Below are 57,073 nucleotides of genomic sequence, written 5' to 3'. Positions count from 1 at the left end.
AGCGGGTCGGTCGACAGCACGAAGACCAGCCCGACAAAGACGAGCGTCACCATCGTCAGTTCTTTGCTCTTGAACGACTGCCCTTTCTTCGCGGCGTCACGCAGGCGCTTGGCGGTCGGCTTCTCGGTCTTCGCGGCCATGCTAGCGGCTGCCCGTGGACAACCAGCGCACGACGTCATGCGGGCGCGTCGTCAGCGCGCTGAAGGCATCGGGCAGCACCGCCGAGAAGTAGATCAGCAGCACGCCGAACGCGATCAAACTCTTCACCGTTAGCGACAGTGCGAACGCATTGACCTGCGGCGCAAAGCGAGACAGCAGGCCGAGCATCAGCTCGCATAGCAACAGTGCGCCGACCACGGGCGCGCTCAGCGAGATCGTGTGACTCATGAGGGTGTCGAGCAGCGAATGGACGCGCTCGACCGATAGCGTGCAGGGGCCGAACGGCTCGCAGACGCGATAACTGCGCGCCATGACTTCCAACAGCACCGTCATGCCGCCCAGTTGCAAGTAGATGACGGCACCAAACCACTGGAAGAAGTTGGCCAGCTCGGAGGTGTCGACACCGTTGGCCGGGTCGATCACGCTGCTCAGCGTAGCGCCGCGCTGGTTATCGAGATACGCCCCCAGCCCGTGACACACCCAGAACGGCCACGCCAATGCGCAACCCAGCAACAGGCCGACGAACGCTTCGCGAAGCACGAGCGACCAGAACGGCACCGTGGTGTCGAGCGGCGCGCCGAAGGCATAGGGCCAGACACCCACGGCCATCCACATGGCGACGGCCGTGCGCACTACGCCCGACATCACATTGCCGTTCAGAATCGGCAGCAGATAGACCACCGGGGCCACACGGGCGAAAGCCACAGCCGCCGCGAGCACGCCGTCGAAATGATCGGTTAGCAGCGTGGGGAGCGAGCTCAGCGGCGCGCTCATGTCATGCCTTGCCGGTCATCGCCAGCCGCATGACCGTGGTGCCGAATGTCACCAGCATCTCGCCATACCACCCCGCCAGTAAAAACAGACTCATCGAGACGGCCAGCAGCTTCAGCCCGAACGGCAGCGTCTGTTCCTGCACCTGCGTCACCGTCTGTAGCAAACCGACGGCCACGCCGACCAGTGTCGCCACGGCCACCGGCCCCGCCGAGAGAATCAGCACCAGATACAGCGCCCGGTTGCCCGCGAAGATCAAATTATCCATGGCCGCTCCTTATGTGTCCGGCTCATGGCGAGTACTGCCGAATCAATCCCTGCGACAACAACGACCAGCCATCCATCGCGACGAACAGAATCAACTTGATGGGGACCGAGATCGTCACGGGGCTCATCATCATCATGCCGAGCGAGAGCAAGATGCTCGACACCACCAGATCGACGACCACGAACGGTAAGTACAGATAAAAACCGATCGTGAAAGCGCTTTTGATTTCAGACAGCGCATAGGCGGGCAGCAGCGCGAAGATCGACGGCTCGTCGATCTCATTGCCCGGCGCGCCGGCATCGCGGGAAATTTCCTCACGGGCGAAGAACTGCGTGAGCCCAGGGTCGGCGTACTTCACGAGATACGCGCGATAGGGCGCGAGGCCCTCGTCGATGAACAGACGGACCGACGACGCGTCGGCGAAGTTGACCGGATTCACCTCGTAAGCATTGAACACCGCTGTGGCCACCGGCAGCATGACGAACATCGAGATGAGCAGCGCCACACCATTGAGGGTCATGTTGCTCGGCACCTGTTGCAAGCCAAGCGCGTTACGCACCATCACGAAGACGATGGAGAACTTCACATAACAAGTGCCCGATGCGATCAGAAACGGCAGCAGCGTGAACAGACTCAATACGCCGATGGCCGGTACATCACTCCACATGTCCCGCACCCCCGAACCACTCGTTGATCTCAACGCCCAGCCGCCCATCCAGTTGCACGAGTTCACCGCGCGCAATCAACGCGTCGTTGGCTCGCACCTCCACGCGCCGCTCTGCCTCCGGCAGCAGCGGCAACACGGGGTTCTGCCATAGCTGTCGCAGCTCGGCGAGCGAGAGGCGATGCCGTTGTAAAACGAATACGAGGTCCACCGGCAACTGTTCTAGAGACGTCGCGACCGGCGCCTCATCGCGCACCGGGTGCGCCGTCTCAGGTTGTGTGTACGTTTGCAGCATTAGCGCTCCTTCTTCGACCTGATAACTGCCCATCGTCAATCCGCCGCAGGTCAGCCCGCGATACAGGTCACGAATGAGCAACACATCCCCGCGCTCGACGGCGTGCAGTGTCGAGGCACACACACGGCTTGTGCCCAGCCCTGCATCCAGCCAGAACCGCACCCCATCGACATCGAGTACCCGTTCGTCGTTGACGACCGGTGCGCGAGCCAGCCATACCGGACACTCACTCGCCCGCACCTTGAGCAACGTACCTTCCGGCAGCGCACTGCCGTCGATGGGTGCCTCGACATCAAGCGCTTCGTAGGCCAGCTCGGGCGCGGGCATTTGCAGCGGACGCGCGCTCGACGCAAATAACCGCGCCGCCAGCCGCTCGGTGTCGGCACAGCACGCCAGCGAAGCCAGTTCGTGCGACACGCCCTCGAGCCACATGCCGGGTTCGACCCACGCCTGCCAAGTTCTCGCGGCGTCTTGCACACAGATCCACGTGCCCGTGCGCGGGAGGGGTTCGAGCGACGCGCGCAAGCCCCTGGCACGCCAGACCGCCTCGGCCTGCGCCAGCCGCGACATGCCTTCGTCGATGCGGCGCAGTCTCAGCATTCAGGCTCCTCTTGCGTGGCGTCCTCGACCGGCGCGACACCCGTGACGATCGATACCCCGGCCCCATTCAGTTGCCAACGCGACGAACCGCCCGCGCCCGTACTCGGCCACATCGCCTGCAAGCGGCGCTGCACCAGCGCGTCGGAGGCGCCCAGCACAAAGCGCCGTTGACCGTCGACCTGCACGGCCTGAACATTTACGAAGTGCCCCTTGCCCCAACTACCGAATGCGTAACGCATGCCATCGCCGCCCGTCGATGCCGCATGCCACGGCTCGCCGCCCCGCGGCGTGTGCCCGGGGTGGCCTCGCGGGTCGTGCGGCAGGGGGGCCATCATCGACGCGGTGTCGCGCGCCGCATGCCCGGCAATGCCCCACGCGGGCATGCCCTCCGGAGCGCTCGCCTCCGCGCTGTGACGATCGACAGGTTTTCGATGCGCAGGCGTTGCGTCGGCCATGTGAATGACCGTCGGTGGCGTCGCCGTGGCGTCTACGCGTTCGGGGGGCGGCGTCATGGAATGACTTCCGCGTGCGGCGGACAACGTCAGCGCGCGCGCTACGCGATCGGTCGCGGCGTCTGAGGCCGATCTGGCGTGCACTTCCGAGGGAGCGTCACCTTGTGCGGTTTCGGAATTCGAGGCGTGCTCGAGGTCCACTGCGGCGTGCTCGGCACGTGATGTTGGCAACCCCAAGCGCGGGTCTGCATGAACGAGCGTTTGCCAGACCTGTCCCTCGCCCGGCGAAACTTCGTGGCGTTTGCGCTGCGCGTCGCGACGCCGCAGTGCTGCCTCGAATGCCTTTGCCGCCTCGCTGTCGTCGCGCGACGTCTGCTTCGTATCGACTGGGTCTGACGCTTCGTTACCCATTGGCAGCGTTGCGGCGCCACCGATCACACCGGTGTCCATGTCAGTCGCTCCTCGAATTCGGTGGTTTCACGTTGTTCGGCACGTTGCAATGCGCGCTTGCGCCATGCTTGCGTCATACGCGTGTATTTCGTCTCCTTGCGGCACCACCGCCGTCGCAGTGCCTCACAGCGCTCGCGCTGCGTCGCCAGTTCGTCACGGGCTTCATCGAGCGCACCGGCTTGCACGCCCAGTTCGCGCACTTGTTGATGCAACAGAGCACCGTTGCGCAGCGATCGTTGAAGCTCGGACAAGCTCATTTGCACCTGCGAGAGCCGTGACGATTCGATCAATCCGGTAATGGCATCGCATTGACGCGCCAATGCCTCGCGCTGGGCCGCCAGCTTGACGTCCCTCACGGCGAGATCGCGCAGGTCGCGCTCCTGCAACTGCTTCATTTGCCCGGCGCACTGCTGCAACCGGTGCAGATCAGTCCACGATGTCATGCAATCTCCTCAGGGTTTCGTCTTCCGGGGACCATTCGTCTCGCGTCTGACGCAAAAACGCCTCCATCGCCGGTTTGGCCTCCATCGCGCGGTCGTCCTGCGCATCGAGTCCGGGCCGGTACTCGCCAAGGTCGACGAGGGTTTGCAACGCCGCCAGTCGCGCGAGCCATGCGCGTAGCTCACCCGCTGCATGCAGGTGTTGCGGCGTGGCGACGCGCGTCGCCACCCGGCTGACGCTGCGCAAAATGTCGATGGCGGGATAGTGGTTGCGTTGTGCGAGGCGTGCGCTCAGATGGATATGCCCATCGAGAATCGAACGAATCTCCTCGGCCATCGGGTCGGTCGAATCGTCGTCTTCGATCAGCACTGTGTAAAACGCCGTGATGCTCCCCGACGTGGCAGCCCCTGCGCGTTCGAGCAACTGCGGCAAGCTGCTGTAGACGGACGCCGGCACCCCCGCGCGCATCGGCGATTCGCCGGTGGCCAGCGCCAGATCGCGGCAGGCGCGCACATAGCGCGTTAGCGAGTCGACAAACAACGCGACGTGATGGCCTTGCTCGCGGAAGTACTCCGCCACGGTGGTGGCCAGCAACGCTGCGTTACGCCGGGCTACTGCGGGCGCGTCCGATGTCGCAAAGACCACCACGCAACGCTCGGCACCGGGCGAGCGGCGCAACTCGTCGACGATTTCGACCACCTCGCGCCCACGCTCACCGATCAAGGCGACGACGGTGGTATCGACTTCCACGCCCGCCATCAATGCATTCATGAACGACGTTTTGCCGCATCCGGCAGGCGCAAAGATGCCAACACGCTGACCGCGCCCGCATGGCAGACAGCCATCGATGGCGCGCAGCCCCGTATGCAGCCGCGAATCGATACCCGCGCGGGTGCCGTAGGCAAGGGCCGGCGCGAGCAATGTGCGCTCCGCCGACGGCAACGCCGATTTCTGAGGCATCGGCGGCACCGGCGGCAGTATTGGCCCGCCATCGATCCGATCGACGATGTCACCGCACGCATTGAGCACAGCGCCCCGCCATGCGGCCTGAGGACGGCACGTCGCCTGCCGCCCTGTCGGTACCAGCGCCGAGTCGCACGAGAGGCCCTGAGTGGCCGCAAACAGGCTCAAAATGGCATGCTCCTCGTTCACGGCAATCACTTGCGCCTGCCCTACCGTGGTGGTGTCGCGCCAGGTGCGGCGAATCTCGCAGATTTCGCCGATCGATACGCCCGGCAGCCGCGCCTGCGCTGTGTGCCCTGCGATGCGCGATACCAGCGCCATACGTCGAATGAACGGCGGCCCTGCGGGTGACACGGCGTTCATCGATGGCTCCACGAACATGGGGGGAAATTGGCAGGCATAGGCCGTTGGCTCAAACGGTGGAAATGACGTTGACCGAGACGCCATCGACTAGCTCGCCGAACGACAGCACTTCAAGGTCGCGAAAACGGGTTTCGACGAGCTTCTTGACGAAACGCCGCACATCGACCGACGCGAGCAGCACCACTTCCTTGTGCGCGCGCCCCGAGCTATCGAGCGCAACGCCGACGCGATCGAGCAACGTCTCGGCGTCTTTCGGTTCCATGTTGACGAACGAGCCACCGGCGGTTTGGCGAATCGCGCGACGCACGGTCTCTTCGAGTTCTGCACAGAGCATGACGACGCGCAGTTCGCCGTTACGCAAAAACTTGTTGCAGATGTAGCGGCCGAGCGCGCTGCGCACGTGCTCGACGAGATTGAGCACGTCCTTCTCGCGCGGTGCCCACATCGCCAGCACTTCCATCACGAGTTTCATGTTGCGCACGGAGATGCGCTCCATCACCAGCCGCTGAAGGATTTCCGCCACGCGCTGCAACGCCACATGGCGCAGCACTTCTTTCACCAGATCGGGGTAGTGACCTTCCACGAGGTCGAGAATCTTCTTCGCCTCCTGAATGCCGAAGAACTCGTTCACATGACGTGTGAGCAATACGGCGAGGCACTGGTACAACTCGTCGGCGGGGCTGAGCGTGGTGTGTTTCATCTGCGCAAGCATCTCGCCCTGCGCTGGCGTGACCCACGCGCAACGGCCCCGGTCCGGCCCCGAGAAGACGGGTTCCAACCCCAACGCCGCGACTTCCCGGGTGTAGGCCTCGACGCGCACCCGGTCGTAGTAAATACCGACCTCGTCGGCGCGAACTTCGTTGATGTAGACCGCAGCGCGAGCATCGTCGATTTGATCGGAACCTTGCAACAGCACCTCGGGAAGGTGCACACCGAAGTCGTTGAAGAACTGACTGCGAATACGGCGCGCGAACGCGTCGGCTTCGAGTGCCGCCACTCGGGCAGTCGGCACCACCACCGCGAGCGGTGCCGTGGCGGGCGCCACGCCGTCGAGATCGTCGATCAGCATCAGGCCGCTGCCCGGCCCCGCCTTGGCGGGTTTGCCGCCGCCTTTTCCGGTTGCGTCGCCGTCGATGCCCTGCCCTCCTTTCGCGTCGCCCGCCGCCCCGCGCTTCGGGCGCGCGAAATAGCACGCTGCTGCCAGGAGTGCCGCGAGCACCGTGAACGTGATCAACGGGAAACCGGGCAGCGTACCGATGAGCAGCGTGAGCATCGCCGTCGCGCCCAGGACAAACCGGTTGCCCATAAGTTGGCTGATGATGGTGCGGCCCATGTTGCTCACCTCGCCGTTGACCCGCGTAACGACGAAACCCGCCGCAACAGAAATGAGCAGCGCCGGAATCTGCGCGACCAGTCCGTCACCGATGGTCAGTGTTGAATAGGTGGTGACCGCGCCGCTCAGATCCATGTCACGCTGGGTGACACCGACGATGATGCCGCCGATCAGATTGACGAAGATGATGACGATGCCCGCAATCGCATCGCCCTTGACGAACTTCATCGCACCATCGAACGCACCATACAACTGGCTCTCACGCTCCAGCACGCTGCGCCGCTCGCGTGCGCCTTCGGTGTCGATCGTGCCTGCTTTGACGTCGGCATCGATGCTCATCTGTTTGCCCGGCATCCCGTCGAGCGAAAAACGCGCGGCCACTTCCGCCACACGCTCCGAGCCCTTCGCAATCACGATGAACTGCACGATGGTGACAATAGCGAACACCACGAAACCCACCGCGAGACTGTCGCCGATCACAAACTCGCCGAACGAATCGATGATCTTGCCCGCATCGGCATCGATCAGAATCAAGCGCGTGGTGCTGATCGACAATGCCAGCCGGAACAGCGTCGTGATCAGCAACATCGACGGGAACGACGAGAAGCTCAGAATCTTCTCGATGTGAAATGCGCCGAGAAAGAGCAGCACGGAGATGGCGATGTTGATGCCGATGAGGAAGTCGACCAGAAAGGTGGGCAGCGGCACCACGAGCATCGCGATCACGCACGTCATCAGCAACAGAATGACGATCTCGGGCCGCTCGCGCAGACCTCCCAGCAACACACTCGGCATCAGGCGCTCCTGCGGTCGCGCGAGACCGGGTCGGCGTGCGTCGCGACCGACTCGCGGCGATACGCCGTTTGCGCGAGCGCGCTCAGGCCGTCGAGCACGGCATCGCGGGCGTCTTGCGATTGCAGCGGCTCGCCCGGCAGCGCACTGCAAGCGCGTTGCAGCAGGCCAATCAGTTGGCTGTGTGCCTCGAACCCTTGCAGCATCGCCGCGTCGCCCGTCACGTCGCGCAATGCCCCGTCGAGCGCGGCGGGATCCGTCAGAATCGCCAGCAGAAAGTGCAGCCAGTCCTGTTCCCGGTCGTTGAAGGGACGGGCCATCGGACTGGTGCTGATCTGTGCGACAAACGTACTCTCGCAGGTGCGCAGACGCCGCAAGACGCCAAGCCGTGTGAGCGGCAGCAGAAACTCGCGCGCCGTGCTGCTCGGGTCGTTTGCCCGCATATCGTCGACCAGGGCGCCCTCCATGAAGTGCAGCACCTGCGCGCGCCGTGCAAAGCCGAAGTTACCGATCCAGTTCTGATAGACCTCGATGTCGCCCGCTTCATCGCACAGAAAATTGCGATACGCCGCGCGCAGCATCGACGGCGTACAGGCCAACGGCATCTCACTGCTGCACAAGCGCGCCTTGATCGCACAGTGAATACCGGCGAGCCGTTCGCGGACTTCCTCTGGTGGTGCTGCTTCGGCCTGCGCGAGGACGATATCGAGCGCGGCCTGCTGTTCGGTCGAAAGCGTCTCGCGTTGCGAGATCAGGACTTTGAGCGCCAGCCAGCGGTCGCTGACGTCGGGGAAATGGGTGAGCAGCATGCGCGCCAATTCGTTCGGCGAGTGCCACGATGCCGCCAGAATCCGTTGAATTCTGTCGGGTGCCGCGTCGTCGAGCAGACGCGCGTAACTGTCGTCTACGCCACGGTGCTCTTCGCTGCTGCGTAAGGCACGCGAGCGGAATTGAGCCATCACCGACGACATTTCATCGGAGGCGTCCAGAGCGCGTCGCAGATCGGCCCCCGGCCCGCCGACGAGGATGCGCCGAGCCCCTCCGTCGTCATCGTCGTCCGCCGTGCGCGTCGAGCGGTGATGGTTCGTCACCACCTTGTTCCCCGCTTTCTCCCCAGTCTTCTCCCCGGCCTGCGCCAGGGTGACCGGTACCGAGAAGGGGCGAAGCGATTCAAGCGCGGCCATAGACGCTCTCCTTTGATGGCACGGCGGGGGCTGTACTGTCATCCGCGTCGAGGGCGGGCGGCGTGTCGGTGCCTGACGGTGCGCTGCGTGGGTCGTTGTCACGCTGCGGGGCAGGCCGCGCGTCGAGTTCCGTGGCTGCCCGCACGGCTTGCACCGCAGCGTCCTGTGGATAGGGCAGCGTCTTCACCGTATCGGCGCCGATATCGCTCGCGTCGCGCGCCAGTGCCTGACCGATCTCTCGCGGTTGAATCAGAAACACGCGCACGTTGTTGTTCTGCGTGCTGCTGGTGTAGTGAAAGAGCCTGCCGAGCAGCGGGATATCGCCCAGCAGGGGAATTTTCTTCTCGACCGTATCGCCGCTGTCGCGTGTGTAGCCGCCGATCAGCAGGCTCTTGCCCTGCGGGACGCGCGCGATGGTGCTGATATGCGTGCGCGAGACGGTGGGCAACGCCGTGTACTTGCTGTCGCTGTCTCTGGGCGGCGCGCTCGTGCCGTCTTCGATATTGAGCGTCATCTCGATCTCGTCATCGCCAGCAAAGCGCGGCCACACGCTCACCATCGTGCCGTAGGTGACGCTGCGCAAATCGGTCGAGCGCTCGCCTTCGAGCGGCACGTAGAACGTTTGACTGCCGTCGAATAGCGCCGGGATGTTCTCCTGCGCGAGAATCACTGGCCGCGAGACCACCGTCGCCCGACCGTTGGACGCCAACGCGTGGATCTGCGCGAGAAAGCGCACGCCGTCGAGCGTGCTCACGGGCGTGGTGGCGTTGAGCAGCAGCCCCACTTTCGACCCTAAGTTCGCACCGCCCGACCAGTCGATGCCAAGCGAATCGAGCGCTTCTTTACGAAGATCGATGATCCACAGCGACAGCTCGATATGTCGGCGCGGCACATCGAGCCGCGTCACCAACCGCTCGATGCGCTCGACCTGCTGTGCCGTTCCCTTGACGATCAGACTGTTACCGGCGGGGTAGGCGCGCACGACGACCGGCGCCGTCGGGGACTCGCTTGCCTCGGGGGCATCGGGTGCGGCATCTGTATCCGCATTGGCAGGTGCTGCTGAAGCCTCGTCGTCGGCATCCTCCGCGCCGAGCCTTGCTCTCGGGGCAGACACCGCGGGCGCGGGGCGCGGCTGTGGCGCATCGCCCGACGCGACGAGTTCCCGCACGATCGTTTCCATGCCCGGAATGACGATCTTTTCATCGCGCAGCGCGTAGGTCCGGTCGGAAACGAATGCATTGTCCATGCGCACGACACCGATCTGCTCCGGTGCCGATGCCTGCGCGTCATCGCTTCGGCTGACACGATCCAGCGATTTCGCAGCGGCCAGCACCAGATCGACGTACACGGGCGGCCCTGACACGTAGAACACACCGTTGCGCGTGTCGCCGCGTACCTGATAGCGGCGGTCGTACAGGCCGGTGGTGCGCAGATATGCGGTCACATCGGCCACACGAGCGTAACGCAGCGACACCGTGGCGCTGCGCACTTCCGAGGCGTCGTAGACGTAGATCGACTGCCCGTCGTGATACCAGATGAGACCCAGCTTCGCCGCGAGCGATTCGAGCAGCGCGCGCGCGTTCGTCAAGTCGAAATCGCCGGAGACCTGCTTCTTCGCGGCGACCTTGCTGACGATGATCGGCTTGCCCAAAGAGGGCGAGAGCGCATCGAAGAACACACGCAAGTTGTCGTTGCGAGCCACGTAGCCGCCGCGCGACGTGGTGTTGCCGCTGCCAGTGACGCTCACACGCGGTACGGGCTCCGACGCCGTCGCGGATGACGTCGCCGACGCCGTGGCGGCCGAGCCGTCGAGCGGTCCAGCCGACGCCAGCGTCATCGCCCAAGAGGCATTGGCCGTGCCGGTCGCGGCAACGCACAGCAAAGCGAGAGCGAGGGAGTGCCGTTTCATCGTGCCGATGTCCGCAACGCACCTGCCGCACTGGTTGGCGACATGCCGATCAGTTCTTTGATCTCGGTGGAGAAATGCGACGACGAGGCGTAGCCGTTGCGAAGCGCGATTTCGGTATAGCTGTCGCTGCCCTGCGCGACTTCCAGCATCGAGCGCGCCATGCGCCAGTCGCGCAACACGATCTTTGCCGACTCGCCGAGCGCACAACGACATAACCGCCGGAAATGCGAGTACGACACCCCGTACTTCGCACACATGTGGCGCAGCGTGCCGCCCGTGTGCGAGCGCGACAGCAAGAAGCGCACGAGCTTGTACGACTCGCCTCGACGCAGCACGGTCAACATGGTGCAAAACGCGTCGCTGGGGGCGACCAACTGGCTCAGGAACCAGACCTCGCACTGGCGGCGATCGGCCCACACTGTGTCGACAGGCACGCGATGTAAGGCCGGAACACCGGTATACCGGTCGGCATCGCTCGGCCCCGCGACTCTCGCCTCATCCATGAAGGCGAGCAGCTTGACGAGCACGTCGCAGTGCAACGGGTGGTAGTGCAGCGCCCCGCCGCTCACTCGAATGTGACCACGGCCAAACATCAACAGCCCGCAGTAGCCCGACGGCAGCGGCACGCAAGTCGACTGACTGGCATGCGCGGCATGCAACTCCAATGAAAGGTCGCCTGCCCCCGCCGTCTGCCTGACAAACCACACGCCATCGCACGCCAGTGCGCGGGAATCGTTCGCACACAGTTCCTGCTGCGCTCCCATGATTTCCATACCTCTCATTGCCCACCTCACATCAAGTCACGCCAAGCCATTCGTCCGAGTCATCGTTGCTGCAAATCGCTCGACCGCCTCACTCCTTGCCGCCGATTTCTTCGTAACGCTCTTTTTCTTCGCCGAACCACCCGATCAAGGTGTTTCGTATCCACCCATCCCGAAACACCGACGCGAGTTCGTCGGTGATGGCGGTGTCGTCTTCCGCCGAAATGCCGTCGTCTGGCACATCCATCGAGGCCGATGGGCTTGGCTCGGACGCAATCTCTTCGCTCGCTTCCCGCAAGCGTTGCAGCAGGACCGGCGGCAACGTAAGGGAAGCGTCGCCGACACTTGGAGCAGGCGGGGGGAGATCGGATCGGGACACTGGGTTCATGAGGGGGCTCCTGGTGATAAGGACTCGACGGGAGATATCAGCGAGGCTTCCGGCATCTGCGCACACGCATGCCCCGCCAACGCCTTCACCCGCGCCTGCAAAGGCGAAAGTGCCGCACTCAGCAGCGTGTGCAGGTCGTCTGGCATCACTTCCGGTTGAATCTCAAGCGACTGCGTGGCGCGCTCGATGTACTCCGCCGGGTCGTACTCGATGACATGGTCGCCACACCGAACGGCCATCGTGTCGCCGCTATGCCATTCGAGCGTCATTGGCGCTGGGCACGCCGCTGCCAGCCGTTCGCGAATCGACTCGCTCTGTGCCCGCATCGATACGGGCAACGTGACGATCCGCGCGACATCGGACGCGTTCGCAGCGAAGGCGTCGAAGGCATCTTCGAGTGCCGCGAGCAAGGCTTGCGGATGTCTCACCGCCTGCGCGAGCAGCGTCTGCATCTGGGTGGTGATTTCGCTGCGCCACCGGCAACAAAGCTGCTCCGTTCGCATGAGCTGCGCAACGGTATCTTCCAGCGCCGCCGCGATGCCATGCGCGTAACCGTTGCGCCCCGCGTCGCGTTGCAACTGCGCCGTACGGGCTTGCGATTCGCGCACGTGTCGCTTCGCCCATTGCCGGATATCGCGATCGACACGCACGCGCACCGCACCCCGTTCGAGGTGTCGTCGCTTCACGAGCACACCGTCAATGACCGGCGTCAGGGGGGGAATGGGGATGCTTTTTGGCATATTGCAAGGCAGTCACGAACAGACGTAAATCGAACGCGCCCGGGCAATGCGCGATGCGGGCAACGTTCGAGGCAAACAGCAACGGCAGACGCTGGCGGACGGGCTCGGGAAGGGGCGCCGCCATCGCGGTCAGGCGCGAAAATCCCTCGGCCAGCAGATCGGCATGGGAAGGCGGGTGCGGCCCCGTCGGTGAGGTCGGCTCAAGCAGCGGCAAGCGGGCGAACGCCGTCGCCCACGCGGGCAAGCGCAGTAATGCTGCGCGGCGACACAACCCGGCCTTGAGCGCCTGACATCCCATCAGGTAAGCCACCTGCGGCAAGCGCCGCCAGTTGAGCAGCCACGCACGCTCTGCAATGCCGACGCGGTCGAACGGCCAGTGCGTATCGAGCTCCAGCGCGACAATCAGGATTTCGTTGACGACGGCGCGCTGACGCGGCGACGAAAGCGATTCGGGCAGCGCGAAATGGGCCGGATGGATGTACGACACCGGATCGAACATCATCAGCCGCCAGCCCACGGCAATGGCGCTGGAGGATTCGCGCAGACCGGGTTTCGAGCGCAGGGTCACGGCGCGTCCTCCGTGGCAGCGGGGATGCGCGCCTTGCCCGAGCGCGCGAGCGCCAACGCGCCGATGCCGATGAGCGCCACAAACGCCAGCATCGAGACGAGTCGTCCGATCGTCCAGAATTTGTCGTTGCGGCCACTATCGCCATGATTCATTGGCAACGCCGTGGGAAGATCGAGCGCGTCCGGCTGCGGCGAGAGCACGACGGAAATGTTTTCGTAGCGCACATCGTCGATGCTGTTCTTGAGAAAGCGCTTGATGTCGTTGATCAGTGCCGTGGGATCGGCACCTTTCTGATAGACCGCGACGGCGGCAACGTGCGGTGCCGTCTGCGCTTGATCCATCGCCAGTCCCTCGACGTCGTAGCTCAGGTGAACGCGCGCCGCCAGCACGCCGCTCATCAACCGCAGCGACTGCTCGAGCCGTTGCTCGATGGCCGAGTACAAGCGCGCACGTTCGGCGCGGGGCGACGCCACCAGCGCGTCGGGCGGGAACATCTGCGCAATCTCCACGCGCGGGCGTGAAGGCAAGTCGTAGGTCTTGAGCCAGTCGACGGCGGACGGAAAGTCGGCCGCGTCGACCTTGATCGTATAGCCCGCCTTGCCCGCATCGACCTTTTCCGCCGCAATGTCGTGACGCAGCAGCACCGCCGCCACTTCGTTGGCTTGCTGCTGGTCGAGCGACGTGAGCAGCGTCTCGCTGTGCCGACAAGCGGCCAGCGAGACGACTACGCACGCGAGGAGGGCATGACGGAAGTTCACCGGAGCAAGGCCTCCACGGCACCGACGGCCTTGCGCGCCAGCGTGGCGGTCATCGAGACTTCCACGCTGTATTCGCCCAGACGGGCTTGCATGGCATTCAGCGCAACGGGGTCCGATGCGTCGATTCGGCCGATATCGTCGGTTACGCGGATGCGCTCCGATTCATACCGAGCCGACAAGTCGGCCGCGGCATGAAGGAAACGCGACTCCAGCGAGCCTCCGGTACCGGCGTCACCAGCGATGACCGAGGTCTGCATATCGAGCGCTTCGGGTCGCATTGCGGGGGCAATGGCGGCTGTCATGACGGTGCTCCTGTCAGGGTTGAAGGGAAGTCGGCATCGCGTCAGAACTTCTGGATGATGCCGGCCGCCGTGTCGCGCCAAGTCTTCACGGTCGACGACTGCGCGCTCAAGACCATCGTTTTTTCGCCGAGCCTGGCCTGATACGCGGCGAGTGCGCTGGCGTCGCTTGTCTTTTTCTTCACTTCTTCGAATGCCTCTTGAAGGCGTTTGTCCAGATCTTTCGCGGTTTCGTCGAACGCCCACGACATGGTCTCGAGCGTTCTGTAGCCATCGGGGGGGGTGATATCTGCCATGGGGAACTCCTGTGTAGTGGGGTGACTGCGGGGGGGTTACTGCGGCTGCATAAACTGCCACTGCTGGGGACCTTCCTTGACGTAGGCCATCGCGCCGTAGGAATAGGATTTCTGACCGGTCCAGTCATCGCGCAAATCGACGTTGAATCGCACGAGCTTGGTTCCCCAGCGTTTGGCGAAGGACTCCATGAAGCTGTAGAGACGTCGCAATTGCACGTCGTCGAGTTCGGCGCTGATGTGGAACGTCACGCCCTCGGGGGTATCGGTGCGCAGGAAGGGCACCATCTGCCGCTTGAGTGCGTCTTCGGCTTCGTTGCTGGCGTCGGCCTCGTCGTGCGGCACGATGCTCACGCGTTTGGCGTAAGGCATCTTCTCGTGCAGCAAGCTGCGAAACTGCGCGGCTTCAGGCGACGAGAGCCGGAAGTGCTGCTTGCCGACCCACAACTCGGGCGTCGCCGGATCGTCGAAATAGAGCTTGAAATAGGGGACCTGATTGCGCGACGCGTCGATCCATTGCGTAATGCGATCGTTCTCTTCGTCGAGCGCCAGCACGACCAGACCTTCGCGCTGAATGACCGCAGCCCCGAGAATTCGCGTCAGAGAGAGGCGCTGTGCGCTGTCTTCCGTGAGCACGTACATCATGCCGTCGGTGCCGGGAAGCACCCGTGCACGCCCGCCGATCGTCTCGAGATAGTCGGCGATGCCTTCGGCTTGCCGCTGCGGCGCGCTACGCAGATAAAGCCACGAACTGCCCGCGACGCCGATGAGCAGCACCGTCACCCAAAGCATTTGGCGCCAGCGGCGGCGACGCTTGTCCGGATGCATGGCCGCGTCGGTCGCACCCGCTGGCGCGCACATGCTGCGCGATACCTCTTCCGACCACGGCTCGCTCGCGCGTCTCACGCCGATACGCACGTCGCCGATGTCTGCGATCTGCGTGGCGTCGATACCCATCTCTCGGCCCGCCGCATCGCTCAGCACTCTGACGAAAACCCCCGGGCGCCCGTCGTGGTCGACCAAGACTTCGAAGTTGTCGCCCTCGCCGTCCATCGGCACATAGATGGCGTTCGGCGGGATGTCCGCCTGCCATCCCCGGTCGATCGCCGGATCGCTGGGACCGATGACGAACAACGTCACCCCATTGGTCAGCATGAATTCGCAGCCGCGCATCGGCCCCGTGAGCAGACGCAGCACGGCACTGTGCTGCACGCTTTCGATCGCATCCGGCAGAGTGTCTGGCTTCATCAATTGTTCGCGAGCAGGCGATGCGTGCGACGGCTGCGAGATTCGGCTTCCCGCGAGTCCCCCGCGACATGCGGCGTTCGCGCTCCTTATGAGTAACATCGTTGACGCCGATGCTACTGACGCGGAGATATCGAGTCATGATGGGATTCTTCGTAAATCCCCCGAGCGCGATCATGATTTGCAGACGCGGCTGCGCTACGCGAAAGCCGCACGGAATGCGGCCCTCGCCCGGAAAGCCCGGAGACTGTGGCGGGAAACGATGCGCGGTGGGATTACCGTCTGTCAGACGGATTTGACGTGATGTGGTAGGCGGCCCGCGTGGTGGGCGGCGGTGACGTTGAAACGTCAGCGCCGCCGGTTTGGGCGATTACCGGGCGGAAGTGGCGTTGTCTGCGGTGCCTTGCCGTTTGAAGGCGTCGAGTTTGCCTTGGGCAGCGATATCGCCTTGGGCCGCGGCTTTCTCGTACCAGAACCGTGCCCGATCGAGGTCGGGGGTCACGACGCCGTAGCCGCGCTCGAAGTAGCTCGCGACGATGTACTGCGATGGCAGGTCACCGCCTCGCGCGGCTTTTTCGTACCAGCCGAAGGCGATCTTGTAGTCCTTCGGCACACCGCGTCCGATGAAGTATTCGTTGGCAATCGCCGCTTGCGCCTGCACGTGGCCTTGCTGCGCCGCCTTTTCGTACCAGTGGTTAGCTTGTGGAATCGACTTGTTCACGACGTAGCCATCGTCGTACATCTTGCCGTACACGTACTGTGCCTGCGTCATGCCCGCATTGGCTGCGCGGTCGAGCCATTGCACGGCACCCTGCGGATCGGGTGCCCCGCCTTCGCCCGCGAGCAGCATCATCGCGTAGTCGAATTGCGCCAGGCGGTTGCCTTGCTGTGCGGCGCGGCGGAACTCGTCGAGGGCTTGCGTCTGCTGTCCCGCCTCGTAGTCGTGGACCGCCTGATCGGTCAGTGCCTGCGCAGGCGCCTGAGCCGCCGCCACCGCATACGGGATCGATTGGCAGGCGACACTCACTAGCGTGAGTGCGGTGCTGGCAAGCAGCCAGCGCATGGCGTAGGACGTCGACATGAGGTACCTCCGAGGGCGGGCACGCGCCTATTGTGCGCCAAACCGGCCACGCGTGTCGGTGACTCGGTTCGCCATGAAAAACACCCCGAAAACCGGGGTGATCTCCGGCGTTTCGGGGTGTGCTTTCCCGCGAAGCTCGTCTTGTCTTCGATTTACGGCTTGATGTAGGCGTAACCCTTCTGCTGAAGACGCGTGAGTTCGACCACGCCCGACGGCGTGAAGTCGGCGTCGAGCACGAACTGGTCTTTGGTCAGATTGCGCTGCTTCATGGTGATTTCGCACACTTCGAACTTCACGCCGCGAGCATGCAGGCCGGTGACGAGACTCGCCACGTCGACGCCGTCTTTCGCCTTGTAGTCATTCATCAGAAAATCGACGCCTTTCGCGTGGGCAACCACAATGACTTCGGTGTCCGGCACGGTATCGAGTTGATTGCGGATGTTACGCAGCCCGGCAATCGCTTGGCTGTCTGCGTCATTGATGTGGTACACGACCTTGTCTTTCGCGAAGGCCGACGTGGCCGGCAAAGCAAAAGCCGTCAACAGCAAAGCGGCAAACAGGCCGCGCAAAAACGATTTCATTTGAGTTGTCCCCTTTGAGTTACGGTGTGCAATCCGCATGATAGCTTGCTGCGGCGATCGTGCTGCAAGGGCGTCACCCCAAAAACAAAAAGCCCGCAAGACGCTAGGTCCGGCGGGCTCTACTGAGTGACGCGCAGCGTGAAAGGCCTAACGCGCGTAATTCCGTTATGCCGTGACTTCCGACCAGCAGTTCGGCGTCTCGTACAAGCGCAGGCGCACCAGTCGCAAATCGCGGCCGTAGTGGGCATCGAACACGCCGCTCAGTTTGTCGAATGCGGCAGCGGCGAGATTCTCGACCGTCGGCACGCGATCGAAAACGACCGTCTTGTGATCCGGCATCGTCGCGAGAAAATCGCGCACGGCCGTGTCGCCCTCATACACGAGGAACGCGTGATCCCACACCGAGACGAGATGCTCGTTGGCGAGCGCCTTCACATCGGCGAAGTCCATCACCATGCCGTTATCCGACGCACCGCTCTCGCGGCTCACTTCGCCTGCGAGCGTGATCTCGAGCACGTAGCGATGCCCGTGCAGATTACGGCACTGGCTGCGGTGATCGGGAATGCGGTGGCCCGCATCGAATTCAAGTTTCCGGGTAATCGTAATCACGGCAACGGCTCAGGGAATATTCAGGTATTTGTGCGTCTGCATCGACAGCGACCAGCGCGGATGCGACTTGCAGTAATCGATCGCCAGCTTCGTATTGGTGTCGCGCAGCGGACCATCCATCGGCTGAAGATAAAAGTGCGTGAAGTCGAGCGTCTCGTAAGCGGCCAGACGTTGGCGGTCTTGCGGCACGACCACCTTCAACTCGTCGCCGCGCGTGACCACCAGTTCGGCATCGGCCTTCGGGCTCACGCACACCCAATCGATACCTTCCGGCACCACCTGCGTGCCGTTCGTCTCCACCGCAATGCGGAAGCCTTCGGCATGCAGCGCATCGATCAACGGCGCATCGAGTTGCAGCAGCGGCTCGCCGCCCGTGCAGACGACAAAGCGGTGCGCCCGGTCACCTTCAGGCCACAGTGCGACGATCTGCGCGACGAGGTCCGCCGGTGTACGGTACTTGCCGCCGTTCTCACCGTCGGTGCCGACAAATTCGGTATCGCAGAACTGGCATACGGCGTCCGCCCGGTCCTCTTCGCGGCCGGTCCACAGGTTGCACCCCGCGAATCGGCAAAACACCGCCGGGCGACCGGCATTCGCGCCCTCGCCCTGCAAGGTGTAGAAGATTTCCTTTACCGCGTACGTCATGATGCTCTCGGTTCGTTCTAGAAAAATCAGGCAGCGCCGCGCGTCTGATCGCGGCCTTCCTGAGTGCGCGCCTGCCACTGCTCGTAACCACGCTGACGCAATTGGCACGCCGGGCACTCGCCGCAGCCGTAGCCCCACGCATGCAACACGCTGCGCTCGCCCAGATAACACGTATGCGTGTCTTCACGCACGGTCTCGACGAGCAGATTGCCACCGAGATCCTGTGCCATCTGCCAAGTGTCGGCCTTGTCGATCCACATAAGCGGCGTCTCGACGATGAAGCGCTGGTCCATGCCCAGATTGAGCGCGACTTGCAACGCTTTCATCGTGTCGTCTCGGCAGTCGGGATAGCCCGAGAAATCCGTCTCGCACATACCGCCCACCAACACGCGCAAACCACGGCGATAGGCAATGGTCGCACCGATCGTCAGGAACAACAGATTGCGGCCCGGCACGAACGTGTTCGGCAGATTGTTGGCTGCCATCGCGATGGTGGTCTCGCGCGTGAGCGAGGTCTCGCTGATCTGGCCGAGAATCGACAGATCGATCATGTGATCGTCGCCCATGCGCGGCGCCCACTGCGGAAAACGTTCACGCAATTTGGCGAGCACGTCGGTGCGGCACTCCAGCTCGACGCTGTGACGCTGGCCGTAATCGAAGCCCAGCGTCTCGACGCGCGCATAGCGTGAGAGCGCCCACGCGAGGCAAGTGGTCGAATCCTGTCCACCGGAGAACAGGACCAGAGCGGAATCGGTGCTTGTCGTCATGATCATGCGCTAGCAGTATCGCCCTCGCCGTCAGGACGACGGGGGCCGGGCACGCGATTCAGGCCACCGGGGCAGCCCGCGTGCGGGAGGTCACGTGGATAACGCGATATCAGCGGGGCGTTATACCCGTCATCCGGGAGCGTTTCCGTGAAACGCAAAAAGGGCTTGCGCTGTGCGCAAGCCCTTCGAATTTGGTGGCCTGGGTCGGAATCGAACCAACGACACGCGGATTTTCAATCCGCTGCTCTACCAACTGAGCTACCGGGCCAAGAGAAAAGCGATTATAGAGAGTCCACGTGATTTTCGCAAGCCCTTTGTCGAAAAAACCTGCGGGAATTGCGCGTTGGCCTCCCGGAAACTCCGGAATACCGTTGGCCGGGTCAGTCAGGTCTTGCTCTTGGAAAGCTCCACGCCCAGTTGCTTGAGCTTGCGATACAAGTGCGTGCGCTCCAGCCCCGTCTTCTCGGCCACACGCGTCATGCTGCCGTGTTCCTTCGCCAGGTGATAAGCAAAGTACGCGCGCTCGAAAGCGTCACGCGCTTCGCGCAGGGGCACGTCGAACGAAATGTCGGCGGCCAGTCCGCTGCCGCCCGCGCTCACGCTGCCATCGGCATCGTGCCCGCTCAGCGGCGTGTGCACAGCAGTGCCATTCAAGCCCGTGGCCGTGTGGCGGGGTTCGCTCTCGCCGAACACGCCGGTTTCGAGGTCGTCATCCGCAGCATCGAACGCGCTCGGCGCACCGCCGGCGGCGTCGCGTTTGCCGCGCACGAGCCCTTGCTCGACGGCTTGCAGCAATTTCTGCAAGGCAATCGGTTTTTCGAGGAAGTTGAGCGCACCGATCTTGGTCGCCTCGACGGCGGTATCGATCGTGGCGTGGCCCGACATCATGATGACCGGCATGGTCAGCAATTGCTGCGCCGCCCATTCCTTGAGCAATGTCACGCCGTCGGTATCGGGCATCCAGATGTCGAGCAGCACGAGGTCGGGGGTGTGCGCCGCACGATAGGCGCGAGCCTCCTGTGCGTTCTCCGCCACCTCGACGACGTGCCCCTCGTCGCTCAGAATCTCCGAGAGCAGCTCCCGGATTCCCATTTCGTCATCCACCACCAAAATGGTTGCCATTTACGCTACCTTCGTGTGTTCTGTCGGCTTGTTGCGCGACAGATCCTGGTCGTCAGCCAATTGAGTAAACAAAATCGAAATCTGTGCTCCCGCACTGCCCTCACCTTCGGGCAACGTGCGATTGCGGATGTCGATGCGCGCCTGATGTTCGTCGATGATCTTCTTGACCATCGCCAGCCCGAGCCCGGTGCCCTTTGCCTTGGTCGTCACATACGGTTCAAATGCGCGGGTCAGGATGCGTGCCGGGAAGCCCGGCCCATTGTCCGTGATCGTCAGACGCACTGCCGTGCGTTTCGGTTCTCCGGGCTGCGCGTCCGCTCCTGCGTATTCTACTGTCTTCGTTTCCACCGTGATAAGAGGGTTTTCGGTTCCGCTCACCGCATCTTGAGCATTTTGCAGCAGATTATGGATAACCTGGCGCAATTGCGTCGAGTCGCCGCGAATTTCCGGCAGGTCTGCACCGAGGTAGGGACGAATTGCTCCGCGCCCCTCGTCCACACCGTATAACGTCAACACCTCGCCGATCAACTCGTTAAGTTGCAGCGAATGCATGACCGCCGGCGGCAAACGCGCGTAATCGCGGAAGTCGTCGACCATGCGCTTCATCGCCGCCACCTGATTGACGATGGTCGTCGCACCGCGTCGCAATACCTCGGCATCGGCCGGTGGCAATTTGTCCGAGAGCTTCATCTGCAAACGTTCTGCCGAGAGCTGAATCGGTGTGAGCGGGTTCTTGATCTCGTGAGCAAGACGCCGCGCCACCTCGGCCCACGCCACCGAGCGCTGCGCCGAAATCACATCGCTGATGTCGTCGAACACCACCACATAGCCGCCGCCCGAACGCGTGGGCACACCGGCCACCGCCATCGTGGGCTCCGGCAGATGCGAGCCGCGCACGAGCAGCGTCACCGAATCGGTTTCGCCGGGTAACGTGAGACCGATTTGCTGCTGCCAGTGCCCGCCCGGGCCCAGATCGGCATTCGCATCGCGATCTGCGAACGCGCGGCGCAAGGTTTCGCCAAACTCGACGAGCGCCGGAATATGCGCAGGCGAACGATTCAGTTCGCCTTGAAAACTCTGCTTGAAGATGCGCTCGGCGCCCGCGTTGGCCGTCGTCAGCCGGAAGTCGCGGTCGAACACGAACACCCCGGCCGTCAGACTCGACAAGATACTTTCCAAGTGCGCCTTCGAGCTTTCAAGCGCCAGCCGGTTGCGCTCGACCGTCGCACGCGCGTCAGAGAGCTGACGCGTCATCGCATTGAACGCCTGCGTGAGGAAGCCCAACTCGTCGTTGGTGCGCACTTCGCCCTTGGGCGACAGATCGCCCGCAGCCACCTCTTGCGTGCCGCGCGCCAGCAGGAACAACGGACGCGCCAGCTGGCTCCCCAGCGCCAACGCCAGCATCATCGCCACGAAGGTCGCGAGAAACAGCGAGAGCGTCAGCGTGCCGATATACATCTTGCGCAAGCCGGTCCGGCCAAGCGCCTTTTCCTGATATTCCCGATACGCGCTCTGCACCGCCTCGGCATTCTGCGCAAGATTCACCGGCACCAGTTGCGTGACTTGCAGGAAGCGCTCTTCGTCTTGCAACGACGACGTGAAGCCCGACGGAATACGCATCACCACGCGCCAGCGCAACTGATCGTTCGAGCTGTGCGTGTCGTAGCCTTCGCTGCCGCCTTCGATCGCGGTATAACCACGCGATTGCGTGCGCGCCTGACGCAACATCAGCGGCGTGGGCAGGTCGGGCACCAGCGCGTTGAAATTGCCCGACGCGGACGCCAGCACGCGGCCGTTCCCATCGACGATCGTCGCGTCTTGCAAGCCGAACTGGTCGCGCATGCGCAGCAGCGTGAGCGTGGCGCCCTTGTCGCCGCCGGCGGTCAGGTTATCGGCCACGAGCTGCGCCTTGGCGCTCAGGTCGGACAAGCCGTTGTTCAGAATGGCGCGGCCGAGTTCGAGCCCCGAGTCGAGCGCCGTCTCCACCCGCACGTCGAACCACGATTCGATACTGCGCGAGACGAACTGCAACGACACGAGATAGATGATGCCGCCCGGCAACACCCCCACCAGCGCGAAGAAGATCGCAAGCTTGGCGAGCAGGCGTGTGCCGAAACGCCGCTGACGCAGGCGCACGAGAATGATCCAGATCAGCGCGCCGACGATGAAGATGAAGATGATCGCCACCGCGATGTTCGCGGTGTAGAGCAACGAATAGTAGCGATCGAAAAATTCGGTGTTGGCCGACGCGAGCGCCAGCAGGCCGAACAGCCCGATGGCGACCAACGCCATCGTGACGATCAGCGTGCGAATGACAATGCGCTTTAGCAGGCCGCCGCCACCGTTATTTGACACGAGACGCCCCTGGCGGCAGCGCCGCACTGAACGCGAGCGGCAGATGGCCGATGAGCCGCACATCGGAATTCGTGGCGGCGTCATCGTCGCCCGGCGAGGCGATCAATGCGATCGGCTGAGCCTGCGGCACGAGGCCAGAAGAGAGGCTCGATGCCGACGCCGGAGACGTGACAGAGGCGGGGGCAGGTGCCGCCGCCGGTGCCGCAGACGCCATCGCGTTGGCCGACCCCGGCAAGCTGGCAGCCGCAGGCGGCTGTGGCGGCGAGAACAGGAAGCGTGCCCAGTCGGAGCTCAGATTCCAGTCGCGATTGTTTACCGCGTCGATCTGGAACGGCTTGGGCATGAGGGCGTTATCGAGCCGCATGCGCACCGACGCCTGATACTGCGTGCCGGGCTTGACCACCCCTTTGTCGATGACACGCCAGCCGCTCACATTGCGCACCAGCGCCAGCGCTTCACGCAACGATCCGAAGCCGAGTTGCAAACCGCTGTTGCTGCTGTTGCCGTTGTTGCTCGATACCCGGTACTGGCGCGTGAGCGGCTGGAACCACAGCCGCACACTCTGCGAACTGGTGACGACCTTCTCGTCGAACCAATACCAGCGCGATCGTGTGAGTTCGAAATCGGTAGTGAAGTAGAGGGAGACGCCGCGATTGACCGCGTCCTCCAGGCTACTGTTAAGTTCGAAGGCAAAGCGCGCGTCGAGTGTCCAGCCACCCTCTGAGGGTTCGAGCCGGGCTTCGCGCACCTGAATTTCGTTGTCGGCGCGTGCCGGCCCCGCAAAGCCGAGCGCAACAACGCACAGCAGCGGCAGCAGGCAGGCCAGTAGCCGTTGGGAGAAAGTCACCGTTTCTGGAAGCGAGCGTAATAGAAACCGTCGTGGGCGCCGCCGGGAGTCATCAGCAATTGCCCGGGAGCGTCCAATCGTACCGCATCTGTGCGAACCCGTTCAAACCATTGGGCTTGCTGTTCGTTTTCCGACGGGAAGATCGAGCACGTGGCATAGATCAGTTCGCCGCCAACTGCCAGCGTGTCCCACAACGCCAGCAAGATGCGCTGCTGCTCGGCCACCAGTGCCGCGATGTCGTCTGCGCGGCGCAGCCAGCGAATGTCCGGATGACGACGCACGATGCCCGCCGCCGAACACGGCACGTCGGCCAGAATGCGATCGAACGGCACGCCGTCCCAACCGCCGCCCGACCACTTCGCAGGCGTGCCGGCGTCGCCGATGCGCACGTCTGCATTCAGTCCAAGGCGTTCCAAATTCTCATAGATGCGCGGCACGCGCGTGCGATCCGACTCGAGCGCGGTGACCTGCACGTCGGCCATCTCCAGCAGATGCCCCGTCTTGCCGCCCGGCGCGGCGCATGCGTCCAGCACGCGCATGCCAGCACGCGGATGCTCGCCTAGCACGAGGGGGGCCGCCAACTGCGCACCGGCGTCCTGCACCGATACCCAGCCCTCGGCGAAGCCCGGCAACCGCTCGACCGGCACCGCCTGCGCCAAGCGCAGCGCCACTTGACCGATGACTTCCGATGCCATGCCTGCTTGCGACAAGTTGGCCTGCATCTCAGCGACACTGACGCGGCGCGTGTTCACACGCAGAGTCATCGGGCCCCGGCTGTCACCGGCGGCTAGCAAGGTCTCCCATTGATCGGGATACGCGGCACGCACGGTGTCGATCCACCAGGCGGGGTAGTTCCAACGCGCTTCGGGGTCGCTCGCGATCTGCGCCATCAATGCCTCGCGCTCGCGCAAGAACCGGCGCAGCACGGCATTGGCCAGCCCCTTCGCGGCAACCGTGCGGCGTTGCGCAGCAATCGCTTCGACGGCCTGATCGACCACGGTAAATTCGGTGTACGCAGCGTCTTCGGCGGGGTCTTGCAGCAAGGCAAGTGCGCACAGCAGGATGTCGCGCACGCGGGCTTGCAATGCGGGCTTGACCAGCACGGCCAGCAAGGCGCGGCTGCTGCCCAGACGGCGCACGGTGCGGTAGGCAAGATCTTGTGCCGCGGCGCGCGCGGGTGGCGGGCACTGCGTCGTGGCCTGGGCCAGCGCTTGCGGCAACGCCATGCCCTTCTGGACAGATTCGAGGGCTTGCGCGGCACGTTGCAGCGCGTACGCCAGAGATTCGGTGGGCAGAGTGGGTTGCGGCATGGGCATTCTACAAACGAACATGCCCGCGCGACGGCGGGCATGTGAGGCTATCGGACGGCTGTCGGGCGACAGGATAGCAGACTGTCTCCCGACGCACGGCAACCCGCAGGACGCGGCGCCAAGGCCGGTTCCCCTTAGCCTTAGGCCGGGTATTGCCCCGTGCGCGCCATTTCCATCAGGCGCGCGATACGTTCTTCGGTCGCCGGGTGGGTCGAGAACAGATTGGCAATCGCACCGCCCGAGAGCGGGTTCATGATCATCATCTGCGCCGTGGCCGGATGCTGCTCGGCCGCCGCGAACGGAATGCCCTGTGCGTAGCGGTGAATCTTGTCGAGCGCCGCCGCCAGTGCCTGCGGATCGCCCGAAATTTCCGCGCCGCCCCGGTCGGCCTCGAATTCGCGCGCACGCGAAATCGCCATCTGGATCAACGATGCGGCAAGCGGCGCGAGAATCGCCACCGCAATGCTCGCAATCGGGTTGGTCGGACGGCCGTTCTCGTCGCGTCCGCCGAAGAACATCGCGAAGTTGGCGAGCGCCGAAATCGCACCGGCCATCGTGGCCGAAATGGTGGAAATCAGAATGTCGCGGTGCTTCACGTGGGCCAGCTCGTGCGCCATGACGCCGCGCAGCTCCCGATCGGAGAGCACACGCAAAATGCCGGTCGTGGCCGCCACAGCGGCGTTCTCCGGATTCCGGCCGGTCGCGAAGGCATTGGGGGCATCTTCATTAATCAGATACACCTTCGGCATCGGCAACCCCGCACGCTGCGAGAGCTCGCGCACCATGTTGTAGAACTGCGGCGCGCTGGTTTCGTCGACTTGCTGCGCGTTGTACATGCGCAGCACCATCTTGTCCGAGAACCAGTACGAAAAGAAATTCATCGCGAGCGCAAACGCCAGCGCGAGCATCATGCCCTGCTTGCCGCCGATCATGCCGCCCACCACCATGAACAACGCGGTGATGGCCGCCATCAGCAGGGTGGTCTTCATCCAATTGAACATAGTGTTCTCCTCTGCAAATCTAGATGACTTGAGGATGGCACGCACTTCGCGTGTCCTCGGGCGTTAGATGAGGCAGTGCATCGAAAATTCAATGCCTGCCTGCAAATTCAAGGGCATTTCCACGCGGTTGCCGCAGCTTGGCGACGCTTTCGGCGACGTTTGCGGGCGTTTTAGTGCATTTTGAAGAATAAAACCCGCATTTGTCGGAGTGATGTCAGGCGTCGGCGCCTGACACTGCCTCGAACGTGTCACCCGGCGCGATGGCAAATCCGGCGAGAAACTCGCGCACCGGCAGCCGTTTGCCGCCCGGTTTTTGGCATTCCGTCACGCGCAATGCGCCTTCGCCGCAGGCGACGATCACTTCGTTAGCGCTCACTTCGAGCACGGTACCCGGTGCCGCACCGGCCTTGCCAGCCACGGCGCTGGCGCGCCAGAGCTTGACTGCCGTGCCGTTCAACGTGCCCAAGGCGCCGGGGAACGGGTCGAACGCCCGCACCTGACGCGCCAGTGCATCGGCCGGACGGCGCCAATCGAGCGCCGCTTCCTGCTTGGCTATCTTCTCAGCATAGGTCACGCCCGCTTCGGGTTGCGGCTCGGCTGGCAATTTGCCGTCGCGGGCCAACTGGCGCAACGCCTCGACGATCAACTTGCCGCCCAGCGCCGCCATGCGGTCGTGCAGGGTGGCGGTGGTGTCGTCCGGGCCGATGGGTTCGGCTTCGCGCAGAATCATCGCGCCGGTGTCGAGGCCCGCATCCATCTGCATGATGGTGATGCCCGTCTCGGCATCGCCCGCTTCGATCGCCCGATGAATCGGTGCTGCGCCACGCCAGCGCGGCAGCAACGACCCGTGAATGTTCAAACAGCCGTAGCACGGAATGTCGAGCACTTCCTGCGGCAGGATCAAGCCGTAAGCGGCCACGACCATGACGTCGGGGGCCAGTGCCCGCAGTTGCTCGATCGCGGCCGTTGCGGCGTCGGGATATTTACCGTTGCGACGCAGCGATGGCGGTTGCGCGACCGGCATGCCGTGCGCTTCGGCATAGCGTTTGACAGGGCTGGCTTGCAGCTTCATGCCGCGCCCGGCCGGGCGATCGGGTTGCGTGAGCACCAGTTCGACAGGAAAACCCGCCGCATCGATGGCGGCCAGCGCGGTTTGTGCAAATTCCGGCGTGCCGGCAAATACGATACGAAGCGTCATGACTAACTTTCTCCTGCGACCCGCTTAAGGCTTTTGAGTGGGGTAGCGGCTGAGCGGCGTAAAGCTGAAGTCGGGGGAGACCAGCAGCCGGAAACGCTCGTTGGTATCGCCCGCACGACCGCCCTGCCAGACCTCGCGCCACCCGGCGGGGGCGTCGATACGGGCGGCGGCTTTGTCGAGCACTAGCAGCACTCGGCATTGCGTCGCCTCATTCAGACTCGGCAGCTGCACGGGGCGAATGGAGACGAAGTAGTCGAGCATCGCGCGCTCCGACTCCCCGACATTGAAGGAACCGACGCAGGTGCCGTTAAGCGTGCCGCCCGCGTCGACGAACGATTTCATCATCGCGACGAACGGCGTGCGGTAACTGCGCGCCTCGTTGATCCACGGCAGCAGCAGCGTCGAGAGCGTGCCCCACACGAACAGCAGCCCGGCAAAACCGAACACCAGCGCACCGAGCTGACGACGGTAGATGATAGCCGTTACCCACAACGCTGCGACGATCACTGCGCCCAACACCAGCCCGGGTGAGAACGGCAGTACGTAGTCGAGCGGCAGCCATTTCCCGATCGGGCCAGCGGCAACGTGCCCATGCCCGCCGAGTTGCAGACCCCAACGCACCCAGAGGAACACGCCGAGCACACTCATGAGTACCAGCGCGACGATCGACCACGTCTTCTCCAGCCAATTCGGCAGGCGCACACCGGCACCCAACACCCCCAGCGCCGGGAAGATCGACAACATGTAGATATCGCGAATGGCCGACGACGTCACGAGCGTGAGCACGAACAGCACGACATACAGCCACAACATGGCCAGTTCAGGGCGCTCGGTCGCAAAGCGGCGTAGCCCACCGCGCGTCTTGCCCTGCCCCGCGTCGCCGGTGCGGCCGCGCAATTGGGCAACCAATGCCCCCACCGCGAGCCAGCCCGCCGGGAACGTCAGCGCCAGCAGACTGCGGAAGTCGCTCCAATACGTCTTGCGCTCGCCGCCGAGATGGACGAATCCGAAAAAGCGCCCGAAGTTGTTATCCCAGAACCATTCGATGAAGAGCGGCTCCGAAGCGCGCCAGAACAGCGCGGGCCAAATGACGACCCAAGGCAGCGCCGCCAGCACGGCCCAGCCAAGCGCCGCAGCGTAGCGGCGCGTGCGGTAGGCGGGCAACACGAACGCGGCCAACGCGGTGAGCGCGAGCACGCCCGGTACCAGCAGACCCTTGCTGAGAAACGCGATGCCGGCACCGGTGCCGAGCAGCAAGCCCCAGCGCCACGACGACGCCGTGGGTTTCGCCAGACGCGCCAGCGCCACGAGTGCCAGCGCGGCACCGGCCATTTGCGGCACGTCGGCGGTGAGCTTGTGAATGTTTTCGATGGCCCCGAAGCTGCCCACCATCAGCATGGGCGCGAGCCAGTTGAATTTGGCGGCAGCGCCGGTATCGGATGCCGCCGCCGGGGCGTGCAGACGCTGTGCGAGCCGGGCCACGCAAAACACGGAGATCAGCAGCCACGCCAGCACGGCCAGTTGCGCGCCTTGGAACACCGGGAGTACGGCAGACGTGAGGCGCGCAAAGATCGCGCCGGTCCAGTACATGACGGGAGGTTTTTCGACGAACGGGTCGGCGCCCACGCGCGGCACGATCAGGTCATGGCCGCGGAAGAAGTTGAGCACCATGCCGACCGAGTACGGTTCGTCGGCCTTCCAGGGGTCTCGGTCGAACAGACCTGCCAACAGGAAAGCGAAAAGGAGTGCGGCGCTCAGCCAATAAATCTTGCGAATGCGGGACGACGACGAGGCGTTGACGATGGACATCCAGAGAAACCGATCGGGTTGCGCCCGACGGTGAACGTCCCGTAGACGTCCCGTCGCAGCGGGGTTTCGAGCCAAGGCTGGCTCAAAAATCGGTGCAAGTATAGATGACTTTCGTGGTTCGCCCCTAGCGGTGGATACCTCGGAAATCGAGGAGGATCCACCCGTGGCGCTGGGCCAGAACGGCCCGCCGGGATTACGCGCGCTCGACCTGCTTCTTCATCTTCTGCTTGATGCGGTTGCGCTTGAGGGGCGAGAGATATTCGACGAATACCTTGCCCTTGAGGTGATCCATCTCGTGTTGAATGCACACGGCGAGCAGGCCATCGGCGTCGAGTTCGAACTTCTCGCCGTTCTCGTCCAGTGCACGCACGCGCACGCGGTCGGCCCGCTCGACTTCGTCATAGATGCCAGGCACCGACAGGCAGCCTTCTTCGTAGACTTTCTGCTCGTCGCTTCGCCACACGATCTGCGGGTTGATGAACACGCGAAGTTCGTCACGCGTCTCGGACAGATCCATCACGATGACTTGCTCGTGAACGTCGATCTGCGTGGCCGCGAGGCCGATGCCGGGGGCGTCGTACATGGTCTCGGCCATGTCTTTGACGAGTTGACGGATGCGGTCGTCCACTTGGGCCACGGGTTTGGCCACTTTATGCAGACGCGGATCGGGGTATTGAAGAATGTTCAGTAATGCCATGGTGAAAACGGGATATCGCCGCATTGCCATCGGGGCACACGCCAACTCACAATCGTGCGATGGCGAAAACGCGTCGCGACACACGCGCCGCAAGCTTCGCCAGCCTTGGCCCCCCGGTCAATGCTTACCGGATGATGAAAAATTTTATCACAGCGCCCCTCCCGCCGCTGACGGGCGGCACCGCGCTTTGCGTGCCAGACGGGCCTCGGCGCGAAATGTCTGCCGCCGATGCTCGGGTGAAACGAGAGGGCTGCGCTCACACAGCGGACGCTGCTTTCGAGAGTTCTCAGGTCGGGGCAGACGCGGAAGATATCAAGGCATGGCTGCGGCTGTGCGCCGCCCCCGGCGTACCCCCCGCCGCCGTGCGGCGCTTGTTGGCGGCGTTTGGGCTGCCTGCGGTCATCTTCCGTACGGACCCGGCCCGACTCGCCAGCGTCGTCTCGCACGAAGTCGTCGCCCGCCTGCTGGCACGCCCCTCGGCGGCATTGGCCGACCTGAGCGCACGCACGCTCGACTGGGCGGCGCAACCCGGGTGCGCCGTGCTGACGCTGGCCGAGTCGGCCTATCCACGCGCCTTGCTCGATCTGGGCGACGCGCCGCCCCTACTTTATTGCCGTGGTGACGTCGGGCTTCCGAATCGCGCCGGGTCGGCGTCGGTAGCCATCGTCGGCAGCCGTCTCGCGACGCCGCAAGGGCGAGAGAATGCCCGGCACTTCGCGCGGCGGCTAGGCGAAGCTGGCGTCACCGTTGTGTCAGGCCTTGCCGCAGGTATCGACGGGCTGGCCCACGAGGGGGCGCTCGATACGCCCGGTGGAACGTGCGCCGTCATCGGCACGGGTCCGGATCTCGTTTATCCGTCACGCCACCGTGCATTGGCCGAACGTATCGCAAGCGCCGCCAGCGGCCTTGTCATCTCGGCCTTTCACGTCGGCACGCCGCCACGGCCCGCGCATTTCCCGCAACGTAACCGGCTGATCGCGGCGCTCGCGCGGTGCACCCTCGTCGTCGAGGCGGCGACAAAGTCGGGGTCGCTCATCACCGCCCGGCTGGCGGGCGAGCTGGGCCGCGATGTCCTCGCCGTGCCCGGCTCGATCCACGCGCAGCAAAGCGCCGGGTGTCACGCGCTCATTCGAGATGGCGCGACGCTCGTCACCTCGCCGGACGACGTGCTCGAAGCGCTCGGCTTGATGGGAAATGTGCAGAACACGGGGAACGCGACGGGAGCTACGACACGCCAAGCACCGAAGACGGTGCCAAGGAATGCCGCTAATCAATCATCCGGGAACATGACCGGCCCGTCGCCGATCGATGGCCCGGGCGAAGCCGAAGTGGCGCGTCGCGTCCCGCACCGCACCGTCACAGCCGCCGGGTCAGACGCGCCAGCATGCCCAGCCGACTTGGCGCCGCCCGCCGCAGCGATTCTGGAGGCGCTGGGTTATGATCCGTCGAGCGCGGACACGCTTTGTGTGCGCACCGGGCTGAACATCGTCACGGTCCTCCAGCACCTGAGCGTGCTCGAACTCGACGGCTGGATCGCCCGGGCACCGGGCGCGTGCTTTGTCCGTTTGACGCATCCGACCCGCGCGTGACGACAACACCCCCAGACACCCCAGATAGCCCAACAACATGCCTGTTCTCGACCCTGTCGCCGATCGTTCCACCCTTGCCGCGGCGCTGGCCGACGGCGGCACGCGGCTGGTGGCTTGCCTGTGCGCGGCGTGGTGCGGCACGTGTCGCGAATACCGCGAGGCCTTCGAGCAGTTGGCGGCGAGCCATCCGCATTTGTGTTTCGTCTGGGTGGACATCGAGACGCATGCCGACTGGCTGGACGACCACGACATCGAGAACTTTCCGACCCTTCTCGTGCAAGACGCGCAGCAAACCGGCGACGAAGCCCGCTTTTTCGGCCCCCTGCTGCCGGCCATCGGCATTCTCGAGCGCATGCTCGACACCGGCGTGCTGGGCGACACCCGCGTGGCAGCGCCTGCACTACGCGCCCATCTGCTTGGCTGACGTGCGCGCACGCTCTGCGGGTACTGGCGGCCTTGCCCCCGGCCTGCGACGCGCTTATGATGTGCCGCTTTTGGGGCCGCCTTGTGCCCGATCCGACGGCAACGCCGGATTCGCTATATGTTATAAAGCCAACGAATGCCGCCTGGCGACACCCCCTCAACATTACCTAACGTCATGTCAAAAGCTCTGATCATTGCCGAGAAACCGTCTGTCGCGAATGACATCGCGCGGGCGCTGGGCGGCTTTACCAAGCATGACGAGTACTTCGAGAACGACGATTACGTCGTCTCGTCGGCGGTTGGCCACCTCGTCGAAATCGGCGCGCCGGAAGACTATGAAGTCAAACGCGGCAAGTGGAGCTTCGCCAACCTTCCCGTAATTCCCCCCCATTTCGACCTCAAGCCGATCGCCAAGAGTGAATCGCGCCTGAAGGTGCTCACCAAGCTGATCAAGCGCAAAGATATCGACGTGCTGATCAATGCCTGTGACGCGGGGCGCGAAGGGGAACTGATTTTCCGTCTGATTGCCCAGCATGCGAAGGCGAAGCAGCCGGTGCAGCGTCTGTGGCTGCAATCGATGACGCCGCAGTCGATTCGCGACGGCTTCAAGCGTCTGCGCAGCGACAACGACATGTTGCCGCTGGCCGATGCCGCGCGCAGCCGCGCCGAAGCCGACTGGCTGGTCGGCATCAACGGCACGCGTGCCATGACCGCCTTCAACAGCAAGGGCGGCGGCTTCTTCCTGACGACGGTCGGCCGGGTGCAAACCCCCACGCTGTCGATCGTGGTCGAGCGCGAAGAGAAGATTCGCAAGTTCGTCTCCCGCGACTATTGGGAAGTGCGCGCCGAGTTCGTCTGTGCGGCCGGTTTCTACGAAGGCCGCTGGTTCGATCCGAAGTTCAAGCGCAACGAATTCGATCCGGAGCAGCGCGACTCGCGCCTGTGGAGCGTCGCGGCGGCCGAATCGGTCGTGGCGGCCACGCGCGGCAAGCACGGCACGGTGACCGAAGAATCGAAACCGACCTCGCAGCTCTCGCCGGCCCTGTTCGACTTGACGAGCCTGCAACGTGAGGCCAACGGCCGGTTCGGCTTCTCGGCGAAGAACACGCTTGGTCTGGCGCAGGCGCTGTACGAAAAGCACAAGGTGCTGACGTACCCGCGTACCGACGCGCGCGCGCTGCCGGAAGACTATCTCGAGACCGTCAAAGAAACGATGGCGGTGCTCAAAGAGAGCAATAACTATCACCAGTTCGCCAACCAAGTGTTGGCCAAGGACTGGGTCAAGCCGAACAAGCGGATCTTCGATAACAGCAAGATCAGCGATCACTTCGCTATCATCCCGACGCTGCAAGCGCCGAAGAACCTCTCCGAGCCGGAGCAGAAGCTGTACGACCTCGTGGTCAAGCGCTTCCTGGCCGTGTTCTTCCCCGCTGCCGAGTACCAAGTCACCACCCGCATCACGGAAGTGGTCGGTCATCACTTCAAGACCGAAGGTAAGGTGCTCACGCAAGCGGGCTGGCTCGCCATCTACGGCAAGGAATCGGCCAGCGACGCGAAGGACAGCAAAGACGGCAAGGAAGACGCCCCGACGCTCGTGCCGGTCGCCAAGGACGAGAAGGTCGGCGTCGACAAAGTCGAAGCTGTGGGTCTGCAAACGAAGCCGCCTGCACGCTACAGCGAAGCCACGTTGCTCTCGGCGATGGAAGGCGCGGGCAAGCTCGTCGAAGACGGTGAACTGCGCGAGGCGATGGCTGGCAAGGGTCTTGGTACGCCAGCAACGCGCGCGGCCATCATCGAAGGCTTGCTCACGGAAAAGTATCTCGTGCGCGAAGGCCGCGAGTTGCATCCGACCGCCAAGGCCTTCCAGTTGATGACGCTGTTGCGCGGGCTCGGCGTGGACGAACTGACGCTGCCGGAACTCACCGGCGAATGGGAAGCCAAGCTCTCGCAAATCGAGCGCGGCGGCCTGAAGCGTGACGAGTTCATGCACGAAATCGCGCAAATGACGCAGACCATCGTCAAGCGCGCCAAAGAATACGACTCGGACACGATCCCCGGCGACTACGCGACGCTCACCACGCCCTGCCCGCACTGCGGCGGCGTGGTCAAAGAGAACTACCGCCGCTTCGCTTGTACGAATTGCAGCTTCTCGATCTCGAAGATTCCGGGCGGACGCCAGTTCGAGATTCCGGAAGTCGAAGAGCTGCTCAAGAACAAGACGATCGGGCCGCTCTCGGGTTTCCGCAGCAAGATGGGCCGTCCGTTCTCGGCGATCCTCAAGCTCTCGCCCGACGACGAAATGGGCTACAAGCTCGAGTTCGATTTCGGTCAGGACAATGGCGACGAAGACGGCGAAGCGCCGGACTTCACGGGTCAGGAGCCGGTGGGCAAGTGCCCGAAGTGCGGCGGCCGCGTGTTCGAGCACGGCATGCGTTATGTGTGCGAAAACGCGGTGGCCAACCCGAAGTCGTGCGACTTCACGTCGGGCAAGGTGATCTTGCAGCAGGAAATTTCGCGCGAGCAGATTCACAAGCTGCTCACCGAAGGCAAGACCGACCTGCTGACGAACTTCAAGTCGTCGCGCACGGGCCGCAACTTCAAGGCGTATCTGGCCCAGCAGAAGGACGGCAAGATCGGCTTTGAATTCGAAGCCAAGGCACCGAAGAAGACGGCGGCCAAGGCGGGCGATGCCGAAGGCGACGCGGGTGACGAGAAGGCTGCCGCACCGGCACGCAAGACCGCCGCCGCGAAGGCACCGGCCAAGAAGGCGGCTGCCAAGAAAGCCCCGGCAAAGAAAGTTGCCGCCAAGTCGACGACCGCGACGGCCAAATCGGCTGCCGCTGACAACGGCTTCGAAGACGACGATCCGCCGTTCTGATTGCCCGTTGTTCGTTCACTGACCCCACGGGGTCAATGAAAAACGGCCACTTCCTCGCGGGAGTGGCCGTTTTGCTTTTCGGGTGCTGAAACGCACTGCCCGCGGCATATCGGGGACAGCCGGGCGTGCGCGGCGTCGTTACACCGGGATTTCGGCGTTCGGCGTGGTCGGCGACGGCAGCTTCGGCGGCACCCAGCGCTCGGCGGCCGAAATGCCTTCGTTCTGGCGGAAGTACTCGACCGTCAGGTCGATAAAGCCGCGCGTCTTGGCCGACAGATACTTGCGGCTCGGGTACACGAGCGAAACGTCGATCGGCGTTTGCGTGAAGTTGCGCAGCAGCGCGACCAGATCGCCGTCGCGCACGTCGTTGCCAACGAGGTACGACGGCAAGAACGCAATGCCGTGCCCCAGCAGCACCGACTGACGCAGCAGCGCCGTGTTGTTACAGATGAACTTGTTCTGTACCCGCACGCGCACTTCGCCTTCCGGGCCGGAGAACACGCGGTCGTCGCTCCAGAAGTCGTTGGGCAGGCCCAGCACGCCGTGTTCGCTCAGTTCCTGCGGGGTCACCGGCTCACCGTGTTCCGCGATATACGCCGGCGAGGCGCACAGCATCACGCGCGTCTCGGCGAGTACCCGCGAAATCAGGCTTTCGCTGTTAATCATGCGCGTCAGCAAGATGCCGCAGTCGTAACCTTCTTCGACCAAATCGATCGCGCGATCGGTCAGCGTGAGGTCGACCACGACCTTGGGGTGCATTTCCTGATACTTCTTGATAAGCGGCGCCAAATTGCGCAAACCGAACGACACTGGCGCCACCACCTTCAGCGTGCCCTTCGGATCGCGCGACGCGCTCGAGATCAGGGCATCGGCTTCGTCGACTTCGTCGATGATCTGCCGGCAGCGTTCGAGATACACCTGCCCCGCGCCGGTGAGCGACAGGCTGCGAGTGGTGCGGTTGAGCAAGCGAACGCCGAGGTGCGATTCCAGTTCTGCGACGTGGCGGGTCACCACAGCGGCGGACAGATCCATCTGAGCGGCCGTGCGGGCAAAACTCCCGTTATCGGCGACTTTGACGAAAACGCGCATCGATTGCAGACGGTCCATGTTGTTTCCAATCGTGATGTGCCGCGTCGTTCCGGCGAAGATGCATTGCGCACCTGCGAGCATGGGGCGAACCTGCAATGCCCGGCACCCAAGGGGTAGCGGGCCGCTACGGCTCGTCGGGGCACCGGCAGACCCGCCGCCCCGGAACCTTCCGGGGTGGGCCGCGTACGTGCCGCCAGGGCCGTCGACGCGGCGGGGACTTCGATAAGGCGCTAGCTTACCGTACGCCGCCAAAATTTGCCCGACGTGACAATGATTTCGCTGCACATCAGGCGTGCGGTTCGCGCAGGAATGCGCGCGAAAACATCGCCGCCATAGCGCGCCAATCCCCTCATCCGTCGAAAAAACGGCCCGATGCGACCAAATGTCGCAATTTCCGGGCTTGAGCGCACGGCTTGACGCAGGTCACGGCCTGACGGTGGGCGCGTGACTAGAGTGGGGCATTACTCTCGTTTCAGGCTTCGTCATGCACCCCTCGCATCCGTTACCGGCGCTCGACGTCGAGGGCGCCCCAAAAAGTACCGAACAACGCAAATGTCAGGGCACCTGCCCGTCCTGCGCCTCTCGCGCATCGAATGCATCGAACGCGTCATCGGTCACGACGTCAATCGTCGCGCCCCCCGCGTCGCTCTCGTCGGTTCAGTCGCCGTCTTCTAGCGCAGCGACCGCGACCCCGCGTTTCGACGCGCAGTTGCTCAGCCGCTACGACATCAACGGGCCGCGCTACACGTCGTACCCGACCGCGCTGCAATTTCACGAAGACTTCGGTGCAAGCGATTACGCGCGGGCGGCGGCCCAGTCCAAACGGTCGGGCAAGCCGCTCTCGCTTTACGTGCACGTTCCGTTCTGCGACACCGTGTGCTTCTACTGCGCCTGCACGAAGGTCGTCACCAACAACCGGGCGCATGCCGACGCGTACGTCGAGCGCTTGCACGCGGAAATTGCTCGCCAAGCGTCGTTGCTCGGCGCTGGACGCTCGCTCGCGCAAATGCACTGGGGTGGCGGCACGCCCACGTTTCTCTCACTGGAACAGATCGCTTCACTGGTCGACACCATCAGCCGTCACTTCGTGCTGGCCCCCGACGACAGCGCAGAATACGCCATCGAAATCGATCCACGCAGCGCCGGACCGGCATCGATTCGCGCCTTGCGCTCGCTCGGTTTCAATCGCCTCTCGATCGGCGTTCAAGATTTCGATCCGCGCGTGCAACAGGCGATTCATCGCGTGCAACCGCGCGCGTTGGTCGAAGCGGCACTCGACGCGGCGCGCGGCTGCGGCATTCGCTCGGTCAATTTCGATCTCATTTACGGCTTACCGCATCAGACCGTGGAGTCGTTCTCGAAGACGCTCGACGCCGTCATCGAGATGTCGCCGGAGCGGTTGTCGGTGTTTAGCTACGCGCATCTGCCACAGCAATTCAAGATGCAGCGCTGTCTACCGGACGACCTGCCGGCCGGCCCCGAGAAGCTGGCGTTGTTACAGACGATCATCGCGCGGCTGACGGCGGCGGGTTACGTCTACATCGGCATGGATCACTTCGCTCGCCCCGACGACGAGCTCGCCATCGCACAGGCGGCGGGCACGCTGCATCGCAACTTCCAGGGGTACAGCACGCGGGGCGACTGCGATCTCATCGGCGTGGGCATGTCATCGATCGGCCGGGTCGGCGACAGCTATGCGCAGAACGCGAAGACGCTCAAGACTTATTACGAAGCTATCGATGCGGGCGGCCTCGCCATCACCCGAGGTGTGCGCCTGAACGACGACGACCGGCTTCGGCGCGAGGTCATTTCGCGTTTGATGTGTCACATGTCGCTCGATTTCGAAGCGATCGAGCAGACCTACGATATCGATTTCGTCGCCTATTTCGCGGCAGAACTCGGCGAACTGGCCGACCTGGCGGCCGACGGACTGGTCGCGATCGATGCGCGCGGCATACGTGTGCTGCCAGCGGGCCGCTTGCTCGTACGTGTGGTCGCGCAAGTGTTCGACAGCTATCGGCGCAGCGCCGCCAATGCTCGCTGCGCGAAAGTGATGTAACGCCGCAGTTGCATCCAAAAGAAAACACCCCAAAGGTCAGGACTGAATCGTCCGACGTTTGGGGTGTTTTGCTATCAGTCATCCGGAAATTGCCCCCGCCTGAGACGCTCAGGCGGGGCACACAACCGGCCGGTGCATGACGGCAGCCCTAGCAGCAGCGTCCGCCGCTCTTGCCGCCGTAGCGCGCCTCCTGACGCTCGCGGAAGAACGCCTCGTAGCTCATGACCGGCTTATCCGGATGCGTGGCCTGCATGTGCGCCACGTACGTGTCGTAATCGGGCAGCCCCACCATCAGGCGCATGGCCTGCCCCAGATAACGGCCGACTTTGCCGACGTCTTCGAACATAGCGACTCCTGCTTAGCGTCTCTGAGATACCGGCGGTGTCCGAGCGTCAGACACGCGGACCCGACGGCATCGGCTCGAACGGCGTTTCCTGCGCCGTCGGCTTGTTGGCGCGACGCGCTTGCAGGATGGTGCGCAGGCCGAACAGCCCCACAGCCACCACCACGAACATGAACACACCGGCGAGCGTGGCGTCCACGTAGTCGTTGAACACGATCTGCTGCATTTGCGCGACCGACTTGGCCGGGGCGAGCAGCTTGCCGTCTGCGAGCGCTGCCTGATACTTGGCGGCGTGCGCGAGGAAGCCCACCTTCGGGTCCGGATCGAACATCTTCTGCCAGCCAGCGGTCAGCGTGCAGGCGAGCAGCCAGACCGTCGGTAGAATCGTCACCCAGGCGAAGCGCTCGCGCTTGAGCTTGAACAGCACACACGTCGCCAGCATCAGCGCGATCGCAGCGAGCATCTGGTTCGAGATGCCGAACAGCGGCCACAGCGTATTGATACCGCCCAGCGGGTCGACCACCCCTTGATACAAGAAGTAGCCCCACGCCGCCACGCACAGGGCCGTGGCGATCAAGTTGGCCGGCAACGACTCCGTGCGCTTGAGCGCCGGCACGAACGTGCCGAGCAAGTCTTGCAGCATGAAGCGGCCAGCGCGCGTGCCGGCGTCGACGGCGGTCAGGATGAACAGCGCTTCGAACAGAATCGCGAAGTGATACCAGAAGGCCATCATCGCTTCGCCGCCCACCACTTGATGCAGGATGTGCGCCATACCGACAGCCAGCGTCGGTGCGCCGCCCGCGCGCGAAATGATGGTGTTCTCGCCCACGGCCTTGGCGGTCGCGGTGAGCACATCCGGCGTAATCGTGAAGCCCCAACCCGAGACGACTTGCGCGACGGCTTCCGGCGTCGTGCCGATCACGGCAGCCGGGCTGTTCATGGCGAAGTACACGCCCGGGTCGATGACCGAAGCGGCCACCAGCGCCATGATGGCGACGAACGATTCCATCAACATGCCGCCGTAGCCGATGAAGCGCGCGTTGACTTCGTTATCGAGCAGCTTCGGCGTGGTGCCCGAAGAGATCAGCGCATGGAAGCCCGAGACGGCACCGCACGCAATCGTGATGAAGAGGAACGGGAACAGCTTGCCCGACCAGACCGGACCGCTGCCGTCGACGAACTGCGTGAGCGCCGGCATTTTCAGCTCGGGCGCGACCACGAGAATACCGATGGCGAGCGCGAGGATCGTGCCGATCTTCAGGAACGTCGAGAGGTAGTCGCGCGGCGCGAGCAACAGCCACACCGGCAACACCGAGGCGACGAAGCCGTAACCGATGAGCATCCACGTGAGTTGCTTACCGTCGAACGTGAACAGCGGCGCGAGCGTGGCGCTGTCGTGCACGCTCTGACCGAAGTAGATCGCAGCCATCAGCCCGAAGAAGCCGATGATCGACACTTCGCCGATGCGGCCCGGGCGGATGAAGCGCGTGTACACGCCCATGAACAGCGCGATCGGAATCGTGAGCCCCACCGTGAACGTGCCCCAAGGCGAGCCCGTGAGCGCCTTGACCACGATCAGCGCGAGCACCGCGAGAATGATGATCATGATGAGGAACGCGCCGAAGAGCGCGATCACGCCGGGGATCATGCCGAGTTCCGACTTCACCAGATCGCCCAGCGAGCGGCCGTCGCGGCGTGTGGAGATGAACAGGACCATGAAGTCCTGCACCGCACCGGCGAAGACCACGCCGGCCAGAATCCACAACATGCCGGGGAGGTAACCCATCTGCGCGGCGAGCACCGGGCCCACGAGCGGACCGGCACCGGCGATGGCGGCGAAGTGGTGACCGAACAGCACGTACTTGTTGGTCGGCACGTAGTCGAGGCCATCGTTATGACGCCATGCGGGCGTCATACGGGCGCCGTCGAGTTGCGCGACGCGTGTGGCGATGAACTTGCTGTAGAAGCGATAAGCGATCAGGTAAACGCAGATGGCTGCGATCACGATCCAGAGTGCGCTGATGGTTTCGCCGCGCGATAGGGCGACCGTGCCGAGCGCGCACGCGCCGACGACGGCCACCGCTGCCCAGGGCAGTTGTTGCCAGATACGATTCATTGTCTCTCCTCGGAACTGCCTCCTTCGGGCAGCGACCCGGGACGGCGCCGTGGCAGCGCGATCCCGCCTTTGTTTTTTGACATCACGCAGATGCCGCGAAGCGTGTCGCACGGTATTGCCCACGTAATGCGAGGGTCTGATAGCCACCGGGGCACGATTCGCCGTGTAGTATTGGCGTTTGCCTGACGTGCCACAAGCGCGAAACTACGCAGGCACACTACGTGATAGTACGTAGCGAATGCCGCTAAAAAGCGGCGCTGCAGGCTCTTGAACGTCATGAATCTCCGACAGAAATTCTTCGTGCTGTCCCTCTTGCCGGTAGCCCTTGCGATGGTTGCCATCGCATTGGCCGTGCGCTATCAGGGCAATGAATTGGCCCGTGCACAGCACGAGGCCGTACAGACCGCATCGCTCGCCAACAAACGCGCCGAGCTGTTGCATTACGTCGGCCTCGCACGCAATGCCATCGAGCCGCTCTACAACGGCCCGGACACACCCGCTGCGCGCACCGAAGCGCTTGCCACACTTGCCCGTATGGAGTTCGGCAAAGACGGTTACTTTTTCGTCTACGACCTCGATGGCAACAGCTTGATGCACCCGCGTCAGCCAGAGTTGGTCGGACACAATTTGTGGTCGCTCAAAGATCCCGCCGGGGCGCCGACGATTCAGCGGCTGATCGCGGCGGCACGGACCGGTGGCGGCTACGTGGAGTACTCATGGGAAAAGCCGTCCCTGCAACAGACCGCGCCTAAGTTGGGTTATGTGATCGCGCTGCCGAAGTGGAACTGGATGATCGGCACCGGCATTTATCTCGACGATGTGCAAGCCACGTTGCGTCAATCGGATGAGCGCGCGCAGAGCAACATCGATCGCACGCTGATTTGGATCACGATGATTGCGTCGACATGTTTGGCGATTGTCGGTCTCTGCGGTCTGGTCGTGAATATCACTGAATTGAAGACCGCCGATGCGAAGCTGCGCCAACTCGCGCGGCAAGTGGTGGAGTCGCAGGAAGTCGAGCGTTCGCGTATTTCGCGCGAGTTGCACGACGGCATCAGCCAGTTGCTGGTCTCGGTCAAGTTGCTCCTCGAATCGGCGTCGATGCGCCTGCCAGGTTCGCCCGCGGCGGCGAGCACCACGCTCGGCGTCGCCATCGAGCGCCTGAACGGCACGCTGGGAGAAGTGCGGCGTATTTCGCAAGCGCTGCGCCCGGCAATGCTCGACGACCTGGGTGTGGCCGCGGCCATCGATCAACTCGCCCGCGAGTTCGGCTCGCATGCGGGGCTGCCGGTCGAGATGCATGTGGAAGGTGAAGCGCCGGTGCTCGACGACAACATCAAAACCATGCTGTTTCGCATCGCGCAGGAAGCGCTCACGAATATCGAGCGGCATGCCAATGCGTCGCGCGTGTCGATTCTGCTCGTGTTCAAGGCTGACGGTATCCATCTGTCGATTGCCGACGACGGCCGGGGGTTCGATGTGACCGACGTGCATCATGATCCGCGTCACGGTATCGGTTTGCGCAATATGCGCGAGCGGCTCGATGCCGTCGGCGGTGCGCTCGGCATTCAATCGTGGCCCGGGCTCACGACAATTAGTGCGTGGGTGCCGCTCACGCCCGCAGCCGCCAAAGCGGCGCTTAACGCTACACGCTAATGACTCAAGTTCACCCTATCCGATTGTTGCTGATCGACGATCACCCGCTCGTGCGCGACGGCTTGCGCGCGCGCTTCGATGCCTCCCCCAACTTGCAAGTGGTCGGCGAAGCCGGGAATGCGCAGGAAGCGCTGACGCGCGCCAAGACGGCGTCGCCCGATTTGGCGCTGATGGACATCAGCATGCGGGGCAGCAACGGGATTGAGTTGACGGCGCTGTTTCGCGAGCAGTTTCCGCATATCGCCGTGTTGATTCTGTCGATGCACGACAACGCGGAGTATGTCCGTCAGGCGGTACGCGCGGGGGCACGGGGTTATGTGCTCAAGGACGCGCCAGCGCATGAAATCGTGACGGCGATTGAACGTGTCGCGAAGGGCGAGGCATACTACAGCGCGGCCATTGCGGCGCGCGTGGTGCAAGCATCGACTTCGCACGGCCCCATCGACTCGCTCACTCCGCGTGAGCGCGAAATTCTCACTCGGATCGCGCGCGGGCTGGCCAACAAGCAAATTGCGACGGAGATGGATTTGTCAGTGCGCACCGTAGAGACCCACCGGCTCAACATCAAACGTAAGCTCGGTATCGAAGGGCAGGCGGAATTGATTAAGTTTGCGGTGGAAAACCGGTTGTGATCCGGTTGTAGTCCGGTTGTAGTCCGTTTGTAATTTAGCGGTAGTTCGGCGGCAATTCAGCGGCCATCGAAGTGACGCCGGGCGGGGCGGCAAGCGCCCGCCCCCTCAATGCAGAAACGGGTTGTGCACTTCAACGCCAGTGTCAGAGAAATCTTTGACGTTGCGCGTCACCACCACCAGACGATGCACCAACGCCGTCGCAGCGATCAGTTTGTCGATGGCGTGTTCCTTGTGTTTAGCGCGTAGACGACCCCACGTGTGCCCGATCTCCTCCGTCACCGGAAGCACAAAGCCTCTGTAATCGTACAAGATCGACTCGAGCCAATTCTCAACCAACACCGCCTGTGGCGCGTCGCCTCGACAACGTAACGACGCAGCACCACGACGCATCTCACCAATGCTGATCACCGAGAGGTAGCGTGGCAGGCTACGCTCCATGGTGTATTGAATGAAAGCCGCCACGCCGGGATCGCTGCGCCCTCGCTTGCGTAATTCGCTGACGACATTCGTGTCTACCAGATACATCACGCTCTCCGTCAATTTTCGCGCGCAAAGTCGCTGTCCAAGCCGACGTCCGGCATACTCATTAGCGCCTCGCCAAATGAGCGCCAACCGGGCCGATGTGCCACGCCTTCCAATATCGCCAACGCCTCTTCCTCTGGCGTCCGGTTATGCAATGCCGCACGCGAGCGAATCGATCTCATCAGCGGCTCATCGATTCCCGCAATCATCATCGTGTGCATACTCACCCCCAAGTTTTCGAGTGCTTCATTGCCATCCACCCTCGGATGGTGAGGGAAATGCTAGCACCTAGTGCGAGTAAAAAGTCGCGAAAATCCCCACGCAGCAAGCCTTTCGGAAGGATCACAAGAAAACAAAAATCCCACCGGAGTCGCCTCCGATGGGATTCTGATTTTCACGTCGATACCGTGAAGCTAATCGTGCGCCGACACTGCAAACGCAGTGCACGACGCAATCGATCACGCCTTCAACCGACGCTCGATATCTGCCTTGGTATCAAGCAACGCTTGCGGCAGGTTGTGCTTGAGCGTCTCGAACAACTCGGCGTGGAGCTTCAGTTCGTCGTGCCACGCGGCCGGGTCCATCGACGTGACGTCGTCGAACTGTGCAGGCGTGAACGACACACCGTCCCAGTTCAGATCTTCGTAACGCGGCGTGATGCCGAATGCGTTTTCCACGCCCTGCGCGGTGCCGTCGATGCGGCCCAACATCCATGCCAGTACGCGCATGTTTTCGCCGAAGCCCGGCCACACGAATTTGCCGTCGGCGCCCTTGCGGAACCAGTTCACGCAATAGATCTTCGGCAGCGTTGCGCCCGTCTTGTCGAGATGTGCGCCCGTGTCCAACCAATGTTGGAAGTAGTCGCTCATGTTGTAGCCGCAGAACGGCAGCATCGCGAACGGATCGCGACGCACCACACCCTGCTGACCCGCCGCCGCCGCGGTGGTCTCCGAGCCCATGGTCGCGGCCATGTACACGCCTTCGGTCCAGTCGCGCGCTTCGGTCACGAGCGGCACCGTTGTCGAGCGGCGGCCACCGAAGATGAAGGCATCGATCGCCACACCCGCCGGGTTCTCCCAGTCAGCGTCGATCGACGGACATTGCGATGCCGGTGCCGTGAAGCGCGAGTTCGGATGCGCCGCCTTGCGGCCCGTTTCCTTCGCGCTCTCCGGCGTCCAGTCCTTGCCCTGCCAATCGATCAGATGCCCCGGCGGCGTGTCGGTCAGACCTTCCCACCACACATCGCCATCGTCGGTCAGCGCCACGTTGGTGAAAATCACGTTCTCGCCGAGCGTCGCCAGCGCGTTCGGATTGGTCTTCTCGCTCGTGCCAGGTGCCACGCCGAAGAACCCGGCTTCCGGATTGATCGCGTAAAGGCGGCCGTCCTTGCCCGGTTTGATCCAGGCGATGTCGTCGCCGATGGTCTCGACCTTCCAGCCCTCGAAGCCCTTGGGCGGAATCAGCATCGCGAAGTTAGTCTTGCCGCAAGCCGACGGGAACGCCGCGGCCACGTGGTACTTCTTGCCCTCGGGCGAGGTCACGCCCAGGATCAGCATGTGCTCGGCCAGCCAACCTTCGTCGCGGCCCATTTTCGATGCGATGCGCAGCGCGAAGCATTTCTTGCCCAGCAACGCATTGCCGCCGTAACCCGAGCCGTAGCTCCAGATTTCACGCGTCTCGGGGAAGTGAACGATGTACTTGGTGTTGTTGCACGGCCATGCCACGTCCTTCTCGCCCTCAGCCAGCGGCTTGCCGACGGTATGCACGCACGGCACGAATTCGCCGTCTTCGCCCAGCACGTCGTACACCGCGCGGCCCATGCGGGTCATGATGCGCATGTTCACGGCCACGTACGGCGTGTCCGAGAGTTCGACACCGATGTGTGCGATCGGCGAACCCAGCGGGCCCATCGAGAACGGCACCACGTACATCGTTCGGCCGCGCATGCAGCCTTCGAACAGGCCGTCGAGCGTCGTGCGCATTTCGCGCGGATCGATCCAGTGGTTAGTCGGACCGGCATCCTCACGCTTCTCGCTACAGATGAACGTGCGGTCTTCCACACGGGCGACGTCCGACGGATCGGACAGCGCAAGGAACGAATTCGGGCGCTTGGCCGGGTTAAGCCGCTTCATCGTGCCGGCGGCGACCATCTGCTCGCACAGACGGTCATATTCCTCTTGCGAACCATCGCACCACACGACGCGCGCGGGCTGAGTGATCGCAGCGATCTGCGACACCCAGTCGATCAGCTTGCGGTGACGCACCCACGTGGGCAGATCACGGGTGACGACATTGGACGAGGAGGGGGTATTGAGCGCTGTCGCGCTGCTAGCTTGCGTCATGGGAGTTGTCTCCATGCAGAGTCGGTAAATCGGGGCGAACGTTTGACGTTCGACGCGCGGGCACCGCTGGGCGTCGGGGCGGCGCGCCCGGTTGGGGATACCGGACGAGCTACATTGCACCGACGCTTGCCATGCGCACCGGAAAATTCGGCGCCCACCGGCACGGGCCGCGTGAAAGCTTGAATGCATCGCATCAGATGCGACACACGCGGAAAGGCAGGGGGCAACATGCGCACGGGTAAGTGCGCAGCAGGCGTCTCGCTCACCGGGTCCGACTTGCTTTTGCGGGGTGGGTTCGATTTTTTGCCATCGTGTTTGGGCGGTTTCGCCATGGTTGCCAGGACACCTGCCATACTATGCAAAACGAGGCGTCAGCATACCACCGAGCAAAATACGCCGGTGCTGCGTCGCAACAAGGCTGGCGCGGGTTTTGCCCGATTTATGCCCGAGGTTTGTCAGGCATTCGCCGCACCGATCCAGCCGCGTCAACGACCAGTGCGCCCGCCCCACCAGGCGGCCTCCGATAACTGTTACGTCAGCGCATCGCCCACCAGCCGCGCGCCGAACCGATTACGTTTTGCCATGAAAATTGCCATTCTCGACGACTATCAGGACGCCGTTCGCAAGCTCGACTGCTTTTCCCTATTGGCCGGTCACGACGTCAAAGTCTTCAACAACACCGTCAAGGGCGTCGGCCAGCTCAGTGCCCGCATCGGCGAGGCCGAGGTGCTGGTACTGATTCGCGAACGCACGGCAATCACCGCTCAACTCATCGATAAACTGCCCCGTCTGCGCGTCATCAGCCAGACCGGGCGCGCAGGCAATCACATCGATATCGACGCCTGTACCGCCCGAGGGGTTGCCGTGCTCGAAGGCGTCGGCTCACCCATCGCACCGGCCGAACTCACCTGGGCGCTGATCATGGCCGCCCAACGTCGCATTCCCCAATACGTCTCCAGCCTGAAACACGGCGCCTGGCAGCAGTCGGGCCTGAAGTCGTCGAGCATGCCGCCGAACTTCGGTCTGGGCCAAGTGTTGCGCGGTCAGACGCTCGGCTTGTGGGGCTATGGGAAGATCGGCAAGCTCATCGCGGGCTATGGCAAAGCGTTCGGCATGGAAGTGATGGTGTGGGGCCGCGAAGGCTCCCGCGAAGCCGCCGCCGCCGATGGCCTGCGCGTGGCCGGCAGCAAGGAAGAACTCTTCACGCAGAGCGACGTGCTCTCGGTGCATCTGCGCCTGAATGAAGAAACGCGTCACATCATCAAGCTCGAAGACCTTCAGCAAATGAAGCCCACCGCGCTCTTCGTGAACACGAGCCGCGCCGAGTTGGTGGAAGAAAACGGGCTCATCACCGCGCTCAATCGCGGCCGCCCGGGCATGGCCGCCATCGATGTTTTCGAGAGCGAGCCCATTCTGCAAGGCAACCCGCTGCTGCGTCTGGAGAATTGCGTCTGCACGCCGCACATCGGCTACGTCGAGCACGAAAGCTACGAACTGTACTTCCGCGTGGCGTTCCAGAACATCGTCGACTTCCTGAACGGCGATCGCGCTCATGTAGCGAACCCGGCCGCCTTGCTAGGGTTCGGCCGCTAGTCGCTAACCAATCGCTAGCCACTCGCGGCCGGACGGCGGGACTACCTCAGCGTCTCCAGATGCCGCAGGAACGTCTCGCCATCCTTCTCCCCGAGTGCGTACGCCGGACCCATCATGTCGGGCCGCGTGTAGTCCCAGCTCGAGATAGGCACCGGCTCTGACGGCTGCACATAGAGCCGGTCTTGCCCCGCGTGGTGCTGCGTGAAGATTTGCGGACGCGGATAGCGCCGCGTCACCAGCACCAGCACTTGCCCCGGCGTGGCGTCTAGCGCGTCGACGGGCACGTTATCCACCATGCCGCCATCGAGTACGGCCCGCCCACCACGACGCAGAATCGGCGTGAACGGTGGTGTGCAGGACGATTGCAGCATCAGGTCGGCCAAATCCGCCGTAGTCGCACAATCTTGCGCCCGGACAAACTCCGGCCGGAACCCCAAACTGCGTGCGAGCGTCGGGTGCAGTGTGCGGCGCACATGCTTATCGATGTTGTACGCGACAAGCCCTGCCGCCGTCGCCGATCTCGGCCCGAGCCAACGCGGGATATGCGACACCCCCACACGAATCTCCGGCCCGGCAGCCAGCTTCTCCAATTGACCGTCGTAGATGTCGAGCAACGCCTGACGATAAATCCGGTAGTGCGGAAACACGCGCTCGCGGCGCAGCAGGTTGCCCCAATAGGCGTTCTTACGGTTATCGGCGAGCGCTTCCCGGTAGTAATCCATCACCCACGCCGACGCGCGCATATGCAACATGCACGCCGTGGCCGCCCCGGCCGAGATACCGGCAATCACGCGCGGCTGCAACGGCACGTCGCGTGTCACCCGTTCCCAGAACCCTGCCTGCCACCAGCAGCGATTCCCGCCACCGGCAAATACGATCTGATCGAACACTGTGCCCTCCCCGCCGCACGCTCGTGTCGTGGCGTGTCATGTCATGCCCAAGCGCCCGCCGACGCTTCGTTCAAAGCAACGCGTACGTAGTCGTCGCGTGCGCAGCCATCTTGCCCGACGCATCGAAGATCTCGATCTCGCCGAACACCAAATTCTTCCCCTTGCGCAAAATGCGCGCGATGACACGCAGATCGCCATCGGTCACCGGCCGCATGAATTGCGTGTTCAGCGTCACGGTCGTCATCGGCTGAAAGCCGCCGAGCGCCGCCGACAACGCCACCACCATCGCGGTGTCGGCCACCGCCATGAACGTCTGTCCGCAGATGACGCCGCCGCCATGTTTGAACGCCGCATCGAACGGCAGACGCAACTCGCTTTGCTCCGGCCCCGTCGCCACGATCTGCAAATTCAATTGCCGCACCCACGGAGAAACGAGCTCTTCCAACATCTTCTGCGCTTGCACCAGCTCCATCGCGACCGTCCTTTTCGTTAGCTGCTTAATTGATGACGACGATGATAGCGCCATCCAACCCCTGGGCGCGCCCCAAAACAAAAGCGCCACCCGGTAAGGGGTGGCGCAAGCGCCTATTAGATGGCGCTGATGTCAGTACCGCGTTCGTCCTGCCTGAGCGTGTGATTTTGGCGAACCCAATGAGACTACGAGTCCAAGATCGCCTTGCCCGAACGCGGCACGTTAGCCGTTCGTCTTATCGTGACGAATGCGGTTGCTCTGGTGATTCTCTTTGTGCTGAATACCGGCTTGCTCGCCCGCGCTCACGTGGCCGTTCTGGCCCGCGTGGGCTTCAGCGGTATCGACATGCGCTTGCCCGTGTTCGAGATTGCCGACCTGACGGTTGTTGAGCGTGCCCGCGGCCTGCCCCTGTGCGATGCGCTTTTGCTGATCGACGTTACGTTGCACGTCGGCCTGCATGCGCTCCGACGACTTCGAATTCGGGTTGGCCACCACGCCGTTGCTCTTCAACTGCGAAATCTTCGCGCTTTCGTGGTTCTGCGCGGCAGCGATCCGTGCCTTTTCAGCCGCCGTGTCGCCGGTGTGATCGGCGTGCGCCTGCATGCGATCGATCTTGGCTTCGCCCTTCTCGAGCTTCGACGCTTCCTTCGTGCTCAACTGACCGCTCTTCAGACCGTTCTCGATACGTTGCTGTTGATTGATGTCGCGCGAAGTTTCCGTCGCGGTGCTCTGTGCGAAGGCTTGCCCGGCGAACACGCCACCCAGGGCAACGGTCACGGCGCTCAGAATCAGAGTTTTGCGGAAGTTCATGATGGATTCCTTATTTGCTTGCGCGGAGGGCGGCTGCCTCACCACGTCGGCCCGATGCCGGTCGGGGCTGGCACCGTCGGCGGGATTGCCGAAACGTTTGCCGTGCCCTTAAGCCGAATAACGGGGCCCGCCGTCCGCGCGCCGACAGCCGCCGTGTAACGGCTTAGCCGCAAAAGTAACCGGCTGTAATCGGCATGTCGGGGAGATTTCTCGCTAAGCCCCTGAAAAGGTTGGGACTGCCGCAGACAGCGCGGTAACGATTTGATACAGTGGTGCCGATTTGACCGGCGCGCCACCCTACCCGGCGCACCGACGTAACCTCGAACCCATCAGCCCCCGTTGCGCACATCCGCAAGAAAGGAAGGAGCCTTACCATGCAGAGCACCAAAGACGATCTTGGCAAACTGATCCTGCGTCTTACCCTCGGTATCCTGCTGCTGTTTCACGGCGTGAGCAAAGTGATCAATGGCGTCGGTTTCATCGAAGGCATGATTACCTCGCATGGCTTGCCGAGCTTTCTCGCCTACGGTGCCTATCTCGGCGAAGTGCTGGCACCCGTGCTGTTGATCCTCGGTGTGCTGACCCGTCTGGGCGGCCTGCTCGTCGTGGGCAACATGCTTGTCGCGTTCACGCTGGTGCACTCGTCGCAACTCGGCCAACTGTCGAACACCGGCGGCTGGGCGCTCGAGCTGCAAGGCTTCTATCTGTTCATGGGCCTGTGCGTGATGCTCTTCGGTGCCGGGCGCTACAGCGTGTCGGGCGGTCGCGGCGCCTGGGATTGAGCGTTGGCAGAATGACAGCTTCGCGCCACCCAGCCCCTAAATTTCGGGAACTGTAGGTGCTGCAAACTGTCACGCGATTTTCACAACGGCCCGCCGGTGTCGAGCATTCACGACACCGGCGGGCCGAGTCGTTTCGGAATATTGCGAGAGCGGGCGCTGGTAACGTCAAGTAATACGGCCGTTGCACTTTGCAACTTGTTCAGCGGGGCAATGACTTACTCTGAAACTGCCAATTCCGGCAGTATCAACAGGAGTCAACACCATGCGCAAACTGAAGATCGCCGCAGCGTCGGCCATCCTCGTCGCCACCTCGATGTTTGGCGTGGCCCATGCCGCCGACGCCGCTGCGCCGGCCACGGGTCCGCAAGCCGCCATGCACCATATGCGCGGCGAACACGGTCCGTGGGGGCTGGGCGATATCAAGAAATTGCACGATCAACTGAAGCTCAATGCACAGCAGGAACAAGCTTGGCAGCAGGCCGTCGCCACGTCGAAGCAGAACCGTGATGCGATGCGCCAGAACGGCGAGCAATTCCGTCAGATGATCGCGCAAGCGAAGGATCAGAAGATTCTCGACCTGGCCGGCATGCGCGCCGCCCGCGAGAAGGTCTTCGATCAGAACCGTCAACTTCGCAGCCAGACCGAGGATGCTTGGCTGAATGTGTACAACGGCCTCGACGACGGTCAGAAGACCCTCGTGAGCAACTCGATCAAGGCGCGTTGGGCAAAGATGAAGGCTTGGCACGACAAGGCGATGCAACATCGCCAGATGCACAAGGGCGCCCCGGGTGCCCCGGCAGCGACGCCGCCGGCCGCTCAGTAACAATAAGCGCGAGGCCAGCGCAGCCGGACGCGATAGTCCGGCGCTTCGTGACACGCCCGGTCCATTGGGACCGGGCGTTTTTTTATGGCGGCTTCGCTTACGTCTCACTCCAGATACGCAGCAAGTTGTGATAACAACCGATCAGCGTGCGGCGCGCGGTCTCGTCGGCATCGGACGAATTGAGCCGCTGAATCGCGTTGTCCATATCGAACAGCAACGTGCGCTGCGTGTCGTCCTTCACGAGACTCTGCACCCAGAAGAAGCAGCCCACGCGCGAGCCGCGCGTAATCGCATTGACGCGATGCAAGCTCGTTGCCGGATACAGCACCATATCGCCCGCAGGCAACTTCACCTGATGCGCGCCGTACTGGTCTTCGATCACCAGTTCGCCGCCATCGTATTCGTCTGGACCCGCCAAAAATAGCGTAGCCGACACGTCGGTGCGAATGCGCATACCGCTGCCCGGCTGCAAACGAATCGCGCCGTCGACATGGTTACCGAAATGCATGCCCTCGCCGTAGCGGTTGAACATCGGCGCATAGACCTTGTTCGGCAGCGCAGCGCTGATGAACAGCGGATGACGTTCGAGCGCACCGAGAATCACATCGCCCAACTCGCGTGCGATGGCCGAGCGTTCGTCGATCTGCTGATTCTGTTTGACGGGCGCGCCTTGGTAACCGGCCGTTGCGAGCCCGTCCACCCAGGCGTCGCCCGCGTTATCGAGTTTGGCGCGAATCCAGCGCACCTGATCGGCGCTGAGAACATTTGGAATATGCAGCAACATCGGCGGGCATCCCTCGTGAAATAGCAAGGCGCGAGCCCGGCAGCACCGCCGGCTCGCGCCCCGTATTGTCCGTCATTTTCCGGCAGCCCGGTCGGCGCGGCAGCCGCCCGCTTGCGATGGATCAAGCCCCCGCGCCAGCGGGCCGCGCAGCCCCTGCGATCAGAACCGATACGTGCCCGTGAGCATCGCCGTGCGACCCACGCCCGGCACCGCACGCCCGCCGTCCGACGGAATCAGCGCATCGAAGTAGTTCTTGTTGAACACGTTGAGCAGGTTCAAGCGAATGTCGTACTTCGGCTGGTGATAGGCCACGGTCGCGTCCCAGCGCGTGTAGCCGCCCACGCGAATCAGATTGGTATTCGCGGCATAGCGCATCGACATGTAGTTCATGCCGCCGCCCACTTCCCAATGCCCCAGCGTGTAGGTCGACCACAGCGTGACCGAGTGGCGCGGCGTATTCGCAAGCACATTGCCCTGCGTGCCGTCGTTGGCTTGCAGCACCTGCGAGTTGAGGAACATGTAGCCGCCCATCACCTGCCAGTTCGAGGTGATATGCCCGGTCACACCGATCTCTGCGCCACGAATGCGCACCTTACCGGCGTCGGTGTATTCGCCGCTCGTACCGGTCTGCGTGCGCGAGTTGTTCTGCGTGACTTGGAACAGCGCGGTGTTGATCGAGAGGTTGTCGTCGAACAGATTCCATTTGCTGCCCACTTCGAACGACTGGTTCGTCTCAGGCGGCAGCGCTTGCGTGTTGTTCGTGACGGTCAGTTGTTCGAGCGACGGATTGAACGACGTGCCATACGAGAAGTAGTACGACTGCGATTCGCTCGGCTGATAAATCAGACCGGTGCGCACGCTCGTGTAGTTGACCGTTTGCGTCGCGTAACCCGGCGCACTGATCGTGTTCGAGAGCTGCGCCTTGTAGCGATCCCAGCGCAAGCCGCCGACGATCTTCCACTGCTTGTTCAATTCGATCGTGTCGTTCGCGTAGAACGCCACCGTTTCGGCGCTGCCCTGCGCGAGGTTGCCGACGGTCTGCGTCACGTTCGGCAAGTTCGAGTAATACGCCTGACTATCGGCCGGAATCCAGCCGAGATACCCCGACGCTTGCCCCGCCCCCGTGCGCAGATACGTTTGGTTCTCGTACGTGTCGCGCCCGATCTCGGCACCGGCGATCAGCGTGTGCTTGAACGGCCCCGTGTCGAACTTCTTCACGACATCGGTCTGGTTATAGAGCGACGTGTCGGTGATCTTGCGGTCGTGACTCTGCAACTGCACCCAGAGCTGATCGAGCGAGTACGACGGAATTCCGGCGGTCGGCCCGACAGGCAGCGCCGTGAAACCGCCCGAGCCGTTAGGCACCCCCACCGCGTGCGGCGCCGTTTCGATGGCGTCGATCACATATCGGCTGTATTGCGTCTGGTTGGAGATCTTCAGGCTGTCGTCGACCTTGTGTTCGATCTTGGCCGAGAAGCTCATCACGTCCTGCACCGTGCGGTCGGTCGTCAGGCCGTAGAACTGGTTCTTCTGAATCGGCAGCGGGCTGCCGTTGTAACCCACGGTGCCGTAATCGGGCATGTCGTGGTTATGTTCGATGAGCGCCGACAGCGTGATTTGTGTGGGCGTGCCGATGCCGAGCTTCAGCGTCGGGGCAATGCCGAAATCCTGATTGCTCATCACGTCGCGCGTGGTGTGAATGTCTTGCGCGAAGCCATTGATACGGAACGCGGCCGTATCGGAGAGCGGGTGATTGACGTCGAACGACGTGCGGTAGCGATCGTTTGTGCCGATGGTGCCCGACACTTCGTTCAGCGGCTTCAAGTTTGCCTGCTTGCTCACCTGATTGATGACGCCCCCGGTCGATCCCCGGCCGAACAGCATCGACGACGGACCTTCGAGCACTTCGATCGAATCGAGATAGAACGTGTCGCGATAGTACTGGCCGCGATCGCGGAAGCCGTCGAGATAAATGTCCGTGCGGGCGGTGAAGCCGCGCAAGTTGATGTTGTTGCCGATCTGGCCGCCTTCGGCCCCGCCGATGGTGATGGCCGGTGAATTGCGCAGCGCGTCGGCAAACGACGTCGCACCCTGCGCTTGCATCACCGCCTTGTCGATCACCGTGACCGACTGCGGAATGTCGCGAATCGCCGTCGGCACCTTGCCGCCCACCGTCGACATATCGCGCTGATAGTCGTCGCGAATCGAGTTGCCCGAAACGTTGGTCTGCGGCAGGGCCGTCGCGCCCGCATCCGCCGCCGGGGTCGCTTGTGCGTTGGTTGCGGGTGCCGGTTGCGCGCCATCGGCGGGCGTCGGCGCGCTAGCCGCCGGACTGGCAGCGGCGCTCTGGGCCATGGCCGGCGTCGCAAAGGTAGTGGCGAGCGGGGTCGCGAAAAGGGCCATCATCGCCAGGGCCAGCGGCTTGCGTTGCATCATGATCGGTGTCGTTGTGCGTCGTGGTGAATTGCGGCGCGAATATAAATAGGAATGATTTTCATTACAAGCATCTGAAAGGATGGTAACCCCATGAAATCATGGGATTTTCTGTAATACTCCGTAATACGATTGCACCAACATCGTGCAGTGACGAGGTAAGGCGATGAAAGCACTGCGAATGCTTTTTCGACACTGAGTCGCTATTGCGGCGCGATGTCGCTGCGACACACGGGTTTTCCCTAGAACCACGGACGCAACGGCTGCCGAATTAATGAGCAAACCTGACAGTTTTTGGAGGGTTCTCAACGGGCGCGACGGTTTCGCCTGTCGAGATAGAGGACGTTAGCGATAGAAGCGGACGCGATATCGGCACACGGCATCGGTGGTGAATATCGATATGCGCGGGAAGCGGCTAAGCAAATCGGAATAACTTGTTGGCGCGCCGCCGGGGCATCGCGTTACATGTCGAGCTCGCGCAGTGCGCCTCCACTCCACTCGATATGTCCACGCCAACGAATCGACGCCACTTTCTCCAACGCACCGGTAGCACGCTGCTGGCCGGCAGCGCACTCTCCACGCTGGGCACACTCGGCACCGCCGCCGGGGCATTGAGCTCGCTCACGCATAGCGCCAACGCCCGCGCCGCCGACGCGCCGCTCACGTTGCGCATCGGCTACCAGAAGTCATCCACGCTGATCGTGCTGGCGAAAACACGTGGCACGCTCGCCAAAGCGCTGGCGCCGCACAACGTCACGCTCACGTGGCACGAATTCACGAGCGGCCTGCCGTTGCTTGAAGCCCTCAACGTCGGCAGCATCGACTTTTCGGCCGACGTGGCCGACACCGTGCCGGTCTTCGCGCAGGCCGCAGGTGCCCGCATCGCCTACGTCGCGCGCGAAACACCGTCGCCCGATGCCGAAGCGATTCTCGTGCCGCAAAATTCGCCGATCCGCTCGCTGGCCGATCTGAAGGGCAAGCGGGTAGCGGTCACCAAGGGCGCCGGGGTGCATTACCTGCTGATCGCCGCATTACAAAGTATCGGACTCCGATTCAGTGACGTGCAGCCCGCATATCTCACCCCAGCCGACGCACGAGCCGCCTTTGCCAGCGGCAATGTCGACGCGTGGGTCACGTGGGATCCGTTTTTCGCAAGCGTCGAACAGCAAGATAAAGTCCGCATTCTCTCCACGGCGCGTGGCTTGGCCGGTTATCAGCGCTACTACCTCGCAACCCCGGCATTCGCGCGCGATCACGACGCCGTCCTGCGTGCGGTGTATCAGACGCTGCGCGAGACAGGTCAGTGGGTGCGCACCAACCCGCGCGAAGCGGCCGCCCAATTGGCGCCGGTGTGGGGAGTGGATACCGCCATCGTGGAAGCGGCAAACCGACGCCGCAGTTACGACGTGCAGCCCGTGGTGCGCGACGCGATTGCCGAGCAGCAGCGCATTGCCGACGTCTTCACGCAAGCGGGTCTGCTGCCCAAGCGTATCGACGCCGCCGACGCCACCATTTGGCAAGCGCCTGCCTGACCGCACGAACGTCCCATCGCTGCGGTTGTTGCAAAAACCACGCGTGTGCGCCCCGATTCTCACAATAACGTGCGGATTTCTCGGGTATTGCCGACGAGATTCATACACCTGTTTATACTTGGGCCTGCAACACGAGAACAAAGACGGCCGGAGCCCCCCCGGAACGGCCCTTGGCGTTGTGCCAGATTTGCCCAGCACCGCTCACGCCGGTTCCCGGGTTTGCCGGAAACACACCGTGGGCTGACTGCGCGATAGCCAGGCACGACGACATTATGAAATTCGCAACGTCGGCACTCGCCTCCGGGCGGGCGCCGGCGTTGCCTATTTGCCGTCCAGGGACAATGCAAGCCACCAGATCGCTCTACCTGCTCGGTCCGATGCGGGTCGAACAAGGCAAACAGGCGTGTGCCGTGAAGTACACGAAGGCCCGCGGCCTGCTCGCCTATCTCGCCCTGCAACCGGGCTTTCACACGCGCGGCGCGCTGGCCGACCTGTTCTGGCCCGACGAAGACGGCCAGGGCGGGCGCGACAAGCTCAAGCGCATGCTCTTCCATCTGCGCGACACCCTCGGCGACGAACTCTTCGAGTCGGACCGCCAGGTCGTGCGCCTGCGCCCCGAGACCGGGTTGTGGATCGACGCCCACGTCTTCGCGAGCATGATCACGCAGGCGAGCCGCACGCTCGATGGCGTAACTGGCCTCGATCTCGCCGCCCATCTCCAACAACTGGCCGATGCCGTGGCGCTCTATCAGGGCCCGTTCCTGCACGGTCTGTCGGTGCGCGACACCCCCGATCTCGATCAGTGGATCGAATTGCAGCGCGACGAATACCAGCGCCGCCGGGTTTTCGGCGAGCGCCTGCTGGCCGACGGCTATGCGCGCTTGGGCGATCTCGATCAAGCCCTCGCCCATGCGCGCCAACTCGTCTCGCTCGCCCCCTTCGACGAATCGGGTTGGCAATGTCTGCTAGCACTGTTGTTACGCGCCGGACGCCGCGACGAAGCAGAGAACGAATATCGCCGCTTGTGCGACATCCTGCGAGACGAACTCGGTGAGTTGCCGGGCGATGCGCTCACGCAATTGCTGGAAACACCCCCCGCGCGCATGGAACAACGCGCCACCGGCCCCGAGCGGCGGCAGGTGACGGTGGTCGCCGTCGAATTTGCGCCGAACGGCGTCGACGACCCCGATCAACTCGTGGGTGTGCTGCGTCCGCCGCTGGTGCAATGCGAGACGATTCTGCGTCAGTCGTGGGGTTACACACTGCGCACGCCGACGGGCGGTTTGCTCGGCTACTTCGGCTACCCGACCGCGCTCGAAGGCGCCGGACGTCACGCCGTCGAAGCGGCCATGCGCTGTGCGCAAGCCACCACCGCGCGCGTGAGCATCGGTGTGGGCGTTCACACCGGCATCGTCATCAGTTCCGCTGCCGACGACAGCCCAGACACGGGCGGACGCGTCTCGCGCTCCGCCGTCCAACTCGCGGAAATGGCACAGCCCGGCGAAGTGCTGATGTGCGACGCCACGCAACGTCTGATCGGCGTGGCCCTTGCCAGTACCCCGCACGGCAGCGTGCGCGAGCGCCACG

The 57,073-nt window shown here is 63.3% G+C and carries 51 protein-coding genes, 1 tRNA gene and 2 pseudogenes (2 of these 54 cut by a window edge); 11 read left to right on the top strand and 43 right to left on the bottom strand.

Features of this window, described 5'->3' with window-relative positions; translation table 11 throughout:
* From PPN31114_RS11345 to def, 33 genes and pseudogenes are all read right to left on the bottom strand, one after another.
* Nucleotides 1-140, bottom strand: partial view of an EscU/YscU/HrcU family type III secretion system export apparatus switch protein gene (locus tag PPN31114_RS11345; RefSeq protein ID WP_150679613.1) — the beginning only. It extends 1,018 nt beyond the left edge of the window; 140 of the gene's 1,158 nt are visible here — the first part of the coding sequence; its start codon is at nucleotides 138-140; the stop codon falls past the left edge of the window.
* A gap of 1 nt (nucleotide 141) precedes the next feature.
* Complete coding sequence (gene sctT / locus PPN31114_RS11340) at nucleotides 142-933, bottom strand: type III secretion system export apparatus subunit SctT (protein ID WP_150679612.1); 792 nt, start codon at nucleotides 931-933, stop codon at nucleotides 142-144.
* 1 nt (nucleotide 934) lies between these two features.
* A complete protein-coding gene (locus PPN31114_RS11335) occupies nucleotides 935-1,198 on the bottom strand; it encodes an EscS/YscS/HrcS family type III secretion system export apparatus protein (protein ID WP_150679611.1) in 264 nt (87 codons plus the stop codon).
* Nucleotides 1,199-1,220: 22 nt separating this feature from the next.
* Nucleotides 1,221-1,865, bottom strand: a complete 645-nt coding sequence (locus tag PPN31114_RS11330) for an EscR/YscR/HrcR family type III secretion system export apparatus protein (protein WP_150679610.1) — start codon at nucleotides 1,863-1,865, stop codon at nucleotides 1,221-1,223.
* The gene (locus tag PPN31114_RS11325) at nucleotides 1,855-2,757 is read right to left on the bottom strand and encodes a YscQ/HrcQ family type III secretion apparatus protein (protein WP_150679609.1); all 903 of its coding nucleotides are present in this window, start codon (nucleotides 2,755-2,757) and stop codon (nucleotides 1,855-1,857) included. Before PPN31114_RS11325 ends, PPN31114_RS11330 begins: the two co-directional genes overlap by 11 nt.
* Complete coding sequence (locus PPN31114_RS11320) at nucleotides 2,751-3,659, bottom strand: SpaN/EivJ family type III secretion system needle length determinant (RefSeq protein ID WP_150679608.1); 909 nt, start codon at nucleotides 3,657-3,659, stop codon at nucleotides 2,751-2,753. The genes PPN31114_RS11325 and PPN31114_RS11320 overlap by 7 nt, the downstream gene beginning before the upstream one ends.
* Entirely contained in the window at nucleotides 3,644-4,102 is a 459-nt protein-coding gene (locus PPN31114_RS11315) for a hypothetical protein (RefSeq protein ID WP_150679607.1), read from the bottom strand. Before PPN31114_RS11315 ends, PPN31114_RS11320 begins: the two co-directional genes overlap by 16 nt.
* Nucleotides 4,086-5,426 (bottom strand): FliI/YscN family ATPase, encoded by a 1,341-nt coding sequence (locus PPN31114_RS11310; RefSeq protein WP_150679606.1) that lies wholly within the window; start codon nucleotides 5,424-5,426, stop codon nucleotides 4,086-4,088. The genes PPN31114_RS11315 and PPN31114_RS11310 overlap by 17 nt, the downstream gene beginning before the upstream one ends.
* A 49-nt stretch (nucleotides 5,427-5,475) precedes the next feature.
* Complete coding sequence (locus tag PPN31114_RS11305) at nucleotides 5,476-7,554, bottom strand: EscV/YscV/HrcV family type III secretion system export apparatus protein (protein ID WP_150679605.1); 2,079 nt, start codon at nucleotides 7,552-7,554, stop codon at nucleotides 5,476-5,478.
* Entirely contained in the window at nucleotides 7,554-8,735 is a 1,182-nt protein-coding gene (sctW, locus tag PPN31114_RS11300; protein WP_174987952.1) for a type III secretion system gatekeeper subunit SctW, read from the bottom strand. The genes PPN31114_RS11305 and sctW overlap by 1 nt, the downstream gene beginning before the upstream one ends.
* Nucleotides 8,722-10,644, bottom strand: coding sequence for a type III secretion system outer membrane ring subunit SctC (gene sctC, locus PPN31114_RS11295; RefSeq protein WP_150679603.1), 1,923 nt, complete (start codon nucleotides 10,642-10,644; stop codon nucleotides 8,722-8,724). Before sctC ends, sctW begins: the two co-directional genes overlap by 14 nt.
* Nucleotides 10,641-11,417 carry a helix-turn-helix domain-containing protein gene (locus PPN31114_RS11290; RefSeq protein WP_217426944.1) on the bottom strand — a complete coding sequence of 259 codons (777 nt, stop codon included), beginning with the start codon at nucleotides 11,415-11,417 and terminating at the stop codon, nucleotides 10,641-10,643. Before PPN31114_RS11290 ends, sctC begins: the two co-directional genes overlap by 4 nt.
* 79 nt (nucleotides 11,418-11,496) lie before the next feature.
* Nucleotides 11,497-11,793 carry a hypothetical protein gene (locus tag PPN31114_RS11285; RefSeq protein WP_150679602.1) on the bottom strand — a complete coding sequence of 99 codons (297 nt, stop codon included), beginning with the start codon at nucleotides 11,791-11,793 and terminating at the stop codon, nucleotides 11,497-11,499.
* Nucleotides 11,790-12,479 carry a hypothetical protein gene (locus PPN31114_RS11280; RefSeq protein ID WP_150679601.1) on the bottom strand — a complete coding sequence of 230 codons (690 nt, stop codon included), beginning with the start codon at nucleotides 12,477-12,479 and terminating at the stop codon, nucleotides 11,790-11,792. Before PPN31114_RS11280 ends, PPN31114_RS11285 begins: the two co-directional genes overlap by 4 nt.
* A gap of 10 nt (nucleotides 12,480-12,489) precedes the next feature.
* Nucleotides 12,490-13,101 carry a type III secretion apparatus protein OrgA/MxiK gene (locus PPN31114_RS11275; protein ID WP_150679600.1) on the bottom strand — a complete coding sequence of 204 codons (612 nt, stop codon included), beginning with the start codon at nucleotides 13,099-13,101 and terminating at the stop codon, nucleotides 12,490-12,492.
* A complete protein-coding gene (locus tag PPN31114_RS11270; protein ID WP_150679599.1) occupies nucleotides 13,098-13,859 on the bottom strand; it encodes an EscJ/YscJ/HrcJ family type III secretion inner membrane ring protein in 762 nt (253 codons plus the stop codon). The genes PPN31114_RS11275 and PPN31114_RS11270 overlap by 4 nt, the downstream gene beginning before the upstream one ends.
* On the bottom strand, nucleotides 13,856-14,161 hold the full coding sequence (gene sctI / locus PPN31114_RS11265; protein ID WP_150679598.1) for a type III secretion system inner rod subunit SctI: 306 nt from the start codon (nucleotides 14,159-14,161) through the stop codon (nucleotides 13,856-13,858). The genes PPN31114_RS11270 and sctI overlap by 4 nt, the downstream gene beginning before the upstream one ends.
* Before the next feature lie 41 nt (nucleotides 14,162-14,202).
* Nucleotides 14,203-14,454, bottom strand: a complete 252-nt coding sequence (locus PPN31114_RS11260; RefSeq protein ID WP_150679597.1) for an EscF/YscF/HrpA family type III secretion system needle major subunit — start codon at nucleotides 14,452-14,454, stop codon at nucleotides 14,203-14,205.
* Between the two features lie 36 nt (nucleotides 14,455-14,490).
* A complete protein-coding gene (locus tag PPN31114_RS11255; RefSeq protein ID WP_174987949.1) occupies nucleotides 14,491-15,699 on the bottom strand; it encodes a PrgH/EprH family type III secretion apparatus protein in 1,209 nt (402 codons plus the stop codon).
* 367 nt (nucleotides 15,700-16,066) lie between these two features.
* Nucleotides 16,067-16,777, bottom strand: a complete 711-nt coding sequence (locus PPN31114_RS11250; protein ID WP_150679595.1) for a tetratricopeptide repeat protein — start codon at nucleotides 16,775-16,777, stop codon at nucleotides 16,067-16,069.
* Nucleotides 16,778-16,929: 152 nt separating this feature from the next.
* Entirely contained in the window at nucleotides 16,930-17,358 is a 429-nt protein-coding gene (locus tag PPN31114_RS11245) for a DsrE family protein (protein WP_150679594.1), read from the bottom strand.
* A 165-nt stretch (nucleotides 17,359-17,523) separates the two neighbouring features.
* On the bottom strand, nucleotides 17,524-17,967 hold the full coding sequence (gene queD / locus PPN31114_RS11240) for a 6-carboxytetrahydropterin synthase QueD (protein ID WP_058376785.1): 444 nt from the start codon (nucleotides 17,965-17,967) through the stop codon (nucleotides 17,524-17,526).
* A gap of 9 nt (nucleotides 17,968-17,976) precedes the next feature.
* The gene (queE, locus tag PPN31114_RS11235; protein WP_150679593.1) at nucleotides 17,977-18,612 is read right to left on the bottom strand and encodes a 7-carboxy-7-deazaguanine synthase; all 636 of its coding nucleotides are present in this window, start codon (nucleotides 18,610-18,612) and stop codon (nucleotides 17,977-17,979) included.
* 26 nt (nucleotides 18,613-18,638) lie between these two features.
* Nucleotides 18,639-19,385: a 7-cyano-7-deazaguanine synthase QueC gene (gene queC, locus PPN31114_RS11230; protein ID WP_150679592.1), complete on the bottom strand. Its 747-nt coding sequence runs from the start codon at nucleotides 19,383-19,385 to the stop codon at nucleotides 18,639-18,641.
* A gap of 186 nt (nucleotides 19,386-19,571) precedes the next feature.
* A tRNA-Phe gene (locus PPN31114_RS11225) sits at nucleotides 19,572-19,647 on the bottom strand.
* Between the two features lie 116 nt (nucleotides 19,648-19,763).
* A complete protein-coding gene (locus PPN31114_RS11220; RefSeq protein ID WP_150679591.1) occupies nucleotides 19,764-20,501 on the bottom strand; it encodes a response regulator in 738 nt (245 codons plus the stop codon).
* Nucleotides 20,502-22,793, bottom strand: a complete 2,292-nt coding sequence (locus tag PPN31114_RS11215) for a sensor histidine kinase (protein ID WP_150680366.1) — start codon at nucleotides 22,791-22,793, stop codon at nucleotides 20,502-20,504.
* 325 nt (nucleotides 22,794-23,118) lie between these two features.
* A pseudogene (locus PPN31114_RS26425) lies at nucleotides 23,119-23,703 on the bottom strand (DUF4390 domain-containing protein); the annotation flags it as partial.
* Complete coding sequence (gene rsmB, locus PPN31114_RS11205) at nucleotides 23,700-25,034, bottom strand: 16S rRNA (cytosine(967)-C(5))-methyltransferase RsmB (protein ID WP_425325284.1); 1,335 nt, start codon at nucleotides 25,032-25,034, stop codon at nucleotides 23,700-23,702. The gene rsmB and the pseudogene PPN31114_RS26425, both read right to left, overlap by 4 nt.
* A gap of 119 nt (nucleotides 25,035-25,153) precedes the next feature.
* Entirely contained in the window at nucleotides 25,154-26,014 is an 861-nt protein-coding gene (gene htpX / locus PPN31114_RS11200) for a zinc metalloprotease HtpX (protein WP_150679588.1), read from the bottom strand.
* Between the two features lie 214 nt (nucleotides 26,015-26,228).
* A complete protein-coding gene (gene fmt, locus PPN31114_RS11195) occupies nucleotides 26,229-27,212 on the bottom strand; it encodes a methionyl-tRNA formyltransferase (protein WP_150679587.1) in 984 nt (327 codons plus the stop codon).
* A 1,080-nt stretch (nucleotides 27,213-28,292) separates the two neighbouring features.
* A pseudogene (locus PPN31114_RS26620) lies at nucleotides 28,293-28,802 on the bottom strand (hypothetical protein); the annotation flags it as partial.
* 412 nt (nucleotides 28,803-29,214) lie between these two features.
* Entirely contained in the window at nucleotides 29,215-29,718 is a 504-nt protein-coding gene (def, locus tag PPN31114_RS11185) for a peptide deformylase (protein ID WP_150679585.1), read from the bottom strand.
* Nucleotides 29,719-29,933: 215 nt separating this feature from the next.
* Here def and dprA point away from each other — a divergent pair, with 215 nt between their 5' ends.
* From dprA to PPN31114_RS11170, 3 genes are all read left to right on the top strand, one after another.
* Nucleotides 29,934-31,307, top strand: a complete 1,374-nt coding sequence (dprA, locus tag PPN31114_RS11180) for a DNA-processing protein DprA (protein ID WP_150679584.1) — start codon at nucleotides 29,934-29,936, stop codon at nucleotides 31,305-31,307.
* A 37-nt stretch (nucleotides 31,308-31,344) separates the two neighbouring features.
* Nucleotides 31,345-31,731, top strand: coding sequence for a thioredoxin family protein (locus PPN31114_RS11175; RefSeq protein ID WP_150679583.1), 387 nt, complete (start codon nucleotides 31,345-31,347; stop codon nucleotides 31,729-31,731).
* 174 nt (nucleotides 31,732-31,905) lie between these two features.
* A complete protein-coding gene (locus PPN31114_RS11170; protein WP_150679582.1) occupies nucleotides 31,906-34,608 on the top strand; it encodes a DNA topoisomerase III in 2,703 nt (900 codons plus the stop codon).
* Nucleotides 34,609-34,746: 138 nt separating this feature from the next.
* Here the strand turns inward: PPN31114_RS11170 and PPN31114_RS11165 are convergent, their stop codons facing one another.
* Nucleotides 34,747-35,715: a LysR family transcriptional regulator gene (locus PPN31114_RS11165; protein ID WP_058380007.1), complete on the bottom strand. Its 969-nt coding sequence runs from the start codon at nucleotides 35,713-35,715 to the stop codon at nucleotides 34,747-34,749.
* A 466-nt stretch (nucleotides 35,716-36,181) separates the two neighbouring features.
* Between PPN31114_RS11165 and hemN the strand changes: the two genes are divergently transcribed.
* A complete protein-coding gene (gene hemN / locus PPN31114_RS11160) occupies nucleotides 36,182-37,756 on the top strand; it encodes an oxygen-independent coproporphyrinogen III oxidase (protein ID WP_246182512.1) in 1,575 nt (524 codons plus the stop codon).
* Nucleotides 37,757-37,904: 148 nt separating this feature from the next.
* Here the strand turns inward: hemN and PPN31114_RS11155 are convergent, their stop codons facing one another.
* Together PPN31114_RS11155 and PPN31114_RS11150 are read right to left on the bottom strand one after the other, a co-directional pair.
* Complete coding sequence (locus tag PPN31114_RS11155; RefSeq protein WP_150679581.1) at nucleotides 37,905-38,102, bottom strand: YbdD/YjiX family protein; 198 nt, start codon at nucleotides 38,100-38,102, stop codon at nucleotides 37,905-37,907.
* 46 nt (nucleotides 38,103-38,148) lie between these two features.
* Nucleotides 38,149-40,215 (bottom strand): carbon starvation CstA family protein, encoded by a 2,067-nt coding sequence (locus PPN31114_RS11150; protein ID WP_150679580.1) that lies wholly within the window; start codon nucleotides 40,213-40,215, stop codon nucleotides 38,149-38,151.
* A 276-nt stretch (nucleotides 40,216-40,491) separates the two neighbouring features.
* Here PPN31114_RS11150 and PPN31114_RS11145 point away from each other — a divergent pair, with 276 nt between their 5' ends.
* Both PPN31114_RS11145 and PPN31114_RS11140 read left to right on the top strand, forming a co-directional pair.
* The gene (locus PPN31114_RS11145) at nucleotides 40,492-41,871 is read left to right on the top strand and encodes a cache domain-containing protein (RefSeq protein WP_150679579.1); all 1,380 of its coding nucleotides are present in this window, start codon (nucleotides 40,492-40,494) and stop codon (nucleotides 41,869-41,871) included.
* Nucleotides 41,871-42,503, top strand: a complete 633-nt coding sequence (locus PPN31114_RS11140; RefSeq protein ID WP_150679578.1) for a response regulator transcription factor — start codon at nucleotides 41,871-41,873, stop codon at nucleotides 42,501-42,503. The genes PPN31114_RS11145 and PPN31114_RS11140 overlap by 1 nt, the downstream gene beginning before the upstream one ends.
* 105 nt (nucleotides 42,504-42,608) lie before the next feature.
* On the opposite strand, the gene PPN31114_RS11135 is transcribed toward PPN31114_RS11140, so the two are convergent.
* Nucleotides 42,609-43,028, bottom strand: coding sequence for a type II toxin-antitoxin system VapC family toxin (locus PPN31114_RS11135; protein WP_150679577.1), 420 nt, complete (start codon nucleotides 43,026-43,028; stop codon nucleotides 42,609-42,611).
* Nucleotides 43,029-43,483: 455 nt separating this feature from the next.
* Complete coding sequence (locus PPN31114_RS11130) at nucleotides 43,484-45,367, bottom strand: phosphoenolpyruvate carboxykinase (GTP) (RefSeq protein ID WP_246182511.1); 1,884 nt, start codon at nucleotides 45,365-45,367, stop codon at nucleotides 43,484-43,486.
* Between the two features lie 582 nt (nucleotides 45,368-45,949).
* Here PPN31114_RS11130 and PPN31114_RS11125 point away from each other — a divergent pair.
* Complete coding sequence (locus tag PPN31114_RS11125; RefSeq protein WP_150679576.1) at nucleotides 45,950-46,960, top strand: D-2-hydroxyacid dehydrogenase family protein; 1,011 nt, start codon at nucleotides 45,950-45,952, stop codon at nucleotides 46,958-46,960.
* A gap of 41 nt (nucleotides 46,961-47,001) precedes the next feature.
* Here PPN31114_RS11125 and PPN31114_RS11120 read toward each other — a convergent pair whose 3' ends face one another.
* From PPN31114_RS11120 to PPN31114_RS11110, 3 genes are all read right to left on the bottom strand, one after another.
* Entirely contained in the window at nucleotides 47,002-47,850 is an 849-nt protein-coding gene (locus PPN31114_RS11120) for a patatin-like phospholipase family protein (protein WP_150679575.1), read from the bottom strand.
* A 70-nt stretch (nucleotides 47,851-47,920) separates the two neighbouring features.
* Nucleotides 47,921-48,322: a PaaI family thioesterase gene (locus PPN31114_RS11115; RefSeq protein ID WP_150679574.1), complete on the bottom strand. Its 402-nt coding sequence runs from the start codon at nucleotides 48,320-48,322 to the stop codon at nucleotides 47,921-47,923.
* A 222-nt stretch (nucleotides 48,323-48,544) separates the two neighbouring features.
* Nucleotides 48,545-49,132: a hypothetical protein gene (locus tag PPN31114_RS11110; protein WP_150679573.1), complete on the bottom strand. Its 588-nt coding sequence runs from the start codon at nucleotides 49,130-49,132 to the stop codon at nucleotides 48,545-48,547.
* A gap of 374 nt (nucleotides 49,133-49,506) precedes the next feature.
* On the opposite strand from PPN31114_RS11110, the gene PPN31114_RS11105 reads away from it, so the two are divergent.
* Both PPN31114_RS11105 and PPN31114_RS11100 read left to right on the top strand, forming a co-directional pair.
* Entirely contained in the window at nucleotides 49,507-49,914 is a 408-nt protein-coding gene (locus PPN31114_RS11105) for a DoxX family protein (RefSeq protein WP_150679572.1), read from the top strand.
* A gap of 262 nt (nucleotides 49,915-50,176) precedes the next feature.
* Entirely contained in the window at nucleotides 50,177-50,737 is a 561-nt protein-coding gene (locus PPN31114_RS11100) for a Spy/CpxP family protein refolding chaperone (protein WP_150679571.1), read from the top strand.
* A gap of 97 nt (nucleotides 50,738-50,834) precedes the next feature.
* Here the strand turns inward: PPN31114_RS11100 and PPN31114_RS11095 are convergent, their stop codons facing one another.
* Complete coding sequence (locus tag PPN31114_RS11095) at nucleotides 50,835-51,521, bottom strand: Fe2+-dependent dioxygenase (RefSeq protein ID WP_150679570.1); 687 nt, start codon at nucleotides 51,519-51,521, stop codon at nucleotides 50,835-50,837.
* Nucleotides 51,522-51,680: 159 nt separating this feature from the next.
* Nucleotides 51,681-53,957 (bottom strand): TonB-dependent receptor, encoded by a 2,277-nt coding sequence (locus PPN31114_RS11090; protein ID WP_150679569.1) that lies wholly within the window; start codon nucleotides 53,955-53,957, stop codon nucleotides 51,681-51,683.
* A 500-nt stretch (nucleotides 53,958-54,457) separates the two neighbouring features.
* On the opposite strand from PPN31114_RS11090, the gene PPN31114_RS11085 reads away from it, so the two are divergent.
* Both PPN31114_RS11085 and PPN31114_RS11080 read left to right on the top strand, forming a co-directional pair.
* Complete coding sequence (locus tag PPN31114_RS11085; RefSeq protein WP_150679568.1) at nucleotides 54,458-55,486, top strand: aliphatic sulfonate ABC transporter substrate-binding protein; 1,029 nt, start codon at nucleotides 54,458-54,460, stop codon at nucleotides 55,484-55,486.
* Nucleotides 55,487-55,827: 341 nt separating this feature from the next.
* On the top strand, nucleotides 55,828-57,073 hold the 5' end (the start) of the coding sequence (locus PPN31114_RS11080; RefSeq protein ID WP_174987946.1) for an AfsR/SARP family transcriptional regulator. The gene runs 2,513 nt beyond the window's last position; 1,246 of the gene's 3,759 nt are visible here — the first part of the coding sequence; the start codon lies at nucleotides 55,828-55,830; its stop codon lies beyond the right edge, outside the window.

The sequence above is a fragment of the Pandoraea pneumonica genome (assembly GCF_902459645.1).
GTDB classification, from domain to species: domain Bacteria; phylum Pseudomonadota; class Gammaproteobacteria; order Burkholderiales; family Burkholderiaceae; genus Pandoraea; species Pandoraea pneumonica.
This window is presented reverse-complemented; position numbering and strand designations above follow the sequence as displayed.

What these genes read in the sequence shown, in the direction of transcription:
- queE (WP_150679593.1), bottom strand. Translation starts at nt 18,612, where the DNA reads ATGACGTACGCGGTAAAGGAAATCTTCTACACCTTGCAGGGCGAGGGC.
- PPN31114_RS11245 (WP_150679594.1), bottom strand. Translation starts at nt 17,358, where the DNA reads ATGAAATCGTTTTTGCGCGGCCTGTTTGCCGCTTTGCTGTTGACGGCT.
- PPN31114_RS11095 (WP_150679570.1), bottom strand. Translation starts at nt 51,521, where the DNA reads ATGTTGCTGCATATTCCAAATGTTCTCAGCGCCGATCAGGTGCGCTGG.
- PPN31114_RS11105 (WP_150679572.1), top strand. Translation starts at nt 49,507, where the DNA reads ATGCAGAGCACCAAAGACGATCTTGGCAAACTGATCCTGCGTCTTACC.
- PPN31114_RS11115 (WP_150679574.1), bottom strand. Translation starts at nt 48,322, where the DNA reads ATGGAGCTGGTGCAAGCGCAGAAGATGTTGGAAGAGCTCGTTTCTCCG.
- sctC (WP_150679603.1), bottom strand. Translation starts at nt 10,644, where the DNA reads ATGAAACGGCACTCCCTCGCTCTCGCTTTGCTGTGCGTTGCCGCGACC.
- PPN31114_RS11135 (WP_150679577.1), bottom strand. Translation starts at nt 43,028, where the DNA reads ATGTATCTGGTAGACACGAATGTCGTCAGCGAATTACGCAAGCGAGGG.
- PPN31114_RS11090 (WP_150679569.1), bottom strand. Translation starts at nt 53,957, where the DNA reads ATGATGCAACGCAAGCCGCTGGCCCTGGCGATGATGGCCCTTTTCGCG.
- PPN31114_RS11100 (WP_150679571.1), top strand. Translation starts at nt 50,177, where the DNA reads ATGCGCAAACTGAAGATCGCCGCAGCGTCGGCCATCCTCGTCGCCACC.
- fmt (WP_150679587.1), bottom strand. Translation starts at nt 27,212, where the DNA reads ATGACGCTTCGTATCGTATTTGCCGGCACGCCGGAATTTGCACAAACC.
- PPN31114_RS11155 (WP_150679581.1), bottom strand. Translation starts at nt 38,102, where the DNA reads ATGTTCGAAGACGTCGGCAAAGTCGGCCGTTATCTGGGGCAGGCCATG.
- htpX (WP_150679588.1), bottom strand. Translation starts at nt 26,014, where the DNA reads ATGTTCAATTGGATGAAGACCACCCTGCTGATGGCGGCCATCACCGCG.
- PPN31114_RS11325 (WP_150679609.1), bottom strand. Translation starts at nt 2,757, where the DNA reads ATGCTGAGACTGCGCCGCATCGACGAAGGCATGTCGCGGCTGGCGCAG.
- sctT (WP_150679612.1), bottom strand. Translation starts at nt 933, where the DNA reads ATGAGCGCGCCGCTGAGCTCGCTCCCCACGCTGCTAACCGATCATTTC.
- queC (WP_150679592.1), bottom strand. Translation starts at nt 19,385, where the DNA reads ATGATCATGACGACAAGCACCGATTCCGCTCTGGTCCTGTTCTCCGGT.
- PPN31114_RS11315 (WP_150679607.1), bottom strand. Translation starts at nt 4,102, where the DNA reads ATGACATCGTGGACTGATCTGCACCGGTTGCAGCAGTGCGCCGGGCAA.
- PPN31114_RS11140 (WP_150679578.1), top strand. Translation starts at nt 41,871, where the DNA reads ATGACTCAAGTTCACCCTATCCGATTGTTGCTGATCGACGATCACCCG.
- dprA (WP_150679584.1), top strand. Translation starts at nt 29,934, where the DNA reads ATGTCTGCCGCCGATGCTCGGGTGAAACGAGAGGGCTGCGCTCACACA.
- PPN31114_RS11250 (WP_150679595.1), bottom strand. Translation starts at nt 16,777, where the DNA reads ATGTCGACGTCCTACGCCATGCGCTGGCTGCTTGCCAGCACCGCACTC.
- PPN31114_RS11175 (WP_150679583.1), top strand. Translation starts at nt 31,345, where the DNA reads ATGCCTGTTCTCGACCCTGTCGCCGATCGTTCCACCCTTGCCGCGGCG.
- PPN31114_RS11215 (WP_150680366.1), bottom strand. Translation starts at nt 22,793, where the DNA reads ATGGCGTTGGTCGCCATCGGGCTGTTCGGCCTGCTGGCGCTCGCGTCG.
- PPN31114_RS11335 (WP_150679611.1), bottom strand. Translation starts at nt 1,198, where the DNA reads ATGGATAATTTGATCTTCGCGGGCAACCGGGCGCTGTATCTGGTGCTG.
- PPN31114_RS11220 (WP_150679591.1), bottom strand. Translation starts at nt 20,501, where the DNA reads ATGGCAACCATTTTGGTGGTGGATGACGAAATGGGAATCCGGGAGCTG.
- PPN31114_RS11170 (WP_150679582.1), top strand. Translation starts at nt 31,906, where the DNA reads ATGTCAAAAGCTCTGATCATTGCCGAGAAACCGTCTGTCGCGAATGAC.
- PPN31114_RS11260 (WP_150679597.1), bottom strand. Translation starts at nt 14,454, where the DNA reads ATGGCAGATATCACCCCCCCCGATGGCTACAGAACGCTCGAGACCATG.
- PPN31114_RS11085 (WP_150679568.1), top strand. Translation starts at nt 54,458, where the DNA reads ATGTCCACGCCAACGAATCGACGCCACTTTCTCCAACGCACCGGTAGC.
- PPN31114_RS11290 (WP_217426944.1), bottom strand. Translation starts at nt 11,417, where the DNA reads ATGGAAATCATGGGAGCGCAGCAGGAACTGTGTGCGAACGATTCCCGC.
- def (WP_150679585.1), bottom strand. Translation starts at nt 29,718, where the DNA reads ATGGCATTACTGAACATTCTTCAATACCCCGATCCGCGTCTGCATAAA.
- PPN31114_RS11130 (WP_246182511.1), bottom strand. Translation starts at nt 45,367, where the DNA reads ATGACGCAAGCTAGCAGCGCGACAGCGCTCAATACCCCCTCCTCGTCC.
- PPN31114_RS11165 (WP_058380007.1), bottom strand. Translation starts at nt 35,715, where the DNA reads ATGGACCGTCTGCAATCGATGCGCGTTTTCGTCAAAGTCGCCGATAAC.
- PPN31114_RS11305 (WP_150679605.1), bottom strand. Translation starts at nt 7,554, where the DNA reads ATGCCGAGTGTGTTGCTGGGAGGTCTGCGCGAGCGGCCCGAGATCGTC.
- PPN31114_RS11255 (WP_174987949.1), bottom strand. Translation starts at nt 15,699, where the DNA reads ATGAAGCCAGACACTCTGCCGGATGCGATCGAAAGCGTGCAGCACAGT.
- PPN31114_RS11110 (WP_150679573.1), bottom strand. Translation starts at nt 49,132, where the DNA reads ATGAACTTCCGCAAAACTCTGATTCTGAGCGCCGTGACCGTTGCCCTG.
- PPN31114_RS11145 (WP_150679579.1), top strand. Translation starts at nt 40,492, where the DNA reads ATGAATCTCCGACAGAAATTCTTCGTGCTGTCCCTCTTGCCGGTAGCC.
- PPN31114_RS11310 (WP_150679606.1), bottom strand. Translation starts at nt 5,426, where the DNA reads ATGAACGCCGTGTCACCCGCAGGGCCGCCGTTCATTCGACGTATGGCG.
- sctI (WP_150679598.1), bottom strand. Translation starts at nt 14,161, where the DNA reads ATGACAGCCGCCATTGCCCCCGCAATGCGACCCGAAGCGCTCGATATG.
- PPN31114_RS11320 (WP_150679608.1), bottom strand. Translation starts at nt 3,659, where the DNA reads ATGGACACCGGTGTGATCGGTGGCGCCGCAACGCTGCCAATGGGTAAC.
- PPN31114_RS11125 (WP_150679576.1), top strand. Translation starts at nt 45,950, where the DNA reads ATGAAAATTGCCATTCTCGACGACTATCAGGACGCCGTTCGCAAGCTC.
- PPN31114_RS11330 (WP_150679610.1), bottom strand. Translation starts at nt 1,865, where the DNA reads ATGTGGAGTGATGTACCGGCCATCGGCGTATTGAGTCTGTTCACGCTG.
- sctW (WP_174987952.1), bottom strand. Translation starts at nt 8,735, where the DNA reads ATGGCCGCGCTTGAATCGCTTCGCCCCTTCTCGGTACCGGTCACCCTG.
- hemN (WP_246182512.1), top strand. Translation starts at nt 36,182, where the DNA reads ATGCACCCCTCGCATCCGTTACCGGCGCTCGACGTCGAGGGCGCCCCA.
- PPN31114_RS11285 (WP_150679602.1), bottom strand. Translation starts at nt 11,793, where the DNA reads ATGAACCCAGTGTCCCGATCCGATCTCCCCCCGCCTGCTCCAAGTGTC.
- PPN31114_RS11150 (WP_150679580.1), bottom strand. Translation starts at nt 40,215, where the DNA reads ATGAATCGTATCTGGCAACAACTGCCCTGGGCAGCGGTGGCCGTCGTC.
- rsmB (WP_425325284.1), bottom strand. Translation starts at nt 25,034, where the DNA reads ATGTTCGTTTGTAGAATGCCCATGCCGCAACCCACTCTGCCCACCGAA.